Genomic DNA, 56,460 nt, shown 5'->3' with positions numbered 1-56,460 from the left:
GTTCGGGAAGCGCGCCAGGAAGCGCGAAATCGCGATCGCGCCTTCCAGCCGCGCCAGCGCCATGCCGGCACATTGATGCGCGCCGGTGGCAAAGGCGAGATGGCGATTTGGCGTGCGCGCGATGTCGAAGACTTCGGGATCGGAAAATTGCGCGGGATCGCGGTTCGCGGCGCCAATGCACAACGTGATCGACGTGCCGGCCTCGAGCATCACGCCGCCGAGCTCAACCGGCTCGGTGGTCATGCGGTTGCCGAGCTGGTTCGAGCTCTCATAGCGCAGCATCTCCTCGATCGCCGTCTTGATCAGGTCGGGGTTCTTGATCAGCCGCTGCTTCTGTTCCGGATTGTGGTCGAGTGCCACGAGGCCATTGCCGATCAGATTGGTCGTGGTCTCATGGCCGGCGTTGAGCAGGAAGATGCAATTGTGCAGCAGCTCCGTCTCGGTGAGACGTTCGCCATGGTCTTCGCCGCTACCTTCTCCCTGGATCAGGCGGGTCAGCACGTCGCGCTCGGGATTGCCGGGTTTTTGACGCCGGCGCGCGACCAGCGTCTCGAGATAGGCGAGGAAATCCTTCACCGCGGTGTTGCCGCGTGCAAATGCTTCCGGCGAGACCACCGGTTCGAGCGCACCCAAAATCGCCATCGACCAGCCGCGCAGCGGCTCGCGTTCGTCATGGGGGACGTCGAGCAGGTTGCCGATCACCTCGATGGGAATGGAGGCGGCGAAGTCGCCGATCAGCTCGCAGTCGCCCTTTTCGGCGATCGCATCGAGCAGCCGGTCAACCAGCGCGATGAGGTCGCCCTCCATGCTGGCGATCGCGCGCGGCGACAGCGCGCCCATGATCAGGCGTCGTACGCGGGTGTGCGCGGGCGGATCGTTGAACACGAGGCTCGTGGTGTGATGCTCGTAGAGCAGTGAGGCGCCGTATTTCGGCGCAAACTCCTTCTTCTTGTCCGAGCTGAACGATTTGGTGTTCTTGTAGGTCGTGACGAGATCGTCATAGCGCGTCAGGAACACCGTGCCGTTCGGCAGGCGCTTGACCGGCTCGTTCTCCCGCAGTGCACGATAGGTCGGGTAGGGGTTGTCGTAGAACTCGGGCGTCAGCCGCTCCAGGTCGAAGTTCGCCGCCAGCTCTCTCGCGTGTGCGCTCATCCCGCTATACTCACCGGTTAAAGCCGATATGCCGTTATTGTTCTTCGAACGACGCCTGCGTCCGTCTAAGCTTCTTCCGACTTGCTAGCCGACTGGACACAAAAATGCACGCGCGCACTGATGCTGATGCCCCGCCGTCATGGCCTGACGAGATCTTCGCGGCCCTGGAGCGCTTCGAGGTCCGGCAGGTGCCTTATGTGCCCGATGCCGGACACTCCCAACTCATCAGGCGCGTGCTCGCGTCCTCCGGCATGCGCGGCATTCCGCTGACCACCGAGGAGGAAGGCGTGGCGCTGCTCGCCGGCGCCTGGGCCGGCGGACAGCGCGGTGTGCTGCTGATGCAGTCGAGCGGGGTCGGCAACTGCATCAACATGCTGTCGCTGATCCCGATCCTGCGCTTTCCGTTCCTCACGCTGGTGACGATGCGCGGTGAATGGGGCGAGTTCAATCCCTGGCAGGTGCCGATGGGATCGACCACACAGGGCGTATTTGAACTCTCCGGCGTCCAGGTGCTGCGTGCATCACACGCCGCCGAAGTGCCGGCCGTGTTGGAGGCAGCCGCGGCGCAGGCCTACAACGCGTTGACGCCGACCGCCGTTCTCCTGTCGCAGCGTCTGATCGGCGCCAAGGTTTTCACCAAATGAGCAAGACCAATCTCCTCGATCGCCGTCAGGTCGTCGCCGCGCTGCTTGCGAACCGCAAGGATGTGGTCGCGATCGGTGGCTTGGGTGCCTCGACCAACGACATCACTGCCGCCGGCGACCACGCGCGCAACTTCTACCTCTGGGGCGGCATGGGCGGCGCCGCGATGATCGGCCTGGGGCTGGCGCTGGCACAGCCAAAGCTGCCGGTGCTTGTCATCACCGGCGACGGCGAGATGCTGATGGGGATGGGAAGCTTTGCCACCATCGGCCTGCAGAAGCCGGCCAACCTCTCGATCGTGGTGCTGGACAACGAGCGCTATGGCGAGACGGGCGGCCAGACCAGCCACACCTCCGCCGCCGCCGATCTCGTCGGTGTTGCCAAGGCCTGCGGTATCAAAGACAGCCGCGGGATCTCCACCATGGCGGAGGTCGAGGCCTTCGCCGCGTCCATTCATGACATCTCGGCCGGCCCCCGGTTTGCCAATGTGAAGATCGACAGCGCCGAGCTGGCCCGGATCCTGCCCACGCGCGACGGGACCTACATCGTCAACCGGCTGCGCGGCGACCTCGGGTTCCCGCCGATCTAGCTCGCGGCTCGACCGGTCATTTCGCGTCCAGCTTGCGGACGTGAGCGGCGACGATGAGCACACCCGACACGATCAGGACGCCACCGATCGACTGCGCCCATGTCATCCGCTCGTCGAGGCCGAGATAGCCTGAGACGACGGTTGCGGCCGGTCCAAGCGCGCTGATCATCGCGACGCGGCTTGCGCCGATCCGGCGCAGCGCCTCCGCCATCATGAACAGGGGCAGCACGGTCGAGAACACCGCCATGGCCAGCGCGAGCTCGTAGACGCGGATCGGCAGCACGAGCGCGCTCAGCGGCCGCAGCAGCAGGAACTGCACGATGCAATAGACGCTGGCTGCGGCGGTCGCATAGGCGGTGAAACGGATCGATCCGAGCCTGGCAACGACTTCGCCGCCGCCGACGAGATAGATCGAGAAGGTGACTGCGCTGAGCATCACCAGCAAAGCCCCCAGCCAGAAATTTGCGTTCGGCTTGTCGAACTGGCTGGAAAGCACCAGCGCAACGCCGGCATAAGTGATCAGCAGCGCCATGACTTCGCGCTGCGAGATCCGCTTGCCCAAAACCAGCGCTGAGATGATCACCACGATCGTGGGATACAGGAACAGCAGCAGGCGGCCGATTCCGGCGGCCACGAACTGCAGTCCGAACATGTCGAGAAAGCTCGACAGGTAGTAGCCGATGAAGCCCAGCGCCGCGAGGGCCAGCGCATCGCGTCTCGTGAGCGGGGCCGGGGCAGCCGAGGAGCGGCGATGAAGCGCCACCGCCGCTGCCAGGAATGGCAACGAAAAGATCATCCGCAGCGCCAGCAGCGTCACGGGATCGCTCATGTCCTCATAGGCAAGCTTGACGAAGATCGCGCGCAGCGAAAACGCGATCGCCGCGACGGCGGCGAGGCCAACACCAACGAGGTTGTGAGCAGCAGATACCGGGCGGGCGGTGCTTGCTGCACCCGGCATCTCTTCGTCGTCCATGGCCGTGGTCATTCCGTCTTGTCCCTTCTCGGTATCCCAAATTGGGATACCAAAAGTCGTTTGATTGGGATACCAAAAAAGGATACCGTTATTCACAATTGCGAGCGCTTAGCGCGCGGAAGGCTGGAGATTTCGGCGTGTCGCAGATGCTGCTGATCCACGATCAGCTCAGGGAAATGATCCTCTCGCTGGACCTCGGGCCCGGCGAGCGTCTGACGGAGCGCTGGCTGGAAGGTCGCTTTCAGAGCTCGCGCACGCCCATTCGCGCGGCGCTGGCGCGGTTGGAAGGCGAGGGCTTGGTGCAGCGGGAGGGGCGGAATTGGACCGTAGCCCCGATCGATCTCGGTGAGATCGAAGCCCTGGCAGAATTCCGCGAGTCCCTCGAGGTGACCGCGGTTCGGCTTGCCTGCGCGCGTGCGGCCCCTTCGGATCTCGATGGCATCGAAGAAATGCTCAATGCCTGCCGTTCCGAGGTGCCGCGGGAAGAGTGGCACAGGGTCGGTACCGACTTCCATGTCGAGATTGCCCGCCTCAGCGGCAACAAGTTTCTCGTCGCCGCAATCGAGGGCGTGATGACGAGACTCTCGCGGGCCCGTTGGCTCGAGGTCTGGACCGAGGCCTCCCGCGAGCAGGCCTGGAGCGAACATCGCCGAATTCTCGGCTTCATCCGCAATGGGCAATCGGACGAGGCCGCACGGGAGGCTTCTGCCCATGTGCGCGACACGCGGGATCGTCTGCTGCGTTCGCTGAACGCGGATCGGCGCGGTCTCCGAGCCCGCGGGTTTGCTATCGTCGGTGCGCGCTGAGCTTTTGTCACCTCACCCAGGTTGCATCGCACCATCCTGCTTGACTTTTGCGTGGGTGAGTGCTTACTCACTAACATGAGCTCATTGCGTATGACCAGCGACCTGAGGAGGCAACTCATCCTCGGTGCCGCAAAACGTTGCTTTGCCCGTCACGGGTATAACGGCACCACGACCAAGAGCGTGGCGGCCGCCGCTGCCATTTCCGAAGCGCTGCTGTTCAAGCATTTCCCGTCCAAGGCGGCGCTCTACGCCGAAATCCTCAGTGACGAGTGCGAGGCCGATCCTGCGCTGATGGAGCTTCTTGAGAGGGAGCCGTCGACGGCCACGCTGGTCGAGTTGATCCGCTGCATGGTCGAGCACTTCATGCAGATTGCCGACAGCCCGGATCAGGAAGAGGCGCAGCGCCTGCGGCTGATGGTCACTAGCCATCTTGATGATGGCGAATTCGCTCGTCTGCTGTATTCCAAGATCGAGCATCTGATCGGAGCCGTCTTCGTTGCCTCGCTGGAGCGTGCGGTGGCCGCTGGCGAGGCAAGGCCCTGTGCAACCGCGCCGCTCAACCTGTTCTGGTTCGCGCACCATTCGCTGATGACGGCTGCGCTGACCAGGCTGCCGGCCACGCCCTGCCTCGCTTACGGCAGGGCGGACGATCTGGAACGGCAGCTCTGTGAGTTTCTCCTGAGAGGTATCGGACTTAACGACGCCGCAATTGCTTCGCATCTGGGCCACGCTTCGGCGCCGGGTGCCAGCGAGACGGCGATTGCAGAAAGTGCATGACATGAACATCGTGGCTGAACACAAGATATCGGGCGAACCGATCGACAAGGCGCCAAAGCGCCCGGTCAAGCCGGTGCGCTGGTTCATCATTGTCGGTTTGCTGCTCGGCGCGCTCGTCGGCGGGCTGGTCTGGTTCAACTCTTTCCGTGGCCAGATGATCAAGCAGTTCTTCGCCAACAACAAGCCGCCGCCGGTGAGCGTCAGCGCGGCCGAGGCGAAGAGCGAAGTGGTGCCGAACCTGTTGACCGCGGTCGGCGAGCTCGCCGCCGTGCACCAGGTCAACGTCACCGCAGACGTCAATGGCCGTGTCACCGAGATCAAGTTCGAGCCGGGCGCGCATGTCGAAGAAGGCACGCCGCTGCTGCAACTGTTCGACGCGCCGGAGCAGGGTGACCTCGCCAACTTCAAGGCGCAGGCGACGGTCGCGCAGCTCTCGCTCGATCGCGCCAAGCAGCTCGCTGCACGCCAGTTCGGTCCGCAGGCGACCGTCGACCAGGCGCAGGCGACCTACGACCAGGCGCAGGCGGGTATCGCCAAGACCGAGGCGCTGATCTCGCAGAAGCTGGTGCGCGCGCCGTTCTCCGGCGATCTCGGCGTTCGCAAGGTCGAGGTCGGACAGTATCTCACCGCAGGCACGGCGATCGTCTCGCTGACCGACCTGTCGCAGCTCTGGGCCAACTTCACGGTAACGGAAAAGGATTCCGGCAACCTCAAGGTCGGCCAGGCCGTGCGGCTGAAGGTCGATGCCTATCCGGGCCGCGTCTTCGAGGGCAAGATCACCACCATCGAGCCGCAGATCGCGAGTGACACTCGCAACATCCGCGTGCAGGCCACTATCGCGAACCCGGACAAGATTCTCAAGCCAGGCATGTTCGTGACCACCACCGTAGTGCTGCCGGACAGGCCGCCGGTGATCACCGTTCCGGAGACATCGGTCGACTACACGCTCTATGGCGACTCCGTGTTCGTCATCACCGAGAAGAAAGAGGATGACGGCAAGACGAGCCTCTCCGCGGTGCGCACCTTCGTGCAGACCGGTAACCGTGTGGAAGGACGCGTCGAGATTCTCAAGGGTCTGAAGCCGGGCGACAAGGTCGTCGCCGTCGGCCAGCTCAAGCTGCAATCGGGTGCGGCCGTGGCGATTTCGTCCGATCCGGCGCCCGCCATTCCGGCCCAGCCGCCACGTTACTGATTGACGCGCTCGCGTGATCCGGCCTGACGCCGGATCACGCCACTCAAGCCAACGAATTCGAGATCGCCGCGATGGCCTTTACCGATATCTTCATCAAGCGACCGGTCCTGTCGGTCGTCGTCAGCCTGCTGATCCTGCTGATCGGCCTGCGCGCGGCGATGGTGCTGCCGATCCGGCAATATCCCAAACTGTCGAACACGGTCGTCAACGTCACGACGGTGTATCCCGGTGCGTCCGCGGACCTGATCCAGGGCTTCATCACGACGCCGATCGAGCAGGCGGTCGCCTCGGCCGAGGGTGTCGACTACATCACCTCGTCCTCGGTGCAGGGCACCTCAACGATCCAGATCTACATCAAGCTGAACTTCGATCCGAACCAGGCGCTCACCGAGGTGCTCGCCAAGGTGAACTCGGTCAAATACCTGATTCCAAAGGAGTCCAACGATCCGATCGTCACCAAGACGACGGGCCAGACCACGGCCGTGATGTATCTCGGCTTCTCCTCCGACGAACTCTCGGGCTCGGCGATCTCCGACTATCTGACGCGCGTGGTGCAGCCTGTCCTGTCGACCGTCGACGGTGTGGCATCGGCTGACATTCTGGGCGGCCAGACCTTTGCGATGCGGCTGTGGCTTGATCCGGTGAAGATGGCTGGTCGCAACGTGTCGCCCGCCGATGTCGCGGCCGCGATTACCGCCAACAACTTCCAGTCGGCGGCCGGCCAGACCAAGGGCTATCTGATCGTCTCGAACATCTCGACGAACACGGGCCTGACCGACGTCAACCAGTTCAGGAAGATGATCGTAAAGGCCAAGGACGGCGGTTTCGTCCGGATGGAGGACATCGCGACCGTCGAGCTTGCCGCGCAAAGCACCGATGCGAGCGTCGCCTTCAACGGCGAGCACGCGATCTTCATCGGCGTGCAGGCCACCCCGCAAGGCAACCCGCTGACGCTGGTGAAGGGCGTCCGCGCGCTGTTCCCCGAGCTCGAGCGCAATCTGCCGCCATCGATGAAGATGAAGGTCGCTTACGACTCGACCAAGTTCATCCAGTCCTCGATCGACGAGGTCGAGAAGACGCTGGGCGAAGCCGTGATCATCGTCATCGTGGTGATCTTCCTGTTCCTGGCCTCGTTCCGTTCGGTGATCATTCCGGTCGTCACCATCCCGCTGTCGATGATCGGCGTCTGCACGCTGATGCTCGCATTTGGGTTCAGCTTCAACCTGCTGACGCTGCTCGCCATGGTGCTCGCAATCGGTCTCGTGGTCGACGACGCCATCGTGGTGGTGGAGAACATCCACCGCCATCTGGAAGAGGGCAAGACACCGGTGCAGTCCGCGCTGCAAGGCGCGCGCGAGATCGTCGGTCCCGTCATCTCGATGACAATCACGCTCGCCGCCGTCTATGCGCCGATCGGCTTCCTCGGCGGCCTCACCGGCTCGCTGTTCCGCGAATTCGCCTTCACGCTCGCGGGCTCTGTGATCGTGTCGGGCGTGATCGCGCTGACGCTGTCGCCGATGATGTGCTCGGTGCTGCTCAAGAACACCGAAGAGGGCCGCTTTGCAAAGCTCGTGAACAGGGTGTTCGGCGCAGTGACGCGCTGGTACGGCCGCAGGCTCGATCGCTCGCTCGACTACAAGGCGGTGACCGGCTTGTTCGCGCTGACGATCCTGGGTCTTGTCGGTTTCCTCTATTTGCACACCTCGAAGGAGCTGGCTCCGGAAGAAGACCAGGGCATCGTGTTCGCGGTGACCAAGGCGCCGAAATACGCCAACATCGACTACCTCGATTTCTATGGCGAAAAGCTCGACAAGAAGTTTCAAAGCTTCCCCGAGACCGACCTGCGTTTCGTGCTCAACGGCATCAACGGCCCGCAGGGCGGCATCGCCGGCATGCTGCTGAAGCCCTGGGACGAGCGCAAGCGTTCGTCGATCAAGCTCAAGCCGCTGGTTCAGGCCGAGCTCTCCAAGATCGAGGGCGTGCAGGCGTTCGCATTCAACCTGCCGCCGCTGCCGGGTGGGCCGGGCGGCCTGCCGGTGCAGATGGTGATCAATTCGACCGCGGGCTTCCAGACCGTCTATGAGCAGATGGAGAAGCTGAAGGACGCCGCGCGCAAGAGCGGCATGTTCATCGTCTCCGACAGCGATCTCGCCTTCAACCAGCCGACGGTGAAGGTGAGGATCGACCGTACCAAGGCGCAGGACCTCGGCATCAACATGCAGAACGTCGGCAGCGCGCTGGCCGTGCTGCTCGGCGGCAACTACATCAACCGCTTCAACCTGGAGGGGCGCTCCTATCAGGTGATCCCGCAGGTGCCGCGGGAGAAGCGGCTCTCGCCGGAGGCGCTCGACGGTTACTACGTCACGACCAACACGGGCCAGCAGGTTCCGCTGTCCACCGTCCTGTCGCTCGAGACTTCGACCGAACCGAACTCGCTGACGCACTATAACCAGCTGAACTCGGCGACCTTCTCGGCCGTGCCGATGCCTGGCGTCACCGTCGGCGCGGCGGTCGACTTCCTCGAAGGCGAGGCCAAGAAGCTTCCGCAAGGGTTCAGCCACGACTATCTCGCCGACAGCAGGCAATACGTGCAGGAGGGCAATCAGCTCGCAATCACCTTCGCATTCGCGCTGATCATCATCTTCCTGGTGCTGGCGGCGCAGTTCGAGAGCCTGCGCGATCCGCTGGTCATCATGATCTCGGTGCCGATGGCGATCGTCGGTGCGCTGATTCCGCTGTTCTTTGGTGTGGCGACGATGAACATCTACACCCAGGTCGGCCTGCTGACGCTCGTCGGCCTGATCACCAAGCACGGCATCCTGATGGTGGAGTTCGCCAACGAGCTCCAGGTCAACGAGCGGCTCGACCGCCGCTCGGCGATCGAGATGTCGGCCCGTATTCGTCTGCGGCCGATTCTGATGACGACGGCTGCGATGGTCACCGGTTTGATCCCGCTCTTGACCGCGACCGGCGCCGGTGCGGCGAGCCGCTTCTCGATCGGCCTCGTGGTCGTGGCCGGCATGTCGATCGGCACGCTGTTCACGCTGTTCGTGCTGCCGGCGGTCTACGTTGTGCTCGCGACCGACCACCGCGCCAAGACCGAATCCGAGCGGAACAAGCAGATCGAGGCGCTGGACGTGGGCTCCAGCGCGCTGCGGCCGACCTGAGGCCGTTCAACCCAAGGTGAAGAGCGGCAATGGCCATCGCCATTGCCGCTTTTTTCTTGTCCCGTGCTAGACTTGTGCCGCGCGAAGATTGCACCAGGGCAGGGAAGGCATGATCAGGCGGCGCGAATTCCTGGGAGGGCTTGGCTGCGTTTCGCTGCTGTGTCCGGGCTCGGTCGCGGCACAGAGCGGCAAGACCTACCGTCTCGGCACGCTGACACCGATCGTGCCCATTACGGAGCGGAGTCCGGGCGGCAAGATCCTGATCAAGGTGCTCGGCGAGCGTGGCTTCAGCCTCGGCCAGAATCTCAGTCTCGAGCCTCGCGGCGCGGGAGGCGATGTCGCCAAGCTCCCCGCGCTGATCGCGGAGCTGAAATCCAGGAGCGTCGATGCCATCGTCATCATAGGGTACCCGACGGCGATGGCCGCCAAGGCGGCGGGCGTCCCCACTGTTGCGGCAAGCGGCATCGGCGATCCCGTCGAGACACGGCTCATCGAAAGCCTTGCCCATCCCGGCGGCAACATCACCGGCATTTCGGACGTCGCCGCGACGCTCAGTGCCAAGCGACTGGCGTTGCTGAAGGAGATGTCGCCGAAACTGACCAAGGTCGCCATGCTCTGGAACAAGGACGACCTCGGCATGACCACACGCTATCAGGCATCGGCGAAGGCCGCTCAGGCGCTTGGGCTGACCGTACAGGCACTCGGCGTCCGCGAGCCCGATGATTTCGACGAGGCCTTCTCGGTGATGTCAGGCGATTTGCCGGACGGCATCCTGATGGTGGCGGATGCGCTCACCATTCTCAACCGCAAGCGGGTGTTCGAGTTCGCAGCCGTTCGGAAGCTGCCAGCGATCTACGAGAATGATGATTTCGCCCGCGACGGCGGGCTGATGTCCTACGGACCGGATGTGTCGGAATGTTTCGAGCGGGCGGCAGCACTGGTCGCTCGCATATTCAGCGGGGCGAACCCCGGCGATCTGCCGTTCGAGCAGCCGACCCGCTATCCCCTGGCGCTCAACCTGAAGACGGCGAAGGCGACGGGACTCGAGATTCCACCAACCCTGCTGGCCCTCGCGGACGAAGTCATCGAGTAACCTTGTGCGCTGCGGCAAGAGACAAGCTCCGGCCTTCTTGCTAGGTTTAGCGGGATGAGCATTTCACTCCATCCCGACGCGCCGCAAGGCCGGTCGCTGCCTGCCAGCGCAGCGTCGCGCGAGACGGCTTCCGGGGATGGGCCGCGGCCCGGAATCCGGACCCGGCTGTTCACCAAATATGTCGGGCTGTTCGTTGCTGTGGTGGCCGTTGCGCTGCTCGCCAACGGGCTCTTCGAGGTGTTCTTCTATTATCGTGAGCACAAGGCCGCGCTGATCCGCGTTCAGCGCGAGCAGGCCGAGGCGGCGGCAGCCAAGATCAGCCAGTTCGTCAAGGAGATCGAGAGCCAGCTCGGCTGGACCACGCAATTGCCGTGGTCTGCCGGCTCGATCGAGCAGCGCCGCTTCGATGCGCTAAGGCTTCTGCGCCAGGTTCCGGCGATCACCGAGCTCGCCCAGGTGGACTCGACCGGCAAGGAGCGTCTGCGTGTCTCGCGGCTTGCCATGGACGCGATCGACAGCGGGATCGATCTCTCCAAGGATGCGAAATTCACCGAGGCCGTTGCCCACAAGGTCTACTACGGGCCGGTCTATTTTCGGAGGGAATCCGAGCCCTACATGACGTTGGCGCTGGCCGGCACGCGCAAGGACGCCGGCGTCAGCATCGCGGAAGTCAATCTCAAGCTGATCTGGGACGTTGTTTCGCAGATCAAGGTCGGCGAGCACGGGCACGCCTATGTGGTGGGCTCGGAGGGCCGCCTGATCGCGCATCCCGACATCAGCCTGGTGCTGCGCAACACCGACATGTCCAGGCTCGAGCAGGTGCGCGCGGTGCAAGCCGGCGGCGGCACCATGCCGGACACGCTACAAGAGGCGACCAACATCCAGGGCCAGAAGGTCCTGACGGCGTCCGCACCGATCGCGCCGCTCGGCTGGACCATGTTCGTGGAGCTGCCGGTCGAGGAAGCCTATGCCTCGCTCTACGCCTCGCTCCAGCGTCTGGCGATCGTGCTGCTCGCGGCCTCGATCTTCGCGGTGCTTGCGGGAATCTTTCTGGCGCGCCGCATGGTCGGCCCGATCCAGGCATTGCGCACGGGTGCCGAGCGGATCGGCGGCGGCGATTTCTCGCAGCGCATTTCGATCAGGACCGGTGATGAGCTCGAAGGGCTCGCCAACCAGTTCAACGACATGGGCGCGCGCTTGCAGGAATCCTATGCCGACCTGGAAAACAAGGTCGAGCAGCGCACTGCGGAACTGAGCGAATCATTGCAGCAGCAGACGGCAACCGCCGACGTGCTCAAGGTCATCAGCCGTTCCGCCTTCGACCTGAAATCCGTGCTGACCACGCTGACGGAATCGGCGCAGGCACTATGCGGTGCTTCGCTCGGCATCATCTGCCTCCGCGATGGTGACGTGATGCGGCTCAAGGCTCAGTCGGGCTGCACGCAAGCCTTCATCGACTTCATGGACGCCCATCCGATCCGGCCGGGTCGCGAGACCATTACCGGCCGGGTCTTCACGGACGGCAAGCCGGTTCATGTTCCCGATGTTCGCGAGGACGCCGAGTATAGCTTCGGCAATGCGCCGTCGATTGGCCTCTACCGCGCCGTGCTTGCCGTGCCGCTGATGCGCGACAAGGCGGTGGAAGGCGTGCTGCTGTTGGGACGGCCTGAGCCGGGCCCGTTCAGCCAGCGTCAGATGGATCTGGTGCAGACCTTCGCCGATCAGGCCGTGATCGCGATCGAGAACGTCCGTCTGTTCGAGCAGGTGCAGGAGCGCACCACGGAACTCTTGCAATCCCTCGACGAGCTGCGCACCGCGCAGGACCGGCTGGTCCAGACCGAGAAGCTGGCGTCCCTCGGCCAGCTGACTGCCGGCATCGCCCACGAGATCAAGAACCCGCTCAACTTCGTCAACAACTTCTCCTCGGTATCGACGGAGTTGATCGACGAGCTCAACGAGGTCCTGCAATCGGTAGGTCTCGACCACAAGGCCAAGGAGGAGGTCGCCGAACTTACCCACATGCTCAAGGGCAATCTCGAGAAGGTGGTCCAGCACGGCAAGCGCGCCGATTCCATCGTCAAGAACATGCTGCTGCATTCGCGCGAGGGCTCGGGCGAGCGGCGGCCGGCAGACATCAACGCGCTCGTCGAGGAGAGTCTCAACCTTGCCTATCACGGCGCGCGCGCCGAAAGGCCGGGCTTCAACATCACGCTCAAGCGCGACCTCGATCCGGCCGCCGGCATGCTCGACATCTATCCGCAGGAGATCACCCGCGTCTTCCTCAATCTGATCTCGAACGGCTTCTATGCCGCGACCAAACGGAAGGAGAGCGAGGGCGGCGCGTTTGAGCCGACGTTGAGCGCGTCAACAAAGAATCTCGGCAACAGGGTCGAAATCAGGATCCGCGACAATGGTACCGGCATTCCGCCGGAGGTGAAGGAGAAAATGTTCAACCCCTTCTTCACCACCAAGCCGGCCGGCGAAGGAACCGGGCTTGGCCTGTCGATGAGTCACGACATCGTGGTGAAACAGCATGGCGGCACGGTCGACGTAAATACTGAGCCGGGCGTTTTCACCGAATTCATCATTACGCTGCCGCGCGTGCTGGCAGAAGGCAATACCGGAGGCAGGAATTGAACGTCTACATCCTTGTCGTCGACGACGAGCCCGACGTTGAGGCGCTGTTTCGTCAGCATTTCCGTCGCGACCTGCGCGCGGGCCGTTTTCAGATGGAGTTTGCACCGTCCGCACCGGTGGCCATCGAGCGCGCCGTCGCGGTGCGCGAACCCTCGCTGATCCTGATTCTCTCCGACATCAATATGCCCGGCATGAGCGGGCTCGACATGTTGCCGAAGGTGCGCGCGGAGCGCCCGGATGTGCCCGTTATCATGATCACGGCCTACGGCGATGCGGAAACACGGCGGAAGGCGATCGAGCGCGGCGCGGTCGGGCTTCTGACCAAACCGATCGATTTTGCGCTGCTGCGGCAGGAGATCGACACCAGGCTCGAGCAAGCGGCATGACATCCACGATTCTCGTTGTCGATGATGAACCCGATCTGGAGGCGCTGGTCCTGCAGAAGTTTCGCAGGCAGATTCGCGAAGGGCTCGTCAGCTTCATGTTTGCCCATGATGGAGTCGAGGCGCTGCAATCGCTCGAGCTGCATCCGCATGTCGACCTCGTGGTATCAGACATCAACATGCCGCGGATGGACGGGCTGTCGCTGCTCCAGAAGCTGCAGGAGGCCGAGGACAAGAAGTCGACGATCATCGTTTCGGCCTATGGCGACATGAGCAACATCCGCACCGCGATGAATCGCGGCGCTTTCGACTTCCTGACCAAGCCGATCGATTTCGCGGATCTGGAGACCACGATCCAGAAGACCATCCGCCATGTCGAGACGCTGCGTGAGGCACGGCGCCGGCAGGCGGAGGCCGAGCGTGCGCATGCCTCGCTGTCGCGCTACTTCTCGCCCGAGATCGCCAAGCGTCTGGCCGCGGCGAGCGGCGAGAGCGACGGCATGGAGGTGCAGTGGCGCGATGTGGCGACTATTTTCACCGACATCACCGGTTTCACGACGCTGGTCGAGAGTGCCGCGCCGGAGACACTGGGTGGGCTCCTCAACGCTTATGTCGGCGGGATGACCGACATCGTCTTCCAGCACGAAGGCACCGTCGCAAAGATCATTGGCGATGCCATCCAGGTGCTGTTCAATGCTCCCGGCGATCAACCCGATTTTGCGACGCGCGCGGTCGCCTGCGCCCATGATCTCGATATATGGGCCGAAGACTTCCGCCTGCGCTGGAAGGACAAGGGCGTCAATTTCGGCACGACGCGCGTCGGCGTCCATGCCGGGCCTGCGCTGGTCGGCAATTTCGGCGGCAGCCGCTTTTTCGACTACACAGCCTATGGCGATACCATCAACACGGCGGCGCGGCTGGAAGCCGCCAACAAGCATCTTGGTACCCGCATCTGCGTCAGCGCCACCATCGCCAGGAGCGCTGCGAATTTCCAGGGACGGCCAGTCGGCGACCTCATGCTGCGTGGCCGCAGCGAGCCGCTGCGCGCTTTCGAGCCACTCCCGCCGGCAAGATTCGAAACACCTCTGACGGCGCAATACTCCGAAGCCTTCGCCAAGCTCGAAGCCGGTGACGTCGCGGCCATGCCGGCCTTCGCCGCGCTGGTCGGCATGCATGCCGATGATGCGCTGGCCGGCTTCCACCTCAAGCGCCTGCTCAACGGTGCCAAGGGCGTTCGCATGCAACTGGAATAGGGATTCGAAAATGACCCGCGAATTCGCCGCCGGCAATTATCGCTTCATTCCGTCCGTGTTCCAGTATTCGGCCGGCGCCGCCGCCGATCCCGGCTACGAGATCGAGCGGGTTCGCTTCGATCGTCTCGTGCCGCTCGCCGAAGGATTTGCGCTCGCCGCAAGATTCATCCAGGAGGCCGGGCGTCCGCTAACGGCGTTCTGCGCCTGCGAGTTGCGCTCGCCGGCCGCGTTCACGGAGGAAGGCTTCCGCAACTTCAATCTGCACTATGTCAAGACGCTGTCTGAATGGGGCATCTTCGACGGCACCACCAATCCGGTGGCACGCAGCAATGTCTGTCCCGAGATCGATCCACCGAGCGAACCTTCCTTCCATGCATTCTCCTTCACGCGGCCGACGCGATCGAGCACGCCGACCTTCGTGATCGCCGGCGGTGCCGAGGCGCGCGAGGGAACCGGCAGCTATGTCGAGCGCACCGTGCGCTACCGCGACCTCAGCCCGGAGGGCATCACTGAGAAGGTCCGCTTCACCACCGCGCAGATGGAAAGCCGCCTTGCGGCATTCGGTTTCGGCTGGAAGGAGACGACCGCCGCGCAGGCCTATTCGATCCGCGATTTTCATCATGCGCTGGCGGGCGAACTGGTGCGTCGCGGCGCTTTGCGCTCAGGCCTCACATGGCACTTCGCGCGGCCGCCAGTCGTCGATCTCGAATTCGAGATGGATTGCCGCCGCGTGGTGCGCGAGGTCGTGATTTAAAGCATGATGGGTTTTGGTTGAATCGATTGGGCCATGGGGTGCTCAACCTCTCCCGCTTGCGGGAGAGGTCGCGCCGAAGGCGCGGGTGAGGGCTTTCTCCTCTTGGGGATTCTCGATTGCGGAGACACCCTCTCCCCAGCCCTCCCCCGCAGGCGGGGGAGGGAGCGCACCTTCCTTGAGGCACCAATCAAGCCTGATCTCATCGCGCTTCAGCGCTGGCGCGGATCGAGTGCGTCGCGCAGGCCGTCGCCGAGCAGGTTCAGGGACAGCACCACCAGGAAGATCGCAAGGCCCGGCCAGATCGCCATCCACGGCGCCTGCGTCAGGAAGCGCTGGGCGGCGTTGAGCATGCTGCCCCAGGACGGCGCAGGCGGCTGCTGACCGAGGCCGAGAAACGACAATGCGGCTTCCGCGATGATGGCCGCGGCGATCGACAGCGTCGCCTGCACCAGCAGCGCCGGCAGGATGTTCGGGAGGATGTGAGCGAATGCGATCCGCCAGGACGGGTTGCCGAGCGCGCGCGCCGCCTCGACATAGTCTTCCGCCTTCACGCTCAGCACCTGCCCGCGGGTCAGGCGGATGAATACTGGAGTGGCCGAGATGCCGATCGCGATCATGGCGTTGCCGAGGCTCGGGCCCAGGAACGCCGCGAGCGCGATCGCCAGGATCAGGAACGGGCATGCGAGCATTGCATCGGTGATCCGGCTGATCAGCGCGTCGGTGAAGCCACCGCGGTAACCGGCGAGCAGGCCGAGCGGTACGCCGATGCCAAGCGCGATCGCGACCGAGATCGCGCCGGCGAGCAGCGAGGCGCGCGCGCCGTAGATGACGCGGCTCAATATGTCGCGGCCGAGCTCATCGGTGCCGAACCAGTGCAGTGCGGTGGGGGGCTTGCGCACCAGGCTCCAGCTCGTGGCGACGGGATCATAGGGAACGATCAGCGGCGCGAGCAGGGCCAGCAGGATGAACGCCGTCATCACGACGAGCCCCACTACCGCCGCCTTGCGCTTGAACAGGCGGCGCCGGGCGCGACGGGCGAGGCTGTCGAGCTCGCTCGTATCAGTGACGGGATTGGCCGAGAGTGCGGTATCGGTCACGGCCTAGCCCCTCAGCCGCGGATTGACGAGGATATAGGCGATGTCGGCGATCAGGTTGAGCGTAATGTAGATGGTCGCGGTGACCAGAACGACACCCTGGACGACCGCATAGTCGCGGTTGAACACCGCGTCGACGATCAGCTTGCCGAAGCCGGGAATGGAGAATATCTGCTCGGTCAACACGGCGCCCGACAACAGCGTGCCGAGTTCGAGCGCGCCGAGCGTGATCACCGGCGTCAGCGCATTGCGCATGGCGTGCTTGAGGATGACGGTCCGCTCCAAAAGGCCCTTGGCGCGCGCGGTGCGGACATAGTCGCTCTCCAGCACCTGGAGCATGGCGCTGCGCGTATGGCGCATCAGGATCGCGGCGATGGCGTTGCCGAGCACGAAGGCCGGCATGATCGTGGCGGCAAGGCTCGCGCGCCAGTTCTCCGTCAGCGGCACGTAGCCGGAAGCCGGCAGCCAGCCGAGCTCGATCGAGAACAGGAAGATCAGCATGATGCCGAGCCAGAAGTTCGGCGTCGAGATGCCCCACAGCGCAAACAAATTGGCACCGTAGTCCCAGGCCGTGCCCTTCTTGACCGCCGAGACGATGCCGGCGGGAATGCCGATCAGGAACGCGATCAGGATCGCCATTGACGCGAGTTGCAGCGTCACGGGAAGCTTCTGCGCGATCAGCGCGCGCACCGGCATCTTGTTGCGCAGGGATTCACCGAAGTCGCCGGTCAGAACCCCCTTCATCCAGTAGGCGTATTGGACCGGGATGGGTTGATCGAGCCGATATTGCCGGCGGATCTGCGCGATCACGGCTGGATCACGCTCTTCGCCCGCCATCACCAGCGCCGGGTCGCCCGGCAGGAGCTGCTGGAGCGAGAAGATCAGCACCGACACGAAGAACAGCGTCGGCACGATCTGCGCAAGACGGCGGGCGAGGAAGTTCAGCATCCGCTTGGCGTCACTTCAGCTTGAGGCCGACGACGCGCACGAGTCCATCAGGCATCTGCTTGTAGCCTTCAAGCTTGGTCGTGTGGGCGATGATGATCCGGCGGTGGTAGAGATAGAGGATCGGTTCCTCCTCCTGAACCAGCTTCGCCAGGGTCTCATAGATCGCCTTGCGCTTGTCCTGATCGGTGACCAGCCGGGCATCCTCGAGCGCCTTGTCGGCCTGTGGGTTGTTCCACGCGCTGTAATTCTGCGGAGCATCGCTGTGCAGGAAGATGTAGGAGTTGCCGTCGGGATCGATGCGGCCGCTCCACGCAAGCATGTAGGCCTGATAATCGCCGGTCTCGGCCTGCTTGAGGCCCGTTGCGAACTCAGTGACGCGGATCTTCATGTCGAAGCCGGCTTCCGCGGTCATCGACTGGATTACCTGCGCCGGCGTTTCGTTTTCCGGACCTTTCGGCACCAGAAAGTCGACGCTGACAGGCGGTGTCACGCCGGCTTCCTTCAACAGCGCCTTGGCCTTCTCAACGTTACGGGCGCGGACCGGAACGGCCCTCTGATAGTAGGGATGATCGGGATTGACCCATTGGTTGCCGACCCGAAACTCGCCGTTGAAGACGACCTGGTTGATCGCCTCGCGGTCGATGGCAAGATCGAGCGCCTGGCGAACCTTGGCGGACTGACTGAGCGGTCCTTTGGCCTTGTCCTTGCCGATGTTGAGCGTGACGCCCTGATAGCCGAGCTCGATGGCGGTCGCGACCTTCAGCCGCGAGTCGGCCCGAACGTCCTTCAGGTCGGTCGCGAGCACGCGCTCGATCAGGTCGAGCCCGCCGGATTTCAGATTGGCGAGCCGCACCGTGGGGTCGATGATCGGCTGGAACACGACGCGGTCGATGAAGACGTTGTCCTTGTTCCAGTAGTCGGCGAACTTCTCGAGCACGATGCGGTCCTGCTGCACGCGCTCGACGAACTTGTAAGGACCGGCACAGACTGGATGCAGGCCGAACTTGTCACCTTCGGCCTTCGCGGCCTTCGGCGAGACCATCATGCCGGCGCGGTCGGTGAGCTGAGCGAGCAGCGGCGAGAACGGTGCCTTGAGCGCCAGCCTGATGGTGAGGGGATCGACCACCTCGACGTGATCGACCGAGGCGAGCTCCGGCTTGCGGAACGAGCCGGGAAGGGTGAGGTGCCGCTCGAGCGAGAATTTCGCGGCTTCCGCGTCGAGCGGCTCGCCATCATGGAATTTCACGCCGGGCCGGAGCTTGATGACGAGCGCCTTGCCGTCGTCCGCGGTCTCGCTGGAGAGCGCAAGTTGCGGCACGATGTTCAGCTTCTCGTCGATGTCGAACAGCTTGTCGCAGAATGCGGCGAACACGATGCGGCCGACATAGGTGCGCGCCATGGTCGGATCGAGAATATCGGGGTCCTCGGCGAGCCCGATGCGCAGCGTGGTCTGGGCCTGCGCGGCGCCGAGTGATACCAGCAATGTGGCGGCCGTCGCCGCGAGACGGAATATCTTCATTGCATCATCCCCATCGCTGTCAGCTATCTCGGTGTTGCCGGTGCATCTTGTATATCAACCCCTGAGGGGCCAGCGCCTTCCGTCTTTCGGCTGAAGGCGGCAACCAATTTCGCAAGCGCCGGCGACAACGCGTGCGAGGTGGGCAATATGGCGTCAGCTGGAGGCAGCTCCGCGACGCGGTGACATGCCGTGGCATGGCCGCTGCTATCAGCCAAAAGTTGCGGTGCCTCGCTGCGGCAGCGGTCGACCACGAACGGGCAGCGGGTGTGAAAGCGGCAGCCTGTCGGCGGGTTGAGCGCACTCGGCATCTCGCCCTTGAGCAGGATAGTGCTTCGCCTTGCGTGCGGTTGCGGGAGCGGAATCGCGGACAGGAGTGCGCGGCTATAGGGATGACGCGGCCTGGCGAAGAGCGCATCGGCTTCAGCCGTCTCGACGATTTGGCCGAGATTCATGACGGCGACGCGGTCGGCGATATGCTTCACCACGGCAAGATCGTGCGAGACGAAGATGTAAGCGAGGTCGAGCCGGTCCTGCAATTCGCGCAGCAGATTCAGGATCTGCGAGCGGATCGACACATCGAGCGCCGAAACCGGCTCGTCGCAGATGATCAGCCTGGGCTCGACCGCGAGCGCACGCGCAATCGCGATGCGCTGGCGCTGGCCGCCGGAGAATTCATGCGGATAGCGGCGCGCCAGCCGCGGTTCCAGTCCGACGAGCTGCAAAAGTTCCGCAACGCGCTCGCGCCGGCGAGATGGCGGGACGAGATCATGCAGCGCCAGAGGCTCGGTCAGGATCTGGCCGACCGTCATGCGCGGGTTGAGCGAAGCGTAGGGATCCTGAAAGATGATCTGCGCCTTTCGGCGGAAGGCGCGGAGCGCATTGGCGTCGAGCGTGAGCAGGTCGCGATCCTCGAAACGAACGCTGCCCGCATCCGGCTCGATCAGCCGCAGCACCAGCCGGCTGACCGTCGATTTGCCGCAACCGGATTCGCCGACCAGCGCCAGCGTCTTTCCGGCTTCTAGCGTAAAGCTCACGCCGTCGACTGCCTTGACGAGGGCCTTGGGTCTGCCGAACAGTGAACGCTCGGCAACGAAGTGCTTGACCAGATTTTCGACCTCGAGCAGCGCCATCACGACACCAGTTGCTCGAGCGGCGCGCGGATGCAGCGCGAGAGGTGGCCGGTGCTCACTTCGGCAAGCGGCGGCGGCGCTTTCGTGCAGGCCTCCAGCACGAACGGGCACCTCGCCGCGAACCGGCAGCCGGCCGGCGGCTGCGCCATGTTCGGCACCATGCCCTCGATGGTCGCAAGCTGCTCGGCGCGGTGGTCGAGCCGTGGGATCGAGCCGAGCAGGCCGACGGTATAGGGATGTTGCGGCGAGGCGAACAATTCGTCCACAGGCGCGCGCTCGACGATCTCGCCGGCATACATCACGGCGACCTCGTCGCAGACTTCGGCGACGACGCCGAGATCATGAGTGATCAGGATGATGGCGGCGCCGCTCGCCGCCTTCAACTCGCGCATCAGCTCCAAAATCTGTGCCTGCAAGGTGACGTCGAGCGCCGTGGTCGGCTCGTCGGCGATCAAAAGGCGGGGGTCGCAGGCCAGCGCCATTGCGATCATCACGCGCTGGCGCATGCCGCCGGAGAGCTTGTGCGGATATTCGTCGATGCGTCGCTCGGGCGACGGGATATGGACGCGGCGGAGCAGCTCGATCGCCCGCTCGCGGGCGCTCTTCGTTGAGCCGCCGCGGTGGCGCAGGATCGTCTCGATGATCTGGTCGCCGATGGTGAAGCTCGGATTGAGCGAGGTCATCGGCTCCTGAAAGATCATCGCTAGCCGGTTGCCGCGCAGGTCGCGCAGGCTCTTGTCGGAGCTTCGCAGGAGATCAACGCCATCGAAGCGGATGTTGCCGGTGACCTCGCTGGTCTGCTTCGGCAACAGCCCCATGATCGCAAGCGAGGTCACGCTCTTGCCGCAGCCGGATTCGCCGACGAGCCCGAGCGTCGCGCCATTGGCGACGCTGAGATCGACGCTGTCCACCGCGTGGGTGATGCGACCATCGTCGCCGTGGAAGCGGACGCGCAGGCCCTCAATCTCGATGAGGGGTGCTGCGCTCATTGCTCTGTCGTGCGGGCCGCTGCGATGCGGGCATCGATCACGGCGCGGTCGGTAATCCCGGCGGGGTTCCGGCGCGTCGGCAGCGAGTGGCGGAAATGCACCCAGAGCTCGTTGCTGACCTGCTCGAGCCGTGCCAGCTCCGCAAGCGGATCGGGGTGATCGTCGACTCGCAGGTCGAGTGCGGACCATTCCTCCTCGCCATGAATGAGCAGTGCGGCGGACTGCTTGCCGCGCTTGTCGCCGCCGGCGGCCTCGCCGGCGCGCATCGCCGCGAGCAGGCGGCGTGGGAAGGGCAGGCTGTCATTGGCGATGTAGGTCTTTGCCGTCTCGCTGAGGACGTCGGGACCGGCAAGCATGTTGCCGGCAATGGAGAAGCCGCTTCCCGCCGTGTGTCCGCACCAGTCGACGCAGTCGCTTCCGGTGTGCGCCGCGACCTCTCCGCTGGCATCCATGATGTGGACCTGACGGCTTTCGCGGCCATCATCGGTCGCGAGCAGCGCCGCGAGCACGTCGTGTGCGTTGAGGCCTTCGCGCAGCAGCTTGACGCCGTCGATGCCATAATAGGGATTGACGAAAGCTTGTGTCGCGATGGCGCCAAGGCCGGCGGCGATGAAGGGGACGCGCGCGCCGACGGCGAAGAAGCGCGTCGCAACGGCTATGCCGAACTGGCCGGTGGCAGGATCTCGCGCGATGATCGACCAGGTCATGTCGTGCCCATAGTCCCTTAGCGTCCCGCCGCGTAACCCTGCATGCCCCGTGGATTGGCGGCGGCGCGACGGCGCACCCCGACGCGCGATGCGGCGGTGAGGCGGCCTTCGGACCAGTCGGGGCCGACCTCCACGATATGCCCGCGCTCGCGCAAAGTCTCGATCGTCGCCTTGGGCACGCGGTTCTCGACCACGAGCACGCCGGGACGCGCGGTGCGCGGCCAGAACGATATGGGGAAATGCTCCGAATGCCAGGCCGGCGCGTCGATCGCTTCCTGGAGATTGAGGTTGCAATGGACATGGCGCAGGAAGAACTGGGTGATCCACTGATCCTGCTGGTCGCCGCCCGGGGATCCCCAGGCCAGATACGGCTCGCCGTCCCGCAGCGCCATGGTCGGCGACAGCGTGGTGCGGGGACGCTTGCCCGGCGCGAGCGAGGCGGGGTGGTCTTCCTCCAGCCAGAACATCTGGGCGCGGCTGCCGAGGCAAAAGCCGAGCTCCGGAATGACCGGTGAGGATTGCAGCCAGCCGCCCGACGGCGTCGAGGACACCATGTTGCCGGCTTTGTCGATGATGTCGAAATGCACGGTGTCACCGCGCACCTCGCCGAAGCGGCCGACTGTCGGCTCGCCGGCGCCGAGCGCGCCGACCGCCTCGCGTTGGCCTTCGGCGCGGCGCAGCTTGACGACCCCGCCAAAACCTTCGACCGAGCCGGGCCGGAAGTCGAGCGAGGCCTTGTCGGTGACCAGCCTGCGGCGTTCGTCGTTATAGGCATCCGACAGGAGCGTCGTGATCGGGATCTCGTTGAACTTGGGATCGCCGTAGAATTTTTCGCGGTCCGCGAAAGCGAGCTTGGCGCATTCGATCTGGAGATGGATGAATTCCGCACCCGTCGGATCGAGGCCGTCGAGCGCAAAACCCTTGAGCAGAGCGAGCTGCTGCAGCGTTACCGGACCCTGGCTCCAGACGCCGGCCTTGCAGACGGTGTAGCGTCCGTAGTCATAGGTCAGCGGCGCCTCGATCGTCGGCTGCCAGCGCGCCATGTCGTCGGCCGAGAGCACGCCGCGATGCGGCGAGCCGCTGACGTCCATCACCTCCTGCGTCCGGCAGAACTTGTCGATGGCTTCGGCGACGAAGCCTTGCGACCAGGCTTTTCTCGCGCGCTCGATCTCGGCGTCGCGGCCACCGCTGCCGCTTTCGGCCTCGCTCAGGATGCGTGAATAGGTGGCGGCGAGCGTCTTGTTGGTGAAGAGCGTGCCGGGCTTTGGAACTTCGCCGTTCGGCAGGTAGACCGCCGCCGATGTCGGCCAATGCTTGCGGAACAGTTGCTCGACGGTCTTGATCGTGGCGCAGGCGCGCTCCACCAATGGATAGCCGTCGCGTGCGTAGGAGATCGCGGGTTCCAGCACGTCGCGCACACGCATCGTGCCGTAGTCGCGCAGCAGCATCATCCAGGATTCGAAGGTGCCGGGAACGCAGGCCGCGAGCAGGCCGGTGCCGGGCACCATGTCGAGTCCTTCGCTCTTGTAGTGGGCGATGGTAGCGCGCGCCGGCGCCGGGCCCTGGCCGCAGATCACCTCGGTGCGGCCGCGCTTGACGTCATGCACGATGATGGGCACATCGCCGCCGGGGCCGTTGAGATGCGGCTCGACGACCTGAAGCGTGAATGCGGTCGCGACGCCGGCGTCAAACGCGTTGCCACCTTTTTCGAGGATGGCCATGCCGACGGCGGTCGCGATCCAGTGGGTGGTGGCGACGACCCCGAACGTGCCTTCGATCTCGGGCCTCGTCGTGAAGGGATCCGGATTGATGTTGCTGGCCATGGGACATCACTTTTCTTGTTTGCGGCGGGCGCAATTGATCACAGGCAAGACCCGCTGCCAATTGCGCGGGCGGCATGGCACGCGCGCGTCACGCCGGTACCGGTGCGGTGTTGACGGCGTGGCAGGCGACGCCGTCAATCAGTTGCGGCGTCTCCTTTCGACAGAGATCGAAGGCGAGGGGGCAGCGCGGATTGAAGGCGCAGCCCGGCGGCGGATTGATCGGGTTCGGAATCTCGCCCTTGACCGGAATACGCTGGCGGCCGGACATCGCCAGATCCGGCACCGCGCCGAGCAGCATCTTGGTATAGGGCATGCGCGGGCGCGCGAACAGCTCACGGCCTTCGGCGATTTCGACGATGCGGCCGAGATACATCACGCCGACGCGGCTCGCCATGTGGCGGACCACCGCAAGGTTGTGGCTGATGAACATGTAGGTGAGACCGAACTTGTCCTGGAGGTCGCGCATCAGGTTGAGGATCTGCGCCTGCACGGACACGTCGAGCGCCGAGGTCGGCTCGTCGCAGACGATGAACTCGGCGTCGGACGCCAGCGCCCGCGCGATCGCGATGCGCTGGCGCTGGCCCCCGGAGAATTCATGCGGATATTTCAGCCGGTCGTCGGGATGCAGTCCCACCAGGCTCAACAATTCGCCGACGCGGGCCTGGATGTCGCGCTCGCCCTGGATCAGATCGAAGGCGCGGATCGGCTCGGCGATGATGGCGTCGACCCGGAAGCGCGGATTGAGACTCGCATAGGGATCCTGGAAGATCATCTGGATGCGGCGGCGCAGGCGGCGGCGTGCCGGCCCCTGCTTCGGATCCGTCATCGAGACGCCGTCGATCAGCACCTGGCCCGAGCTCGGCGGCAGCAACCCGACGATCATCCGTGCGACCGTCGTCTTGCCCGAGCCCGATTCTCCGACCAGCGCAAACGTCTCGCCCTTGTTGATGTCGAAGGTGACGCCATCGACGGCCTTGAGATATTCGAGCTGGCCGCCTTCGAGCACCCGGTTCAGCCATGGTTTCGAAACGTCGAAGACGCGGCGCAGATTCCTGGCCTGGACGAAGGGCGCGCTCATGCTGCGCTCTCCGCGGGGGCGTTGTCATAGAGATGACAGGCGACCGATTGCGCGCCTTGGGCGAGCGGCTCGGGCCGCTCGACCCGGCAGCGGTCGAACGCAAAGGCACAGCGCGGATTGAACGAGCAGCCCCGCGGGATCGCCGACAGGCGCGGCATAGAGCCCGGGATCTGTACCAGTCGTTTGTCATCACCGGCGAGCGTTGGAATCGCGCCCATCAGGCCCTTGGCATAGGGGTGCAGCGGATTCTTCACGACGTCCTGCACCGGGCCGATCTCGGCGACGCGGCCGGCATACATCACCGCGACGCGGTCCGAGGTCTCCGCGATCACGCCCATGTCGTGGGTCACCAGCATCACGGCGGTGCCGTGGTCGCGTCCGAGCCGCTTGATCAGCGAGATGATCTGCGCCTGCACGGAGACGTCGAGCGCGGTGGTCGGCTCGTCCGCAATGATCAGCTCGGGTTCGGCGCAGATCGCCAGCGCAATCACCACGCGCTGCCGCATGCCGCCGGAGAATTCATGCGGATAGCCGTCGATGCGTTTTTCCGGCGCGGGGATGCCGACCTCGGCGAGGAGATCGATGGCGCGGCGGCGCGCGGCCTGTTCGGACAGGTTGAGGTGCGTGCGGATCGTTTCCACGATCTGGTCACCGACTTTGTAGAGCGGGTTCAGCGAGGTCAGCGGATCCTGGAAGATCATGCCGATCCGCTTGCCCCTGACGCGGCGCATCTCCTCCGGCGGCAGATTGTCGATCCGCGAGCCGGCGAGATGGATCTCGCCGCCGGCGATGCGGCCCGGCGGATCGATCAGGCCGATCACCGCGAGCCCGGTGACCGACTTGCCGGCGCCGGATTCGCCGACCACGCCCAGCACCTCGCCCTTGGCAATGTCGAACGAGACGCCGTCGATCGCGCGCAGCGTGCCGCGGCGGGAGGCGAACTCCACCTGAAGGTTACGCACGGAGAGAACTGTATCGGTCATGAACGAGGTGGACTCACCTGAGCTTGGGATTGAGCGCGTCGCGCAGCCAGTCGCCGAGCAGGTTGATCGACAGGATCAGCGCGGCGAGTGCGAGCCCGGGGAAGGCGACGATCCACCATTCACCCGCGAACAGATAATTGTTGCCGATGCGGATCAGCGTGCCGAGCGACGGCGTGGTGTCCGGCAGGCCGACGCCGAGGAACGACAGGGTCGCCTCGGTGATGATGGCAAGTGCGAGGTTGATCGTGGCGATGACCAGGATCGGCCCCATCGTGTTCGGCAGCACGTGCCGCAGCATGATCTTTGGTGCGGGCAGGCCGATCAGCTGCGCGGCGGCGACATAGTCCTTGTTCTTCTCGACCATCACGGAACCGCGCACCGTCCGGGCGTACCCCACCCAGAAACTGAGGCCGATCGAGATCACCAGCACCACCAGCATTCCGGTGGCATCCAGCCTGTTGCCGAGCACCGATTTCGCCACGCCGTTGACCAGCAGCGCGATCAGGATGGCGGGGAACGTGAGTTGGACATCCGCGATCCGCATGATCACGCCATCGACCGCGCCCCCGAAATAGCCGGCGATCAGCCCGAGCGCGATGCCGAGCGCGCCGGCAAAGATCACGCCGGCCACGCCGACGGCGAGCGAGATGCGCAAGCCATAAAGGATGGCGGAGAACACGTCGCGGCCCTGCTCGTCGGTGCCGAGCAAGAACGGGCTCTGGCCGTCGGCGGTCCAGAGCGGCGAGATCCGCGAGTTCATCAATTGGAGCTGCGCCGGATCGAAGGGGTTCTGCACCGCCAGCCAGGAGGCGAAAATCGCGAGCAGGAAAAACAGCAGGGCGATCGCGGCCGCGACCATGGTGAGACGCGAGCGGCGGAACGAATAGAAAATGTCGCTATCAAGCGCTCGGCTGAGCCGGCTGCGGGCGGCATGCGTCGGCGGCGCGGTCTGCTTGTCGGAATTGGAGGCGACTGCGTCGGACATGCAGGGCTGCCTTATGTCGCGCGGCTGACGGTTGAGCGCAGGCGCGGATCGACCACGGTGTAGAGGATGTCGACCACCAGATTGATGGTGACGAAGATCAGCGAGACCATCAGCAGGTAGGCGGCCATGATCGGGATATCGACGTTTTGCACGGCCTGCACGAACAGAAGTCCCATGCCCGGCCACTGGAACACGGTTTCGGTAATAATCGAAAATGCAATAACCGAGCCAAACTGCAGCCCGGCAACGGTGATCACGGGAATCAGCGTGTTCTTCAGCGCGTGGCCGAAATGAATGGCACGGGTAGTCAGCCCCCGAGCACGCGCGAAGCGGATGTAATCGGTACGCATCACTTCCAGCATCTCCGCGCGCACCAGCCGCATGATCAGAGTCATCTGGAACAGGCCGAGCGTGATCGACGGCATGATCAGCGCCTTGAGGCCCGACAGCGTCAGCAGGCCCGTGGTCCACCAGCCGAGCTTGACCACCTCGCCGCGGCCAAACGAGGGCAGCCAGCCCAATGTCACCGCGAACAGATAGATCAGGAGGATGCCGATCAGGAAGGTCGGCAGCGAGATGCCGATCAGGGACACCGCCTGGAATAGCTTGGCGAGCAGGGTGTCGCGCTTCAGTGCGGAATAGACGCCCATCAGGATGCCGAATACCATCGCGAACAGCGTGGCGCAGATCGCAAGCTCCAGCGTCGCCGGCATGCGCTCCATCAATAGCGCGGAAACCGGCTGGCGGAACTGGTAGGAGACGCCGAACTTGAATTGCGCGGCGTCGCCGAAATAGCGGATGAACTGCACCGGCACGGGATCGTCGAGGCCGAGCGATTTTCGCACGGCTTCGCGCTCGGCTGCGGGCGTGTCGAGAGAGACGATCTGGTTGACGGGGTCGCCGGCGAAACGGAACATCGAGAACGCGATGATGCCGACGGCGAACATGACGCCGATGGCCTGGACGGCGCGGCGAAGTGTGAAAGCGAGCATTCCTTCCACTTCCTTGAGTGACGCCCGGCCGACGTCGCTGTCGGCCGGAAAAGGAAAGGTCCCGGAAGCCTGATGCCGCCGGGACCATGTGTTCAGACGAGGCTAGTCCTGCTTGGAGGCCCAGTGGAACATGACGAGGTTGTCGGCGCGCTGCGGCAGCTTCACTTTCTTCGACACGCCCCAGGCCAGCGCCTGCTGGTGCAGCGGGATGTAGGCCCAGTCCTTGATGCTGATCTCATAAGCCTGCTTGATCAGCTGATTGCGCTTGTCGGTGTCGGTCTCGACCAGCACCTTGTCGGTGATGGCGTCGAATTCCTTGTTGCAGTAGCCGCCGAGATTGGCCTCGCCGCGGGATGATTTCGGATCGTTGCGGCAGCCCATGATGTCGTAGAGCACGTTGTGGGAATCCATCGTGCTCGGCGTCCAGCCCAGCATGTAGAACGAGGTCTGGTAGCCGCCTTGCTTCAGAACCTTGGCGAAGTATTGCGCCTTGGGCTGCGCCAGCAGGTTGATCTTGACGCCGACGCGGGCGAGCATGCCGACGACGGCCTGGCAGATCGCGGCGTCATTGACGTAGCGATCGTTCGGACAATCCATGGTGACCTCGAAGCCGTCGGGATAGCCGGCCTCGGTCAAGAGCTTCTTGGCGCCGTCGGGATCGAATTTCGGCCGCGTGAAGTCCTTGGACAGCGCGAACAATTCCGGAGCGATCATCAGCGCCGACGGCGTCGACAAGCCGCGCATCACGCGCGTCTTGATCAGCTCGATGTCGATCGCCTTGTAGAAGGCCTCGCGGACGCGGACGTCCTTGAACGGGTTCTTGCCCTTGACGTTGGAGTAGAGCAACTCGTCACGGGTCTGATCGAAGCCGATGAAGATGGTACGCAGCTCCGGTCCTTTCAGCACCTGGGCGTTAGGGCTCGCATCGACGCGAGCAATGTCCTGGATCGGCACCGGCTCGATCACGTCCACTTCACCCGAGAGCAGCGCAGCGACGCGGGTGGCGTCGGAGGCGATCGGGGTAAAGATGATCTCCTTCAGGTTACCTTCCATCTTGCCCCAGTAGTTGGGATTGGCCTTGAACACGGTCTTCACGCCGGGCTGATGGCTCTCGATGGTGAAGGGGCCGGTGCCGTTCTCATGCAGCGAAGCATAGCCCGGCGAGGTCGCGGACACCGGCGTCGGTTCAACGGCGTTGTTCGCCTCGGCCCACTTCTTGTCCATGATGTACCAGACGTCCCAGGCCGAATTCAGGATGGGATTGGGCGAGGGCAACACGAAATCGACCGTGTAGTCGTCGACCTTCACGACCTTGACGTCCGCCGCCAGGCGCGTCTGCATATTGGAGTTCTTGTTGCGGACACGGTCGGCGGAGAACACCACGTCGTCGGCGGTGAAGGGGTCGCCGTTGTGGAATTTCACGCCCTTGCGCAAATGGAAGCGCCAGCGGGTCGGCTCCGGCGTCTCCCAGCTTTCCGCCAGAGCCGGGATGATCTTCAGATCCTTGTCGCGTGCGGTCAGGCCTTGATAGACATGGCCGAGATGCGCGTGGGTGGTCGACTCGTTCAGCGAGTAGGGATCGAGCGACTTCAGGTCGCCCTGGTTGGCGTAGCGGAGGGTCTGGCCGGATACCGGCGAGAGCGTCAACGCAAGCATACCGGCGAGCGTCGCCGCAAACAGACTTCGACCAACCGACATTCTTGACCCTCTCCACTCTCCCGCGCCGCGATTTTTGATCGTTCGGCCGGCTGATGAAACCATGTTGCCCAGAGTTTTTGCACCGTGCAAGCGCCATTCTAGCAAGGAACGCGCCAACTTGCGCCGCTGTGCAGCAATGCTGACGGATAGTCCGACAGATCGTCCGCCGGCGACATTCGACTTTTGATTGACCATATTGACCGAATGCGGGAGGGGTCATATGGCCCCCGCATCAGGTCGCTTGCGTCGCACCACAACTCGCGGTGATACTGCGGCGAGGCCGCCCGAATCCAATCAGGAGGGGACATGAAGGTTAACATCGAAATCGACTGCACACCCCTCGAGGCCCGCCAGTTCTTCGGGTTGCCCGACGTCGGGCCGATGCAGATGGCGGTCATGGACAAGTTGCAGCAGCAGGTGCTGAGCAACATCGAAAAGGTCTCGCCGGAATCGCTGATCCAGAGCTGGTTCTCGTTCGATCCGAAGCTCGCCGAACAGTTTCAGAACATGTTCGTGACGATGGCCGGGCTCGGCGCGCCGCGCAGCGGCGACAAAAAGAAGTAATGCCGTTCGAGCCGGACGGAGCAGAGACGTCGCCCCGGCTCCGTCCGCCGAGTCTCGGACTCCTGCTCGCGGAAGCGCGCGGCCTGATCGAATTCAACGCCAGCGTGTTCCTGTCGCCGCTGCTGATGCGAGCGCCCAGGGGCGATGGTCATCCGGTGCTGGCGCTGCCGGGCTTTCTCGCCAGCGATCTGTCGATGGCGCCGATGCGCCGCTATCTGCACGAGCTCGGCTATGACGCCCAGGCCTGGCGCATGGGCCGCAATCTCGGCGGGCTGGCGCGCGTTCGGGACGCGCTGCGTGTCCGTCTGGCGGAAATTCATGCAGCGACCGGGCGAAAGGTGAGCCTCGTCGGATGGAGTCTCGGCGGCGTCTATGCCCGCGACCTCGCGCTCCAGGCACCCGACATGGTCCGCTATGTCGTCACGCTCGGCAGCCCCTTCACCGATGACGTGCGGGCGACCAATGCGACGCGGCTCTATGAGGCGCTGTCGGGCGAGCGGGTCGAGGACCTTTCAGAGCTGCGCGAGGCCATCGCCGGCGACCTGCCGGTGCCCTGCAGCTCGATCTTTTCGCGCAGCGACGGCATCGTGCATTGGCGGACCTGTCAGTGCCGGCCTTGCGAGCGAGCCGAGAACATCGAGGTCTATTTCGCGAGCCATATCGGGCTCGGGGTCAACCCCGCAGCGCTATGGGCCGTGGCTGATCGGCTGGCTCAACCGGAAGGGGAGTTCTGGCCATTCGACCGGGCGGGCCCGTTTGCCATTGCATATGCCCCGCCGGCCCCTACAGTGTCGGCCTGACAAGAAGAGCCGGTAAGGCACCAGTCCAGAATTTGCGGAGGGAACTATGGGTGACGGTAAGAAGCTGTCGTCGCTGGATGCGTCGTTTCTCTATCTCGAAACGCCGGAGATGCCGATGCATGTCGGCAGCATGGCGATCTTTCGCCTGCCTGACGACTACAAGGGCGACTTCTTCGAAGACTTCAAGGCGATGATCGCCTCGCGGTTGCACATCGCGCCGATCCTGAAAGCACGCCTCGAAAAGGCGCCGCTCGACATCGACCATCCCTCCTGGGTCGAGGACGACCAGTTCGACATCGACCGTCACATCTTCCGCGCCAGCCTGCCGGCGCCGCGCGACCGCGCCACCCTCGAGCGCATCGTCGGCTGGATGCATGCCAAGCTCTTGAACCGCGCCCGGCCGCTCTGGGAGTTCTACGTCTTCGAGGGCATGAAGGACAACGAGGTCGGTCTCTATTCCAAGATGCACCACGCCGCCATCGACGGCGGCGCCGGCGCGGCCTTGACCAACATGATCTACGACATCTCGCCGATCCCGCGACAGGTCGATCCGCCGACGGGTGGCGCGAAACCCGGCCAGGAGCCGCGCGACATCGCCGCGAATCTGCTCGATTCCTATCAGCAGCTCTTCACCCAGCCGCTCGAGGCCTCGCAAGCCGCCAAGAACCTGCAGCTGCCGCGCACGGGCAAGAGCGATATCGGCTCGATCCTGTTCGACAATGCGATGTACCAGATCGAAAGCGCGGTGCGCTTTGCCGGCAACATCCCGACCGTGCTCAGAAGCGTCTCCGACGTGCTCGGCAAGATCTCCGATCCGAACTCGCGCGAGAGCCTTGCCAGCATGGTCTCGCCGCCGACCATGCTGAACAAGTCGATCTCCTCCGAGCGCAGCTTTGCCGGCGTCTCGATTCCGCTGTCGCGCGCCAAAGCGCTCGCCAAGCAGGCCGGCGGCAAGCTCAATGACGTGGTGCTCGCGCTCGCCTCCGGCGTAGTGCGCCGCTATCTCCAGCAATATGGCACGCTGCCCGCGAAATCGCTCACCGCGGCGGTGCCGATCTCGCTCCGCGAGGAGGGCAATACCGAGGCCAACAACCAGGTGTTCGGCATGATCTGCTCGATCGCCACCAATGTCGAGGATCCGAAGGGACGTCTGGAGGCGATCATCGCGCAGTCGACCAAGGCAAAGGAGATGTCGCATCCGTTGCGCGCGCTGATGCCGCAGGTTTCCAACATCTCGATGCTGGGTGCGCCGATGATGGTGCAGATCCTGGCGCTGCTCTACAGCCGCTCGAACCTGTCGGACGTGCTGCCGCCGGCAGCCAACATCACCGTCTCGAACGTGCCGGGGCCGCGGCAGACGCTCTATGCCGCGGGCGCCGAGCTGCTCCACATCTATCCGGTGTCGATCTCGACCCACGGGCAAGCGCTCAACATCACCGTGCAAAGCTATCGCGACCAGCTCGATTTCGGCTTCATCGTCGGCGCCAACATCATCCCGCACGTGCAGGTGATGTGCGACATGCTGCCGGAGGAGTTCGCCGCGCTGGAGGCGGCCTACGCACCGCCCGCGGCTGACGTCAAGGGCGCCGCCGAGTAGGGAAGTTTGCCAGGAATCCCATGATGATTGAAATGCCGCCGCTCAAGTTCGTGCAGACGAACGGAATCCGCATGGGCTACTACGAGGCGGGCCCGAAGAGCGACAAGCCGCCGATGGTGCTGTGCCATGGCTGGCCGGAGCTCGCCTTCTCCTGGCGTCACCAGATCAAGGCGCTGAGCGAGGCCGGCATCCGCGTGATCGCGCCGGACCAGCGCGGCTATGGCGCGACCGATCGGCCCGAACCGGTCGAGCATTACGACATGGAACATCTGACCGGCGATCTCGTCGGCCTGCTCGACCACCTCGAGATCGACAAGGCGATCTTCGTTGGTCACGACTGGGGCGGCTTCATCGTCTGGCAGATGCCGCTGCGGCACCCCTCGCGCGTCGCCGGCGTCGTCGGCGTGAATACGCCGCATTGGGACCGGGCGCCGGCCGATCCGATCGAGCTATTCCGCAAGCGGTTCGGCGATCAGATGTACATCGTGCAGTTCCAGGACCCGGCGCGCGAGCCAGACAGGATTTTTGGCAGTCGTGTCGAGCAGACCTTCGATGCCTTCATGCGCAAGCCGTTGCCGCGGCCAGACGCGAAGCCGGCCGAGCCGCCGGTTGCCGGCGTTGGGGCGTCGTCGAAAACCAACCTGGCGTTTCCGCAGATGATCGCGGCCTATGACGCAAAATTCGATCCGCGCACGCCGATCCTGTCGGCGGAGGAGAAGAAGGTGTTCGTCGACACCTTCACGAAAACCGGCTTCACCGGCGGCATCAACTGGTACCGCAACTTCACCCGCAACTGGCAGAACTCCAAAGGGCTGGACCATCACGTGCGCGTGCCATCACTGATGATCATGGCCGAGAATGATGCGGTGCTGCCGCCCTCGGCCGCGGACGGGATGGAGAAGCTGGTGCCGGATCTCGAAAAATATCTGGTCAGGGATAGCGGCCATTGGACGCAGCAGGAAAAGCCGGAAGAGGTCAGCGCCAAGCTGATCGAATGGCATAGAAGGCGGTTCGGCTAAGCCGTCTTTGCAGGTCCGTCATTGCGAGGAGCGAAGCGACGAAGCAATCCAGATCTATCGCCGTGGATGCATTTCTGGATTGCTTCGCTTCGCTCGCAATGACGATGTTGAATACCGAGGCAGGGGGATAAGAACGTCAATGTCATCCAAGAACCGTCTGGACCCGATCCCGCGTCCGCCGACCAAGCCCGTGGTCGGCAACATGCTGTCGCTGGATTCGGCTGCGCCCGTGCAGCATCTGACGCGTCTTGCCAAGGAGCTCGGCCCGATTTTCTGGCTGGACATGATGGGATCGCCGATCGTCATCGTCTCCGGCCATGATCTCGTCGACGAGCTCTCCGACGAGAAGCGCTTCGACAAGGTGGTGCGCGGCGCGCTGCGGCGGGTGCGGGCCGTCGGTGGCGATGGCCTCTTCACGGCCGATACCAACGAACCGAACTGGAGCAAGGCCCACAACATCCTGCTCCAGCCCTTCGGCAACCGCGCCATGCAATCCTATCACCCGAGCATGGTCGATATCGCCGAGCAGCTCGTCAAGAAATGGGAGCGGCTCAACGCCGACGACGAGATCGACGTCGTTCACGACATGACCGCGCTGACGCTGGATACGATCGGCCTGTGCGGCTTCGACTACCGCTTCAATTCCTTCTACCGGCGCGACTACCATCCCTTCGTCGAGTCGCTGGTGCGCTCGCTCGAAACCATCATGATGACCCGCGGCCTGCCGTTCGAGCAGCTCTGGATGCAGAAGCGGCGGAAGACGCTTGCCGAGGACGTCGCCTTCATGAACAGGATGGTCGACGAGATCATCGCAGAGCGGCGCAAAAGCGCGGAAGGCTCGGACGACAAGAAGGACATGCTCGCCGCCATGATGACCGGCGTCGACCGCTCGACCGGCGAGCAGCTCGACGACGTCAACATCCGCTACCAGATCAACACGTTCCTGATCGCGGGACACGAGACCACCAGTGGCCTGTTGTCCTACACCATCTACGCGCTGCTCAAGCACCCGGACATTCTCAAGAAGGCCTATGACGAGGTCGATCGCGTCTTCGGTCCTGACGTCAACGCCAGGCCGACCTATCAGCAGGTAACGCAGCTCACCTACATCACGCAGGTTTTGAAAGAGGCGCTGCGGCTGTGGCCGCCGGCGCCGGCCTACGGTATCTCGCCGCTGAAGGACGAGACCATCGGTGGCGGCAAGTACAAGCTGAAGAAGGGCACCTTCACGACGATCCTGGTGACGGCGCTGCATCGCGATCCCAGCATCTGGGGACCTAATCCCGATGCCTTCGATCCCGAGAACTTCAGCCGCGAGGCGGAGGCGAAGCGCCCCGTGAATGCCTGGAAGCCGTTCGGCAATGGCCAGCGCGCCTGCATCGGCCGCGGCTTTGCCATGCACGAGGCCGCGCTTGCGCTCGGCATGATCCTGCAGCGCTTCAGACTGATCGACCACCAGCGCTACCAGATGCACCTGAAGGAGACGCTGACGATCAAGCCGGAAGGATTCAAGATCAAGGTCCGTCCGCGCGCCGATCGCGAACGGGGCGCCTATTCCGGCCCTGCGACGGCGACCACGAGTGCGGCTGCACCGCGCGCCACCACACGTCCCGGGCACAACACGCCGCTGCTGGTGCTCTATGGCTCCAATCTCGGCACGGCTGAGGAGCTTGCGACGCGTGTTGCCGATCTTGCCGAGGTCAACGGCTTTGCCAGCAAGCTCGCACCGCTGGACGACTATGCCGGCAAGCTGCCGGCGGAGGGCGGCGTGCTGATCTTCTGCGCCTCCTACAACGGCGCGCCGCCGGACAATGCCACGCAGTTCGTCAAATGGCTCCATGGCGACATGCCGAAGGATGCGCTCGCAAAAGTGCGCTATGCCGTATTCGGCTGCGGCAACAGCGACTGGGCCGCCACCTATCAATCCGTGCCGCGCTTCATCGACGAGCAACTGGCCGCCCACGGCGCGCGCAGCCTCTATGCGCGCGGCGAGGGTGACGCGCGGAGCGATCTCGACGGCCAGTTCGAGACGTGGTTCGCCGCTGCCGCACCCGCGGCCGTGAAGGAGTGGGGGCTGACGGCGGATTTCAGCCGCAACGCCGACGACGCGCCGCTCTACAAGGTCGAGCCGGTCGCACCAGGCGCCGTCAACGCGATCGCTGCGCTCGGCGGCACGGCCGCGATGAAGATCCTGGTCAACGAAGAGCTTCAGAACAAGAGCGGTCCCAACCCGTCCGAGCGCTCGACCCGCCATATCGAGGTGCAGTTGCCGCAGGGCGTGAGTTATCGCGTCGGCGATCATCTCAGTGTGGTGCCGCGAAACGATCCCGCGCTGGTCGATGCGGTTGCGCGCCGCTTCGGCTTTCTTCCAGCCGACCAGATCAAGCTTGCGGTAGCCGAAGGCCGCCGTGCGCAATTGCCGGTCGGCGAGAGCGTGTCGGTCGGTCAGCTCCTCACCGATTTCGTGGAGCTCCAGCAGGTCGCGACGCGCAAGCAGATCCAGATCATGTCGGAACACACGCGCTGCCCGGTGACCAAGCCGAAGCTGCTCGCCTTCGTCGGCGACGATGCAGAGGCTGGCGAGCGCTACCGCGCCGACATATTGGCCAAGCGCAAGTCGGTATTCGATCTCTTGATCGAATACCCGGCCTGCGAGCTGCCGTTCCATGCCTACCTCGAAATGCTCTCGCTGCTGGCGCCGCGCTATTATTCGATCTCGTCCTCGCCGTCGGTCGATCCCGCACGATGCAGCGTCACCGTCGGTGTGGTCGGTGGGCCGGCCGTATCGGGCCGCGGCATCTACAAGGGGATCTGCTCGAACTATCTCAGCGATCGCCGTGCCAGCGACACGATCTACGCGACGGTGCGTGAGACAAAGGCCGGCTTCTGCTTGCCTGATGATTCCTCGGTGCCGATCATCATGATCGGGCCGGGCACGGGGCTCGCGCCGTTCCGCGGCTTCCTCCAGGAGCGCGCCGCGCGGAAGGCCAAGGGTGCGACGCTGGGACCTGCAATGCTGTTCTTCGGCTGCCGCCACCCCGACCAGGATTTTCTTTACGCTGACGAATTGAAGGCATTGGCCGCGAGCGGCATCGCCGAGCTGTTCACGGCATTCTCGCGTGCCGAGGGACCGAAGACCTATGTTCAGCACGTACTCGCCGCGCAGAAGGACAGGGTGTGGAGTCTGATCGAGCAGGGCGCGATCATCTATGTCTGCGGCGATGGCAGCAAGATGGAGCCCGATGTGAAGGCAGCGCTCGTCGCCATCTATCGCGAGAAGAGCGGCAGCGATGCTGGCGCCGGCGCGCGCTGGGTTGAGGAACTCGGCGCGAGGAACCGTTACGTACTCGACGTCTGGGCGGGCGGCTAATCCGAGCCGTGCCGTCATAGCCCGGATTGCGCTTCGCTCCATCCGGGCTACGAAGCAAATCGTGCTAAAGCTCTCGAATGATTCCCTGGGAAAAAATCGATACCGCACGGATACCCGGCTCCGATGGCGAGCTTCGCCTGATGCGCCGTGGCAAGGAGTTCTCCATCATGCTCGGCACCAACGAGCTGATGAACAGCCGCCTGTCGGGCTCCGAGGCCGCACTCGCGACGCTCGCGGCGAAACAGATCGAGAAGGTCGCCAAACCCGTTGTCCTCATCGGCGGATTGGGCATGGGCTTTACGCTACGCGCGGCGCTCGCCGTGCTCGGAAGCAAGGCGCAGATCGTGGTGGCCGAACTGGTCCCTTCCGTGGTGGCATGGGCGCGAGGTCCGATGGCCGAGATTTTCGGCGACAGTCTCGAAGATTCTCGCGTTGATATACGGGAAGCAGATGTTGGGCAGTTGATCGAAAGGCATCCGCACGGGTTCGATGCGATCCTGCTCGACGTCGACAATGGCCCGGAAGGTCTCACCCGCAAGGCCAATGACGCCTTGTACGATGTCGCCGGGTTGAAAATTGCCCACGCCGCGCTGCGGCGGGGCGGCGTGCTCGCGGTCTGGTCCTCCGGCCCGCATGCGAAATTTTCACGCCATCTTCGTGATGCGGGCTTCGAAGTCAACGAAGTCAACGTCCGCGCGACCGGAAAGGGCGGTGGCGCGCGCCACGTGATCTGGATCGCGAGGAAGGGTTAGGCCGCCTTCGCCGCCGCGCCATGCGCGTGTTTGTCGATGGCGTCGATGATTTGCGGCCAGAAGCGCATCGGTAGTGCGTGGCCCATGCCGTCGATCATCAGCAGCGTTGCGTTGGGGATCGATGCTGCGGTGTCCTTGCCGCCTTCGGGGTGCACCAGGGGATCCACGGTACCGTGGATGACGAGCGTCGGCGTCTTCACGCTTTGCAGGCGCTCCTTGCGGCTCCCGGAGGCCAGCACGGCGCGCAACTGCCGCCCGACGCCGGCCGGATTCAACCCGCGTGCGAATACGCGTTCGGCGCGGCTGGGATCGAGCGCCTCTTCCTCCGGAAAATGACCGGCGCGCAGCACTTTCCAGGTCTGGCCGTAGCGGACGATGAATTCTTCCTTGTTGCGCGGAGGCGGCGCCATCAGCATGGCGGCGGCCTCGCGGGTCGGCGGCGGCACGCGCGGATTTCCGGTCGTCGACATGATCGAGGTGAGCGAACGCACACGCTGCGGAAATGACAGCGTGACTTCTTGCGCGATCATGCCGCCCATCGAGGCGCCGACGAGATGCGCCGACTTGATCCCGAGCGCGTCCATCAGGCCGATAGTGTCCCTGGCCATGTCGATCAGCCTGTAGGTTGCGGCCACCGGAATTTTCAGGAAGCGCAGCTTCAACAACTCGAACGGCGTCAGCCGCTTGCCGCCGGTCAGATGGCTGGACTTGCCGATGTCGCGATTGTCGAAGCGGATCACGCGAAAGCCGCGCGCGGCAAGCTGTTCGCAGAACGCGTCATCCCAGTGAATCATCTGGGCGCCGAGCCCCATGATCAGCAATAGAGGCTCGGCATTGTCGTTGCCGAAAATCTCGTAGCAGATGTCGATGCCGTTGGCGCGGACGGTCTGCGGCGGCTGATGAGCGGAAGCATTCACGGGCATGTTCCCCTTGCTGGCATCAACGTTGTATCGCACGGTTTGCCGCCGCAAAGAAGCCGCCAGCGCGATACCGGGCCCTCGCTCGCGGGTTGACCCGACCGTCACAACGGTGTGGTATGGCGGGAAAAGAAGGGCAACACAGCCCTCGACCTGGAGGACACCGATGACCGACAAGATCAATGATCCGGTCGCCTTGTGGCAAAAGATGATTGGCGAGATGGAGAAAGGCTTCAACTCGTTCGCCACCAAAGCGATGGAGACGCCCGAATTTTCGCAGGCCATGAACCGGGCCGGCGGCGTTGCTGCGGGTGCTCAGAAGCAGTTCGGCGATGTCATGGAGAAATACCTCCTGTCGATGAATCTGCCGAGCCGCGAGCAGATGACCGGCATTGCCGAACGGCTGCAATCCATCGAAGGCCAGCTCGCCGAGATCAGGTCGATGCTGAGCCAGATGTCGGCCTCGTCAGGCGTATCGGCGACAGGCGCGGCACCACGGCCGCCGCGCACCAAACGCCCGCCGCCCGAGAGCGGAGAGCAGAAATGAACGCGCCGACGGGACTTGATTTCGCAGAGATCCCGGAGCGCATCCAGTCCGAGGTGCAGCGCGCCATCATGCGCAGCATCAAGGGCGTCGAATATTTCTCCACCTCAGCTCCCACCCTCGGCTCGACGCCGAAGGATGTGCTGCATTCACGCGGCACCATGAGCCTCTATCACTACCGCCCGATGTCGGACGAGATCTACCGCGTGCCGGTGCTGATCGTGATGGCGACCACCAACCGCGGCTACATCCTCGATCTCGTGCCGGGCCAGAGCTTCATCGAGTTCCTGCTCAAACGCGGCTACGACGTCTATATGCTCGACTGGACCGCGCCGCGGCCGGAAGAGAAAGGCCTGGCGATGGAGGACTACGTCCTCGACTTCATCCCGGATTGCGTCCGCCGCGTGCAGGAGGATTCCGGCGAGCAGGACGTCTCCATCATCGGCTATTGCTTCGGCGGCGTGTTGTCGCTGCTCTACGGCTCGATCGTCAACGACGGGCCGATGAAGAATCTGATCTGCTTCACCACGCCGATCGACTTCCGCGAGATGAAGCTGTTCTCGAATTTCTCCGACCGCCGCTATTTCGACGTCGATCGTCTCGTCGACAGCGTCGGCAACGTGCCGCCGGAGATGATCCTGTCCTCCTTCGAGATGCTGCGCCCGGCCTCGCGCGCCGTGAGCCAGATCCAGCTCTGGGAGAACATCTGGAACGACGAGTTCGTCAAATCCTACCGGATGTTCGACCGCTGGGCGACCGATACGCTGCCGCTCGCCGGCGAATATTTTCGCGCCATCACCAAGGACCTGATGTGGGACAACAAGCTCTTCAACGACACCATGTCGGTGGGGGGACGTGCGGCAAAGCTCGAGAACATCAAGGTGCCGATTCTGCATGCGGTCGCCGAGCACGATCACATCGTGCCGTATGACGCCGCAAAGCATCTGATCACGAAGATCGGGTCGCAGGACAAGGAAGAGGTGATGCTGAAGGGCGGCCACGTCTCTCTCGTCGCCGGCGCCAACGCCATCAAGCGGCTGTGGCCGAAACTGGATACCTGGCTGGGGAAGAGGTCGACATGAGTGAAGCGCGTTCCTATCCGCGTCACGTCAAGACGGAGGCTGGAGACGTCGAGATCCGCCTGATGTCTCCGGCAGATGAATCTGCCGTGCTCGCCTTCGGCAAGGCGCTGCCGACGCATGATCTGCTGTTCCTGCCGCGCAACATCAGCGAGCCGAAAGTGCTGTCGGCCTGGGTCAAGGAGATCGAGTGCGGCGCGATTCAGAGTCTGCTGGCGGTCAGGGGTGGCACGGTCGTCGGCTGCGGCACGCTGGTACGTGATCCCCATTCCTGGTCGCCTCATGTGGGCGAGCTCCGGATGGTGGTGTCGCAGGATGTTCGCGGGAAGGGGGTGGGGCGGGCGTTGTCGCAGGAGACCTTTGCGCTCGCGCTCGGTGCCGGCCTCGAGAAGCTCTCAGTCCAGATGACGGTCGACCAGCAGGCAGCGATCGCCCTGTTCGAGAGCCTCGGCTTCAAAGCCGAAGCGCTGTTGCGCGACCATGTCCGGGATATCGACGGCAAGACCCACGACATCGTCGTGCTCGGGCACAACATCGCGCAGGTCCAGGCCCAGATGGAGGCCTACGGGCTGCCGGGCGCCGTCCAGCATTAAAAGGGTTCGGTCCGCCCAGGCATCGAGGGTGGCTAGGGAGGCATCATAATGCCTCTCGTTTAAGCTGTTCACGATTTCGTGATATCGCAGTGCAATATGAATATTGCGCCGCACAATTAACCGTGCCATATAAGTCGTGCCCCGGGCCAATCCGGACGGGGTGAGCCCATAGCTCAGACAATTGAGGATGGAGAGACCCTATGACGACCGAAACCAATACCGCTTTCGAGGGCTTCAAGGACGCGTTCAAGAACATCCAGAACCTGGAAGTTCCCGAGTCCGCCCGCGAATTCGTGAAGAAGACTGCCAACACCGCCAAGGACCGTGCTGCCGAGGTTTTCGCTGGCTCCGAGCGGGTGACCGCCGCCATTGAGAACGCGGTGACCGAATCCGTTTCCGAGGCCGGCAAGATCAGCCGCAACATCCAGCAGGCGATCTACGAGGACGCCGAGGCGTTCTTCTCCGGCATCGACAAGCTCGCTTCGGCCAAGTCGATCAGCGAAGCCGTCGAGATCCAGTCCGGCCTGCTCCGTGCCCGCGGCGAAGTGTTCGTCTCGCGCGCCAAGGCGACCACCGACTATCTCGGCAAGCTCGCCGCCAATGGCGCGAAGTCCGCTCAGGACAATTTCGCGAAGGTCTACAACAAGACCGCCTGATCTGGCGTTCTGAGTGAAAACTGAAATTTAAGGCCCGCTTCGGCGGGCCTTGTTTTTTTGACTACCGTCATTGCGAGGAGTCAACGGGTCCGGCCTTCGGCCGGCCCGATGACAGGCTCCGCGACGAAGCAATCCAGAGTCTTTCTGCGGCAAGATTCCTGGATTGCTTCGCTTCGCTCGCAATGACGGGTACTGTGACCATTCATGACCACATCCGGCACCTTCTCCTTCGATGTCCCCGGTGATGCCGAGCGCGCGGTCGAACTGCGCCGCGTGAAAGCGCTGGCGACGTTCGTGTTGGCCTCGACGCTGGCGCTGTTCGTGGTCGCGAAATGGCTGCTCAACGTGCACCCCGTATTCGGCTTCATCGCGGCGTTCGCGGAAGCCGCGACCATCGGCGGGCTCGCCGACTGGTACGCGGTGGTCGCGCTGTTCAAGCGGCCGTTGGGCCTGCCGATCCCGCACACCGCGATCATCCAGAGCAACCAGGCCCGCATCGCCGACAAGCTCGGCGAATTCATCCAGGTGCACTTCCTCGAAGCGGGGCCGGTCGAGGCCAAGTTGAAGGAAATCGACTTCGGCTCGTTCGTTGCCGACTGGCTGCGCGAGCGCAAGCGCAGCGATGATCTCGCGCGCTTTGCGCTGCGGCTGTTGCCGGAGGCTTTCTCAGCTACGGAAAGCTCGGGCCTGATGACCTTCATCATCCGCCGCATGTCCTCGCAACTGCAGGCCATCGATCTCGCGCCGCTCGCTGCCGGCACGCTGCGCGGCTTCGTGGCGGAGGGGCGGCACCAGGTCCTGTTCGACGATCTCCTGCGGGTCATGCACGACACGCTGACGGGCAAGGAGACCATGGCGATGATCCGCGAGAAGGTGCGCGCGGAGTTGCCGACCCTGCTCACGCTCTATCGTGCCGACAAGTTTCTGGTGAACAAGATCGTGGCCTCCGCGAGTGCCTTTTTCGAGGAGGTTCGCGGTGATCCCAAGCATCCGTTCCGCGGCGAATTCGATCGCATGGTGCTGACCTTCGTCGACCGGCTTGGCACCGACCGGACCTATATCGACCGCATCGACGGTCTGAAGCGGGATCTCTTGGCGCGGCCCGAGCTTGCGGATCTTGCGCGCACGGTGTGGGCCAACACGCGCGCCTTCATCGAACGCAGTGCCTCCGGGGAGACGCAAGTGCTCCAGCATCATCTCGCCGGCATGTTCGTCGCCGCCGGCGAGGCGCTCGCGGGCGATGCGGAGCTGCGCGGCGAGATCAACAAAGGCCTGGTCACGGTGCTGCGCAGCTTCATCGCCGACCAGAAGAGCGGCGTCTCGACCTTCATCTCCGACCAGGTCAAGTCGTGGAACATGACGCAGTTGATTTCGCTGATCGAAATCAACATCGGTCGCGATCTGCAATACATCCGCTTCAACGGCTCGCTGATCGGCGGCCTGGCGGGCCTCGTGCTCTACTCCGTAGAATTCCTGCTTCGCTTGCTGTGACTTTTGCGTCACGGCCGTTAGCATTAACGCGCGGGCCTATTGTCGCCCCCGTTCTCACCGGCTTGAATGTCGGGAACCGGCCGCCTAGCTGATTCATGTTGCGCTGCGGAACGATCAAGAAGCCGGCGTCTTACAATTCACGCCCATTGACCGGCACCGCGGCCGGTGCCTTCAGAGGAAATACCGATGACCGCTACTGCCCAGACGCTGCGTCCGCCGTCCCGCACTCTGATGTTGCTGGAGGGGCGGGCAATCCACGAACTTGGCGCCTTCCTCGGCGCGCTGCCGATGCTCAGTCTCGCGGCGCGAGGCGACGGCCATCCAGTGCTGGTGCTGCCCGGCCTCGTCGCATCCGACGCTTCCACGCGGCCGCTGCGCTCGTTCCTGAGGGGCAAGGGATATGCCGTCAGCGGCTGGCGTCAGGGCCGCAACTATGGCCTGCGCGAAGGCGTGCAGCATGCGATGGTCGATCTCGTCCGGGAGCTCAGCGACACCCATGGCCGCAAGATCAGCCTGGTCGGCTGGAGTCTTGGCGGCCTCTATGCGCGGCAGCTCGCCAAGATGATGCCGGATCGCGTGCGTCAGGTCATCACGCTCGGCAGCCCGTTCGCCGGCGATCCCCGTTCGACCAACGCCTGGCGCGTCTATGAATGGGTGAGCGGCCGCAAATCCGACGAGGAGGATCCGCGCTTCGGTGGTGCGCTCGCAGAGCCGCCGCCGGTGCCAACCACTGCGATCTTCAGCCGTACCGACGGCGTCTGCGCCTGGCAGGGCTGCATGGAGAAGACGGGCGCGCAGACCGAGAGCATCGAGGTCGAGAGCAGCCACTGCGGCATGGGACACCATCCCGCCGTGGTCTATGCGGTGGCCGATCGTCTGGCGCAGAAGGAGGGCCAGTGGCAGCCCTTCGACCGCGGTGGCTGGCGGAGCTTGGTCTATCCCGATCCGCATCGCTAGTTCTTAGCCTCTCCCCGCCTGCGGGGAGAGGCCGACACGCGAAGCGTGGCGGGCGAGGGTGGCTCTCCGCGAGTCCGTCTGTCACCGTCTTTGCTGAAGCAGCCCGCCACCCCAACCCTCTCGGCGCGAGCGAGGCTCGTCGCTGCCCCGTAAGAACGGGGAGAGGAGACCAGATAGCGCGCGGCGTTGTCCCTTCGGCGCAAATCGCGCTATGCCATGACACATGGCGCATCCGCTTTCCCGCATCATCGATCAGCTCAAGCGCGAGCCGTCGCGTACCGGCTCCATCGTCATCACCGTGTTCGGCGATGCCATCGTGCCGCGCGGCGGCTCGGTTTGGCTTGGCACGTTGCTCGAATTTTTTGAAGGTCTCGACATCGACAGCGGCGTCGTTCGCACTGCGATGTCGCGGCTTGCTGCCGACGGCTGGCTCACGCGCGAAAAGGTCGGCCGCAACAGCTTCTATCGCCTTGCCGAAAAGGGCCGTCAGACCTTCGAGGCCGCGACGCGCCACATCTACGATCCGCCGCCGTCCGACTGGACCGGCCGCTTCGAGCTTCTGCTGATCGGCAACGGTGAGGACCGCGACGCCTCGCGAGAGGCGCTGCGCAATGCCGGCTTCGGCAGTCCGCTGCCGGGTGTGTGGGTTGCGCCATCGGGCGTGCCGGTGCCTGACGAGGCTGCCGGCGCGATCCGCCTGGAGGTCTCGGCCGAGGATGACAGCGGCCGCCGTTTGCTCAGCGCGAGCTGGCCGCTCGATCGTATAGCCGACGCCTATCTCAAATTCATGAAGATGTTCGAGCCGCTGCGTGCCGCGCTCGCGCGCGGCACCAGCCTCTCCGACGCCGAAGCTTTCACCGCACGCATCCTCTTGATCCACTACTATCGCCGCGTGGTGCTGCGCGATCCACTGCTGCCGGGCGAATTACTGCCGGCGGACTGGCCGGGCAGGGCGGCTCGCGAGCTCTGCAGCGAGATCTATCGCGCATTCCTGGTCCCGTCGGAACAATGGCTTGACGGCCACGCAACCAACGAAAAGGGGCCATTGCCGCCGGCGCGGAAGCTCCTGGAACGGAGGTTCGGCGCATAGATTTTATGTTACAGAAATATCTTGCATGATGTGAATTTTGTTATATATTGCCTCCCAATAAATCGGGAGGATGCGCATGTACACCCAGGCGCTGAATACGGCCGAGGCCGACGATCGCGGCATCGAGGATGCCGCCAGGGCCACGCAATTTCAGGCGCGCATCGATGCCGAGGAGCGCATCGAACCGAACGACTGGATGCCTGCGGCCTACCGCAAGACGCTCACCCGCCAGATCTCCCAGCACGCTCATTCCGAAATCGTCGGCATGCTGCCCGAGGGCAACTGGATCACCCGCGCGCCGACGCTGCGCCGGAAAGCCGCGCTGCTCGCCAAGGTGCAGGATGAATGCGGCCACGGGCTTTATCTCTACGCCGCCGCCGAGACGCTTGGTTCCTCACGCGAGGAGCTGGTCGATGCGATGCTCGTCGGCAAGGCCAAATATTCCTCGATCTTCAACTATCCGACGCTGACCTGGGCCGACATCGGTACCATCGGCTGGCTGGTCGACGGCGCTGCGATCATGAACCAGATCCCGCTGTGCCGCTGCTCCTACGGTCCCTATGCCCGCGCAATGATCCGCGTGTGCAAGGAAGAGTCCTTCCACCAGCGCCAGGGCTACGAGATCATGCTGACGCTGTGCCGCGGCTCGGACGAGCAAAAGGCGATGGCGCAGGATGCGCTGAATCGCTGGTGGTGGCCGGTGCTGATGATGTTCGGCCCGCCCGATGCCGCGAGCCAGCACAGCGACACTTCGACGAAGTGGAAGATCAAGCGCTTCTCCAATGACGAGCTGCGGCAGAAGTTCGTCGATGCCACGGTGCCGCAGGCGCAATATCTCGGCCTGACCATTCCCGATCCCGGCATGACGCAGGATGCCGACGGACACTGGCGCTACAGCGAGATCGACTGGACCGAATTCAAGCAAGTGCTCGCCGGCAACGGCCCCTGCAACCGCGACCGCATCGCCGCGCGCCGCAAGGCGCATGACGAAGGCGCCTGGGTGCGCGAGGCGGCAGCCAGCTATGCGGCGAAACGCCAGCAGCGCCAGACCGCGCAAGCTGCCGAGTAGGGAGATCACGATGACGACGCCGAACACGCCGCTGTGGGAAGTCTTCATTCGCAGCCGCAACGGGCTTGCGCACAAGCATGTCGGCTCGCTGCATGCGAGCGACGCCACCATGGCCTTGCAAGCCGCGCGCGACATCTATACCCGTCGCGGCGAAGGTTTGTCGATCTGGGTCGTGCCGTCCACTGCCATTACGGCGAGTGATCCCGCCGAGAAGGGCATGATGTTCGAGCCGTCGGAATCCAAGATCTACCGGCATCCAACGTTTTATGAGGTGCCGGAAGAAGTGGGGCACATGTGATGCCCGTCGCCAACATTCAGGTCTCCGAAACGCCACTGGTGCTCTACACCCTGCGCCGCGCCGATGATGCGCTGATCCTCGGGCATCGGCTGTCCGAATGGTGCGGCCACGCGCCGATGCTGGAAGAGGACATGGCGCTCTCCAACATCGCGCTCGACCTCATCGGCCAGGCTCGCGAACTCTACACCTACGCGGCCGAGGTTGAAGGCAAGGGCAACGACGGGGACAAGTTCGCTTATCTGCGCGACGTGCGCCAGTACCGCAACTTGCTGCTCGTCGAGCAGCCGAACGGCGATTTCGCCCAGACCCTGGTGCGGCAGTTCTTCTATTCCGCCTTCGCCGATCTCTACTGGCGGGCGATGATGACCTCGCGCGACGCGACGCTCGCCGCCATTGCCGCAAAGTCAGAAAAAGAGAGTGCCTATCATCTGCGCCATGCCTCGGAGTGGCTCATCCGCCTCGGCGACGGCACCGAGGAGAGCCACGCGCGCGCGCAAGGAGCGATCGATCATCTCTGGACCTTCACCGGCGAGATGTTTGCCGTCGATGACGGCGAGCGCGCTCTGATCGATGCAGGCATCGCAATCGACCCAGCGACGTTGCGCGATCGCTGGCTGACCACGCTCTCCAATGTCGCCGGCGAGGCGACGCTCACGCTGTCGCAAAACAGCTGGATGCAGCAGGGCGGTCGCATCGGCCGACACAGCGAGCATCTCGGTCATCTCCTCAGCGAGCTGCAATCGATGCAGCGCACTTTCCCGGGGTTGATATGGTGACGGTCCTCGACAGCGATGCCGAGCTCCGCCAGCGCGCCTGGGAGGCGGCGGCGAGCGTGGTCGATCCGGAGATCCCGGTGCTGACCATTGCCGATCTCGGCGTGCTGCGGGATGTTGCCGTTGACGGTGATCGTGTCGAGGTCGCGATTACCCCGACCTATTCCGGCTGCCCGGCGATGAACATGATCGCGCTCGAAATCGAGCTGGCGCTGGAGCGCGCTGGTTTCGTGCGGCCAAAGATACGCACGGTCTTGTCGCCGGCCTGGACCACCGACTGGATGAGCGAGGAGGGCCGCCGGAAGCTGCGTGCCTATGGCATCGCGCCTCCGCAAGCGTCAAGCTCGCGCCGCGCGCTGTTCGGCGAGCAGGCCGTTGCATGCCCGCAATGCGGCTCCGAGAAGACCGAGCTGTTGTCCGAATTCGGCTCGACCTCCTGCAAGGCGCTCTGGCGCTGCAAGTCCTGCCGCGAACCGTTCGACTACTTCAAGTGTCATTGAGAAACGCACAATGCCAACCCCACCGTCATTGCGAGCGTAGCGAAGCAAGCCAGATTGTCTCCTCGGAGGGATATTTTGGATTGCGACAATGTTTCGTTCCTCGCAACGACGGCGGTGTGCCAAATCTAGGGTATTCCGGATGTCCGCAGCCGCTCCGCGTTTCCATCGCCTCGCCGTCAATGACCTCCGCCGTGAGGCCTCCGACGCCGTGTCGATGACCTTCGTCATTCCGTGCGAGCTTGCCAGCGACTATGCTTTCACGCCCGGCCAGTATCTGACGCTCCGCACCACGCTCGACGGCGAGGAGGTGCGCCGCTCCTATTCGATCTGCTCGGGGCCTGACGACGGCGAGATCCGCATCGCCGTGAAGAAGGTCGACGGCGGCGCGTTTTCGAGCTGGGCCGCGGACGAATTGAAGTGCGGCGACAAGCTCGACGTCATGACGCCGACCGGGCGCTTCGGCGCGATCCCGCAAGGCGACACCGCGCGCGTCCATGTCGGCTTTGCCGCCGGTTCGGGCATCACGCCGATCCTGTCGATCGCCAAGGGCGTGCTGGCGCGCGAACCCAAGAGCCGCTTCTTCCTGTTCTACGGTAACCGCGCGACCGACAACATCATGTTCCTGGAGGCGCTCGAGGAGCTCAAGGACCGGTTCATTGATCGCCTCTCGATCTTCCACGTCATCTCCGGCGAGGAGCAGGATATCCCGATCCTGCATGGTCGGCTCGACGGTGAGAAGGTGAGAGTGCTGCTGCGCTCGCTGGTGTCGGCCGCAAGCGTCGATCACGTCTTCGTCTGCGGCCCCCTTGGCATGAGCGAGGAGATCGAGGCGACCTGCCGCGATCTCGGCATTGCGGACGATCGCATCCACGTCGAGCGTTTCGTGTCCGAGTTCGGCGGCAAGCCGCGTCCGAAGAAGGCGGTCGCAGCCGATGCGCCGCCCAAGGCCATCGCGTCGCTGATCATCGACGGCAAGCGTCGTGACGTTCCCGTCGCCGAGGACGAAGCCATCCTCGATGCCGCGCTGCGCGCCGGGGTCGATCTGCCCTTCGCGTGCAAGGGCGGAATGTGCTCGACCTGCCGCGCCAAGCTGGTCGAAGGCGAGGCGCCGATGGACATCAACTATTCGCTGGAGCCGTGGGAACTGAAGGCCGGCTTCGTCCTGACCTGCCAGGCCAAGCCGTCGTCGGAGCGGGTTGTGGTCGACTACGATCACGTCTGATCAGGCGCATTAGAACCCGATGATGCAAATGCATCGCATGATTTGACAGCATTGAGCGATCGGCAGAACATCGCGCGCAAAAGAACACGTGGGAGACGCGAGTGGACGTCAAAACAGCCCTGTCACCGGAAGATGTCGCCCGCGCCTGCGCCGATGCGATGTGGGCGGAGGACGACGCCTCGAAAGGTCTCGGCATGGAGATCGTCGAGATCGGCCCGGGCTTTGCGACGTTGGCGATGACGGTGCGGCCGGACATGGTCAACGGACAGCGCATTGCACATGGCGGCTTCATCTTCACGTTGGCCGATTCCGCATTTGCGTTCGCCTGCAACTCGCACAATGAACGCGTGGTCGCGGCGCAAGGTCAGATCACATTCATCCGGCCGGGCAAGCTCGGTGATCGCCTCATTGCAAAGGCGCGGGAGACCACCCGCAGCGGCTGCTCCGGGATCTATGACGTGCGCGTCACTGCCGGCGATACCGTCATCGCGGAGTTTCGTGGGCATTCGCGTGTCATTCCCGGCACGTGGCTGCCGACGCAAGATCAGTAAATACAAGAACAAACAAATGATGTGGGGAAACGAGGATGGCTCTGAGCAGGCTGAAGGCAGGTGGCAACGCCTATAGTGCCGAGATGGACGCGCATGAGCGCGCCTCGCGCGACGAGATCATGGCGTTGCAGACGCAGCGCCTGGGCTGGTCGCTGAAGCATGCCTACGACAACGTCGCGCATTATCGCAAGGCCTTCGACAAGGCCGGCGTGCATCCGTCCGATTTCAAAGAGCTGTCTGATCTTGCAAAGTTTCCGTTCACGGTGAAGACGGATCTGCGCGACAATTATCCCTTCAACATGTTCGCGGTGCCCCGCGAAAAGCTGGTGCGCGTGCATGCCTCCTCCGGCACGACAGGCAAGCCGATCGTCGTCGGCTATACGCAACGCGACATCGACACCTGGTCGGAGGTGATGGCGCGCTCGATCCGCGCTGCCGGTGGCCGTACCGGCATGATCATCCACAACGCCTATGGCTATGGCCTCTTCACCGGCGGCCTCGGCGTGCACTACGGCGCCGAAAAGCTCGGCTGCACGGTGGTGCCGATCTCGGGAGGCATGACCGAGCGGCAGGTGCAGCTCATCAACGATTTCCGGCCTGACATCATCACGGTGACGCCGAGCTACATCCTGGCAATCCTCGACGAGTTCAAGCGCCAGAAGCTCGATCCGCGCCAATGCTCGCTCAAGGTCGGCATTTTTGGCGCCGAGCCCTGGACCAATGCGATGCGCGGCGAGATCGAGGAGGCTTTCGATATGGATGCGACCGACATCTATGGCCTGTCCGAAGTGATCGGCCCGGGTGTCGCGCAGGAATGCATCGAGACCAAGGACGGCCTGCACATCTGGGAGGATCACTTCTACCCGGAAGTGATCGATCCCGAGACTGGCGCGGTGCTGCCGGACGGCGAGAAGGGCGAGTTGGTCTTCACCTCGCTCACCAAGGAGGCCTTCCCCGTAATCCGCTATCGCACCCGCGATCTCACGCGCCTCCTGCCCGGTACCGCGCGGCCGGGGATGCGGCGGATGGAGAAGGTGACGGGACGGTCCGACGACATGATCATCCTGCGCGGCGTCAACCTGTTCCCGACCCAGATCGAGGAGGTGCTGCTCGCGACCGAGTGGTGCGGCGGCCACTTCATTCTGGAACTGACCCGTGAGGGGCGACTGGATGAACTGACCATCATCGCCGAGGCACGCCCCGAAAGCTGGGACGGTCGCGGGCTCGTCGACCATGCCGAGCGGATATCGACCCACATCAAGAACACCATCGGCATCACCGCCAAGGTGAGGGCGGTCGCGCCGGCCACGCTGGAGCGATCGCTGGGCAAGGCGAAGCGGCTGTATGACAAGCGGCCGAAGGATTGACTTGACCGGTCTCAAAGGCGACAAGGCCCGCGAGAAATCGTGGGTCTTTCGATGTCAGCAGCCGATAGCAAAACCGTCGAAGCGCGCTGCGTGCGCCTCAACGCCAAGGCCGAGAACGCGGCGGCGCTTGCGCCTCGCGTCGAGCATCACGCGCTCGCCCGTGGCGCCAACGACGTCCTGATCGAAGTGAAGGCTGCCGCCGTCAATCCGTCCGACGTGAAGGCGGCGACCGGCTTGATGCCCTATGCCGTGTTCCCGCGCACCCCCGGCCGCGACTATGCCGGCGTGGTGATCGATGGTCCGGCCGGCACGATCGGCCGCGAGGTGTTCGGCTCTTCCGGCGATCTCGGCATTCGCCGCGACGGCAGCCACGCTACCCATCTCGTCGTTGAGCTTGAAGCGGTGGTCGAGAAGCCCAAGACGTTGTCCTGGGAGGAGGCCGCCGGTATCGGCGTGCCCTTCGTCACTGCGATGGAAGGTTTTCGCCGCGCGGGTGTGCCGAAGAGCGGCGAAACCGTGCTGGTGTTCGGCGTCAACGGCAAGGTCGGCCAATCCGCAGTGCAGATCGCGACCTGGCGGGGCGCGCGCGTGATCGGCGTGGTGCGCAAGGCGGAAGCCTATGAAGGACATGCCAATGCGCCCGTCGAGGTGATCGACGCCTCCGCCATCGATGTCGCTGCCCGCGTGCGCGAGGTCACCGGTGGCAAGGGCGCCGATATCGTCTTCAACACGGTCGGCGATCCCTATTTCGAGGCTGCGCATAAGTCGCTTGCCCTGCGCGGCCGGCAGATCCTCATTGCGGCGATCGATCGTATCGTGCAGTTCAATATCCTCGAATTCTATCGCGGCCAGCATACCTATGTCGGCATCGACACGCTCGGCCTGTCGTCGATGGCGACGGGAGCCGTGCTGCGCGATCTCGGTCCCGGTTTTGCCAGCGGGCACCTGAAGCCGTTCCCGATCAAGGAAACCGCAATCTATTCGTTCGAGCAGGCCAAGGAGGCATATGTCGCCGTAGCCGGCTCCTCGCGCGATCGCGTGATCCTGAAGCCGTAGTGCTCGTCATCGCGAGCGCAGCGAAGCAATCCAGAAATGCATCCGCGGAGACCGACTGGATTGCTTCGCTGCACTCGCAATGACGGAATTCATTGAAGCAACCACCCATAATTTGAACATGGAATCTACTGCTCAATTCGTCATCCTCGCCGGCCTCGCCATCGGGCTGATCTACGGTGCCGTCGGCCTGCTCAGCGGCTTCTGCCTGATGAGCAGCATGCGCGGCTGGCTGGCGGAGGGGGATGGGCGACTGGTCCGCACCTACGCTCTGGCGATCGCGGTCGCGATTGCCGCGAGCCAGTTCCTCGCCGGAAGCGGCATGGTTGATCTTGGCAAGTCGATCTATCTGCAACAGACCTTCTCGGCGCCGGTGCTGTTTCTCGGCGGTCTTTTGTTCGGCTATGGCATGGTGCTGTCGAACGGCTGCGGCTCGCGTGCGCTGGTGCTGCTCGGCCGCGGCAATCTTCGCTCCTTCGTCGTCGTGATCGTCCTTGCGATCGCAGCACAGATGACGTTGAAAGGTCTGATTGCGCCGGCGCGCATCGCGCTGGTGCAGGCCTCGCAGGCCACCGTGAGCGCGAATTCGCTGCCGGCGCTGTTGTCTGCTTTCGGGCTTGGCGATGCCTCGCGTACGCTCGGTGCTGGCGCGATCGCGGCTGCGCTGGTGCTGTTCGCCTTTTCCCACGCGGCGTTCCGCCGCTCGCCGGGCCAGATCGCGGCAGGTGCTATCGTCGGTCTCCTGATCGCCGGCGGCTGGTATGTCACGGGCTTCCTCGGCGCTGACGATTTCAATCCGGTGCCGGTCACTTCGCTGACCTTCATCGCGCCGATCGCGGACGCGCTGCAATACGCCATGCTCTCGACCGGCCTGACGCTCAATTTCGGCATTGCGACGGTCGCCGGCGTGTTCGGCGGCGGCCTCGTCACGGCGCTCGCGACCGGGCGCTTTCAGCTCGAAGGCTATTCGTCGCCCCGCCACATGCTGCGCTCGGCAAGTGGCGCGGCGCTGATGGGTATCGGCGGCGTGATGGCCTTCGGCTGCTCGATCGGGCAGGGGCTCACCGGCCTGTCGACCCTCGCGCTGGCCTCGTTCGTTGCCGTTGCGGGCATTCTGCTCGGCACGGCCGCGGGTCTGCGCGGCGCCTTGCGTGTGCGGCCGCTGAAGACGGCGGAGGCTGCATCGAGCCAAGCCTGACGCTGCATCCTCTCCCCTTGCCGGAGAGGGTCCGCTCGCGAAGCGAGCGGGGGTGAGGGGCTCTCCGCGCGCCACTCTGCTTATTGCGTTCGTGGATGCACCCCTCATCCGGCGCTTCGCGCCACCTTCTCCCGCAAGGGAGAAGGGACAACAGCGTCTACTCCGCGGCCTTCGTCACGATCCGGATCTCCGACGTCAGCGTCCTGTGCACCGGGCACTTGTCGGCGATCTCCATCAGCCTCTTGCGCTGCGTGGCGTCGAGCGCACCATCCATCGCGATCACGCGGTCGATCTGGTCGAGCAGGCCGTCGCGCGTCTCGCATTCCTCGCAGTCCTTTGCGTGGATCTTGGAATGCTTCAGCGTCACGGTGACGCGATCGAGCGGCAGCGATTTGCGGTCGGCATAAAGCCGCATGGTCATGGACGTGCAGGCGCCAAGGCCTGCGAGCAGGAAATCATAGGGGCCGGGGCCGGCGTCCTCGCCGCCGGCTGCGACCGGCTCGTCGGCCACCAGCCGGTGCGGCCCGACGGAGATAATCTGGTTGAACTTGCTCTTGCGGGTCTCCTGCACGACGACCTGGCGCGGCGCTTCGGGTAGATCGGCCACTTTCGCAAGTCCTGCCGGTTCGACATAGCGGCTCGCCCAGGCTGCGATCACGTCGGCAGCGTAAACGGCGTCGCTCGCCTTGCTGAGCAGATGATCGGCGTGATCGAGCGAGACGAAGCTCTTCGGATGTTTCGCCGAGACGAAGATCCTGGTCGCATTGTCGATGCCGACGGTGTCGTCGACCGGCGAATGCATCACCAGCAGCGCCTTGTGCAGAGTGGTGATGTCCTTCATCAGCTGGTGCTCGACGATGTCGTTGAGGAATTCGCGCTTGATGCGGAAGGGGCGGCCCGCCAGCGACACCTCCACCTCGCCCTGCGTGCGGATGTCGTCCAGGTGCTGGCCGAACAGCCCGGTGACGTGCGCGGGGTCCGATGGCGCCGCAATCGTCACCACCGCTTTGGCCTCCGAAATCTTTTCGGCTGCTGCCAGGATCGCAGCGCCACCCAGGCTGTGGCCGATCAGGATCGCCGGCGCCTTGCGCGTTGCGCGCAGATGATCGGCAGCGTGGACGAGATCGGCGACGTTGGAGGAGAAGGTCGAATTGGCGAAGTCGCCTTCGCTGGAGCCGAGCCCCGTGAAATCGAAGCGCAGCACGGCGATGCCTTTGGCGGCGAGCGCGACCGCGATGCGGCGCGCGGCCAAGACGTCCTTGCCGCAGGTGAAGCAGTGCGCAAACAGCGCGTAGGCGGCGGGCTCGCCCTCCGGCAGTTCCAGCGCGGCCGCCAGCAGATGGCCGCCTTCGCCCGTGAATTGAAAGCGTTCCATCGGCATGGGCTTTTCCCCGTTAGGTGTGAGCGTCAATCCCCGGAGTAGCGCTCTTCAGTCCAGGGATCACCGCGGTTATGATAGCCGCGGACCTCCCAATAGCCGGGCGCATCCTCGGTCAGAAATTCGATCGCCTGGAGCCATTTGGCGCTCTTCCAGAAATAGAGATGCGGCACGACGAGCCGCACCGGACCGCCGTGCTCCTTGGACAGCGGCTGGCCCGACCAGCTATGGGCGAGCAGGGCGTCCTCAGCGGCGAAATCCTCAAGCGCGAGATTGGTGGTGTAGCCGTCATAGGAATGCAGCACCACGAAGCGCGCATCATCGCGCGGCTGGCAGGCCGCCAGCAGCTCGCGTGTCGCAAGCCCTTCCCACTGGTTGTTGTAGCGCGACCAGGTCGTCACGCAATGGATGTCGGAGGTGAACTGCGCCTGCTTCTGCGCGGTGAATTCCGCAAACGTCCAGAACACCGGGTCTTCGACCGCACCATAGACGTCGAGCCGCCAGCGTTCCCGCGAAATCTCCGGCGTGAGGCCCAGATCGAGCACGGGCCAATCGTTTGTGAGATGCTGCCCGGGCGGCAGGCGCTGGTCTTCCGGGCGCGTGATCCTGCCGGTGAGGAAGCGGCCCTCGCGCGCCCATTTCTCCTTGGTCCGCGTCAGCTTGCTTTCGGGCGGCGGCTCGTTCTCGTCAGCCATGATCTACTCGTGACGATGTCCACTCGTGGCGTTTACTCGTGACGATGCATCGCGGAGGCATGCTTGGTGTCGCGCATCGTAGCATAGATGATCAGCGAGAGGCAGATGATGCCGCTGAGATAGTAATAGAACCAGTCCTCGTGCCCGATACTCTTAAAATAGAGCGCGATCGCGGGCGCCGTGCCGCCGAACAGGGAGACCGTGATCGCATAGGGCAGTCCCACACCGAGCGCGCGAACGTTGGTGGGAAACAGCTCAGCCTTCACCACCGCATTGATCGAGGTGTAGCCGGCGACGAACAGCCACGCGCAGCAGATCAGCACGAACGCCATGAAGGGCGATTTCGTCTCCTTCAGCGTCATCAGCAGCGGAACGGTTGCAAGCGTGCCGGCGATCCCGAAGAAGATCAGCAGTGGCTTGCGCCCGATCTTGTCGGAGATCGCGCCATAGATCGGTTGCAGGATGGTCGCGAAGATGAGCGTGCCGAAGATCACGAAGGTGGTCTGGTCCTCGGTCAGCCCGACCGAGAGTTTGACGAAGGTCTGCATGTAGGTGGTGAAGGTGTAGAATGCCGCGGTACCGCCGGCCGTGAGGCCCACCACCAGCAACAGCTCACGCGGATATTTCAACAGGTTCGCGATCGAGCCGGTCGGCTTCACCACCTTCTTGGCTTCCTCGAACGCCTCGGTCTCGTGCAGCCCGCGCCGCATCACCGCGGCGAAGATCGCGAGCCCCGCACCGATCGCAAACGGAATGCGCCAGCCCCAGGCCTTCAGCTCATCGGGCGTGAGGAACACCTTTTGCAAGAGCAGTAGCACGATGATCGCGGTCAACTGTCCGCCGATCAGGGTGACGTACTGAAAGCTCGAATAGAAGCCGCGATGCCTGGGATCGGCGACCTCGCTCAAGTAAGTGGCGCTGGCGCCATATTCGCCGCCGAGACTCAAGCCCTCGATCACGCGCGCGACGGCGAGGATGGCCGGGGCGGCAAGACCGATCGAGGCATAGGTCGGCGTCACCGCGATGATCAGCGAGCCGAAGCACATGAAGATAACGGAGAGCGTCAGCGAGATCCGGCGCCCGAAATGATCGGCGAGATAGCCGAAGAACCAGCCGCCCAGGGGGCGCATCAGGAAGGTCGCCGCGAACACGACGGCGACGTTCAATTGCTGGACGACAGGATCGTTGCCGGGGAAGAAGGCGGGGGCGAAATACAGCGCGAACGCCGTATAGGCATAGAAATCATACCATTCGACGAGATTGCCGATCGAGCCGATGAAGATCGCCTTGATGCGGCGTTGCGCGTCGGCAATGTCGAAGTGCTCGGAGGCCGGCTTGATCGCTTGGTCTGTCATCACCGGCCTCCCGTAACGTTTTCTGCCTGGAGGCTACATGGCCTTTCCAAGCAGAAATGGCAACTGGCGGGGGCCGCGCACGGTCCCCTGCGACCAGGTCACGGTGCCCGCCGGGTCGAGCCGGAAGTCGGGGATTCGCTTCAACCATTCCTCAATTGCGACCTGCATTTCCATCCGCGCCAGGTTGGAACCGACGCAGCGGTGGATG

52 protein-coding genes (2 of these 52 running past the window's edge) are annotated in these 56,460 nt (G+C 64.0%); 33 read left to right on the top strand and 19 right to left on the bottom strand.

Annotated elements, in window-relative coordinates; all coding sequences use genetic code 11:
* On the bottom strand, nt 1–1,152 hold the 5' portion of the coding sequence (locus ACV1FX_RS25175; protein WP_473120266.1) for a cytochrome P450. The gene continues 81 nt to the left of window position 1, outside the view; the window shows 1,152 of its 1,233 coding nt (coding positions 1–1,152); it begins with the start codon at nt 1,150–1,152; its stop codon lies beyond the left edge, outside the window.
* 104 nt (nt 1,153–1,256) lie between these two features.
* On the opposite strand from ACV1FX_RS25175, the gene ACV1FX_RS25170 reads away from it, so the two are divergent.
* Both ACV1FX_RS25170 and ACV1FX_RS25165 read left to right on the top strand, forming a co-directional pair.
* Nucleotides 1,257–1,796, top strand: coding sequence for a phosphonopyruvate decarboxylase (locus tag ACV1FX_RS25170; RefSeq protein WP_473120265.1), 540 nt, complete (start codon nt 1,257–1,259; stop codon nt 1,794–1,796).
* On the top strand, nt 1,793–2,383 hold the full coding sequence (locus ACV1FX_RS25165) for a thiamine pyrophosphate-dependent enzyme (protein ID WP_473120264.1): 591 nt from the start codon (nt 1,793–1,795) through the stop codon (nt 2,381–2,383). The genes ACV1FX_RS25170 and ACV1FX_RS25165 overlap by 4 nt, the downstream gene beginning before the upstream one ends.
* Nucleotides 2,384–2,399: 16 nt before the next feature.
* Here the strand turns inward: ACV1FX_RS25165 and ACV1FX_RS25160 are convergent, their stop codons facing one another.
* On the bottom strand, nt 2,400–3,368 hold the full coding sequence (locus ACV1FX_RS25160; protein WP_473120263.1) for a DMT family transporter: 969 nt from the start codon (nt 3,366–3,368) through the stop codon (nt 2,400–2,402).
* A 125-nt stretch (nt 3,369–3,493) separates the two neighbouring features.
* On the opposite strand from ACV1FX_RS25160, the gene ACV1FX_RS25155 reads away from it, so the two are divergent.
* The 9 genes from ACV1FX_RS25155 to cnbZ all read left to right on the top strand — a co-directional run bounded on the left by ACV1FX_RS25155 (nt 3,494) and on the right by cnbZ (nt 15,418).
* Nucleotides 3,494–4,162 (top strand): GntR family transcriptional regulator, encoded by a 669-nt coding sequence (locus tag ACV1FX_RS25155; RefSeq protein WP_473120262.1) that lies wholly within the window; start codon nt 3,494–3,496, stop codon nt 4,160–4,162.
* A gap of 75 nt (nt 4,163–4,237) precedes the next feature.
* Nucleotides 4,238–4,939 carry a TetR/AcrR family transcriptional regulator gene (locus tag ACV1FX_RS25150; protein ID WP_473120293.1) on the top strand — a complete coding sequence of 234 codons (702 nt, stop codon included), beginning with the start codon at nt 4,238–4,240 and terminating at the stop codon, nt 4,937–4,939.
* Nucleotide 4,940: 1 nt separating this feature from the next.
* Nucleotides 4,941–6,131, top strand: a complete 1,191-nt coding sequence (locus ACV1FX_RS25145; RefSeq protein WP_473120292.1) for an efflux RND transporter periplasmic adaptor subunit — start codon at nt 4,941–4,943, stop codon at nt 6,129–6,131.
* 71 nt (nt 6,132–6,202) lie between these two features.
* Nucleotides 6,203–9,298 (top strand): MexW/MexI family multidrug efflux RND transporter permease subunit, encoded by a 3,096-nt coding sequence (locus ACV1FX_RS25140; protein WP_473120261.1) that lies wholly within the window; start codon nt 6,203–6,205, stop codon nt 9,296–9,298.
* Nucleotides 9,299–9,407: 109 nt separating this feature from the next.
* On the top strand, nt 9,408–10,391 hold the full coding sequence (locus tag ACV1FX_RS25135) for an ABC transporter substrate-binding protein (RefSeq protein ID WP_473120260.1): 984 nt from the start codon (nt 9,408–9,410) through the stop codon (nt 10,389–10,391).
* Between the two features lie 54 nt (nt 10,392–10,445).
* On the top strand, nt 10,446–13,028 hold the full coding sequence (locus ACV1FX_RS25130; protein ID WP_473120259.1) for an ATP-binding protein: 2,583 nt from the start codon (nt 10,446–10,448) through the stop codon (nt 13,026–13,028).
* Nucleotides 13,025–13,414, top strand: a complete 390-nt coding sequence (locus ACV1FX_RS25125) for a response regulator (protein ID WP_473120258.1) — start codon at nt 13,025–13,027, stop codon at nt 13,412–13,414. Before ACV1FX_RS25130 ends, ACV1FX_RS25125 begins: the two co-directional genes overlap by 4 nt.
* Nucleotides 13,411–14,664: an adenylate/guanylate cyclase domain-containing protein gene (locus ACV1FX_RS25120; RefSeq protein ID WP_473120257.1), complete on the top strand. Its 1,254-nt coding sequence runs from the start codon at nt 13,411–13,413 to the stop codon at nt 14,662–14,664. Before ACV1FX_RS25125 ends, ACV1FX_RS25120 begins: the two co-directional genes overlap by 4 nt.
* Nucleotides 14,665–14,674: 10 nt before the next feature.
* Nucleotides 14,675–15,418 (top strand): 2-amino-5-chloromuconate deaminase CnbZ, encoded by a 744-nt coding sequence (gene cnbZ / locus ACV1FX_RS25115; protein ID WP_473120256.1) that lies wholly within the window; start codon nt 14,675–14,677, stop codon nt 15,416–15,418.
* A 209-nt stretch (nt 15,419–15,627) separates the two neighbouring features.
* Here the strand turns inward: cnbZ and ACV1FX_RS25110 are convergent, their stop codons facing one another.
* From ACV1FX_RS25110 to ACV1FX_RS25055, 12 genes are all read right to left on the bottom strand, one after another.
* Complete coding sequence (locus ACV1FX_RS25110) at nt 15,628–16,515, bottom strand: ABC transporter permease (RefSeq protein WP_473120255.1); 888 nt, start codon at nt 16,513–16,515, stop codon at nt 15,628–15,630.
* Between the two features lie 3 nt (nt 16,516–16,518).
* Entirely contained in the window at nt 16,519–17,460 is a 942-nt protein-coding gene (locus ACV1FX_RS25105) for an ABC transporter permease (RefSeq protein WP_473120254.1), read from the bottom strand.
* Nucleotides 17,461–17,470: 10 nt separating this feature from the next.
* Nucleotides 17,471–18,979: an ABC transporter substrate-binding protein gene (locus tag ACV1FX_RS25100; RefSeq protein WP_473120253.1), complete on the bottom strand. Its 1,509-nt coding sequence runs from the start codon at nt 18,977–18,979 to the stop codon at nt 17,471–17,473.
* Nucleotides 18,980–19,002: 23 nt separating this feature from the next.
* Complete coding sequence (locus ACV1FX_RS25095; protein WP_473120252.1) at nt 19,003–20,109, bottom strand: ABC transporter ATP-binding protein; 1,107 nt, start codon at nt 20,107–20,109, stop codon at nt 19,003–19,005.
* On the bottom strand, nt 20,109–21,098 hold the full coding sequence (locus ACV1FX_RS25090) for an ABC transporter ATP-binding protein (RefSeq protein WP_473120251.1): 990 nt from the start codon (nt 21,096–21,098) through the stop codon (nt 20,109–20,111). The genes ACV1FX_RS25095 and ACV1FX_RS25090 overlap by 1 nt, the downstream gene beginning before the upstream one ends.
* Nucleotides 21,095–21,805, bottom strand: a complete 711-nt coding sequence (locus ACV1FX_RS25085) for a DUF1028 domain-containing protein (protein WP_473120250.1) — start codon at nt 21,803–21,805, stop codon at nt 21,095–21,097. The genes ACV1FX_RS25090 and ACV1FX_RS25085 overlap by 4 nt, the downstream gene beginning before the upstream one ends.
* 17 nt (nt 21,806–21,822) lie before the next feature.
* Nucleotides 21,823–23,628, bottom strand: coding sequence for a gamma-glutamyltransferase family protein (locus ACV1FX_RS25080; RefSeq protein ID WP_473120249.1), 1,806 nt, complete (start codon nt 23,626–23,628; stop codon nt 21,823–21,825).
* Nucleotides 23,629–23,716: 88 nt separating this feature from the next.
* Entirely contained in the window at nt 23,717–24,706 is a 990-nt protein-coding gene (locus ACV1FX_RS25075; protein ID WP_473120248.1) for an ABC transporter ATP-binding protein, read from the bottom strand.
* Entirely contained in the window at nt 24,703–25,689 is a 987-nt protein-coding gene (locus ACV1FX_RS25070) for an ABC transporter ATP-binding protein (protein ID WP_473120247.1), read from the bottom strand. Before ACV1FX_RS25070 ends, ACV1FX_RS25075 begins: the two co-directional genes overlap by 4 nt.
* A gap of 13 nt (nt 25,690–25,702) precedes the next feature.
* On the bottom strand, nt 25,703–26,674 hold the full coding sequence (locus ACV1FX_RS25065) for an ABC transporter permease (RefSeq protein WP_473120246.1): 972 nt from the start codon (nt 26,672–26,674) through the stop codon (nt 25,703–25,705).
* Nucleotides 26,675–26,685: 11 nt separating this feature from the next.
* Nucleotides 26,686–27,666 carry an ABC transporter permease gene (locus tag ACV1FX_RS25060; RefSeq protein WP_473120245.1) on the bottom strand — a complete coding sequence of 327 codons (981 nt, stop codon included), beginning with the start codon at nt 27,664–27,666 and terminating at the stop codon, nt 26,686–26,688.
* A 102-nt stretch (nt 27,667–27,768) separates the two neighbouring features.
* Nucleotides 27,769–29,364: an ABC transporter substrate-binding protein gene (locus ACV1FX_RS25055; protein ID WP_473120244.1), complete on the bottom strand. Its 1,596-nt coding sequence runs from the start codon at nt 29,362–29,364 to the stop codon at nt 27,769–27,771.
* 306 nt (nt 29,365–29,670) lie between these two features.
* Here ACV1FX_RS25055 and ACV1FX_RS25050 point away from each other — a divergent pair, with 306 nt between their 5' ends.
* From ACV1FX_RS25050 to ACV1FX_RS25025, 6 genes are all read left to right on the top strand, one after another.
* Entirely contained in the window at nt 29,671–29,928 is a 258-nt protein-coding gene (locus ACV1FX_RS25050) for a DUF6489 family protein (RefSeq protein WP_473120243.1), read from the top strand.
* Nucleotides 29,928–30,728, top strand: coding sequence for an esterase/lipase family protein (locus tag ACV1FX_RS25045; protein ID WP_473120242.1), 801 nt, complete (start codon nt 29,928–29,930; stop codon nt 30,726–30,728). Before ACV1FX_RS25050 ends, ACV1FX_RS25045 begins: the two co-directional genes overlap by 1 nt.
* A 46-nt stretch (nt 30,729–30,774) precedes the next feature.
* Nucleotides 30,775–32,325, top strand: a complete 1,551-nt coding sequence (locus tag ACV1FX_RS25040) for a WS/DGAT/MGAT family O-acyltransferase (RefSeq protein WP_473120241.1) — start codon at nt 30,775–30,777, stop codon at nt 32,323–32,325.
* A 23-nt stretch (nt 32,326–32,348) separates the two neighbouring features.
* Nucleotides 32,349–33,344, top strand: coding sequence for an alpha/beta fold hydrolase (locus ACV1FX_RS25035; protein WP_473120240.1), 996 nt, complete (start codon nt 32,349–32,351; stop codon nt 33,342–33,344).
* Nucleotides 33,345–33,483: 139 nt separating this feature from the next.
* On the top strand, nt 33,484–36,714 hold the full coding sequence (locus tag ACV1FX_RS25030) for a bifunctional cytochrome P450/NADPH--P450 reductase (RefSeq protein WP_473120239.1): 3,231 nt from the start codon (nt 33,484–33,486) through the stop codon (nt 36,712–36,714).
* 77 nt (nt 36,715–36,791) lie between these two features.
* Nucleotides 36,792–37,466 (top strand): spermidine synthase, encoded by a 675-nt coding sequence (locus ACV1FX_RS25025; protein ID WP_473120238.1) that lies wholly within the window; start codon nt 36,792–36,794, stop codon nt 37,464–37,466.
* Here ACV1FX_RS25025 and ACV1FX_RS25020 read toward each other — a convergent pair.
* Nucleotides 37,463–38,389, bottom strand: coding sequence for an alpha/beta fold hydrolase (locus tag ACV1FX_RS25020; RefSeq protein ID WP_473120237.1), 927 nt, complete (start codon nt 38,387–38,389; stop codon nt 37,463–37,465). The two genes, ACV1FX_RS25025 and ACV1FX_RS25020, sit on opposite strands and share 4 nt — an antisense overlap.
* Before the next feature lie 160 nt (nt 38,390–38,549).
* Between ACV1FX_RS25020 and ACV1FX_RS25015 the strand changes: the two genes are divergently transcribed.
* The 16 genes from ACV1FX_RS25015 to ACV1FX_RS24940 all read left to right on the top strand — a co-directional run bounded on the left by ACV1FX_RS25015 (nt 38,550) and on the right by ACV1FX_RS24940 (nt 52,824).
* Nucleotides 38,550–38,930, top strand: coding sequence for a hypothetical protein (locus ACV1FX_RS25015; protein ID WP_473120236.1), 381 nt, complete (start codon nt 38,550–38,552; stop codon nt 38,928–38,930).
* Nucleotides 38,927–40,009 carry an alpha/beta fold hydrolase gene (locus ACV1FX_RS25010; protein WP_473120235.1) on the top strand — a complete coding sequence of 361 codons (1,083 nt, stop codon included), beginning with the start codon at nt 38,927–38,929 and terminating at the stop codon, nt 40,007–40,009. Before ACV1FX_RS25015 ends, ACV1FX_RS25010 begins: the two co-directional genes overlap by 4 nt.
* Nucleotides 40,006–40,599, top strand: a complete 594-nt coding sequence (locus ACV1FX_RS25005; RefSeq protein ID WP_473120234.1) for a GNAT family N-acetyltransferase — start codon at nt 40,006–40,008, stop codon at nt 40,597–40,599. The genes ACV1FX_RS25010 and ACV1FX_RS25005 overlap by 4 nt, the downstream gene beginning before the upstream one ends.
* A gap of 200 nt (nt 40,600–40,799) precedes the next feature.
* Nucleotides 40,800–41,255 (top strand): phasin, encoded by a 456-nt coding sequence (locus ACV1FX_RS25000; RefSeq protein WP_473120233.1) that lies wholly within the window; start codon nt 40,800–40,802, stop codon nt 41,253–41,255.
* Between the two features lie 204 nt (nt 41,256–41,459).
* Entirely contained in the window at nt 41,460–42,746 is a 1,287-nt protein-coding gene (locus ACV1FX_RS24995) for a DUF445 domain-containing protein (RefSeq protein WP_473120232.1), read from the top strand.
* A gap of 186 nt (nt 42,747–42,932) precedes the next feature.
* Nucleotides 42,933–43,703: an esterase/lipase family protein gene (locus ACV1FX_RS24990; RefSeq protein ID WP_473120231.1), complete on the top strand. Its 771-nt coding sequence runs from the start codon at nt 42,933–42,935 to the stop codon at nt 43,701–43,703.
* 223 nt (nt 43,704–43,926) lie between these two features.
* Nucleotides 43,927–44,793, top strand: a complete 867-nt coding sequence (gene paaX / locus ACV1FX_RS24985; protein ID WP_473120230.1) for a phenylacetic acid degradation operon negative regulatory protein PaaX — start codon at nt 43,927–43,929, stop codon at nt 44,791–44,793.
* Nucleotides 44,794–44,869: 76 nt separating this feature from the next.
* The gene (gene paaA, locus ACV1FX_RS24980; RefSeq protein WP_473120229.1) at nt 44,870–45,862 is read left to right on the top strand and encodes a 1,2-phenylacetyl-CoA epoxidase subunit PaaA; all 993 of its coding nucleotides are present in this window, start codon (nt 44,870–44,872) and stop codon (nt 45,860–45,862) included.
* A 10-nt stretch (nt 45,863–45,872) separates the two neighbouring features.
* Nucleotides 45,873–46,160: a 1,2-phenylacetyl-CoA epoxidase subunit PaaB gene (paaB, locus tag ACV1FX_RS24975; RefSeq protein WP_473120228.1), complete on the top strand. Its 288-nt coding sequence runs from the start codon at nt 45,873–45,875 to the stop codon at nt 46,158–46,160.
* Entirely contained in the window at nt 46,160–46,936 is a 777-nt protein-coding gene (paaC, locus tag ACV1FX_RS24970; protein ID WP_473120227.1) for a 1,2-phenylacetyl-CoA epoxidase subunit PaaC, read from the top strand. Before paaB ends, paaC begins: the two co-directional genes overlap by 1 nt.
* A complete protein-coding gene (paaD, locus tag ACV1FX_RS24965; RefSeq protein ID WP_473120226.1) occupies nt 46,930–47,433 on the top strand; it encodes a 1,2-phenylacetyl-CoA epoxidase subunit PaaD in 504 nt (167 codons plus the stop codon). The genes paaC and paaD overlap by 7 nt, the downstream gene beginning before the upstream one ends.
* A gap of 139 nt (nt 47,434–47,572) precedes the next feature.
* Complete coding sequence (gene paaE / locus ACV1FX_RS24960) at nt 47,573–48,655, top strand: 1,2-phenylacetyl-CoA epoxidase subunit PaaE (RefSeq protein WP_473120225.1); 1,083 nt, start codon at nt 47,573–47,575, stop codon at nt 48,653–48,655.
* Between the two features lie 101 nt (nt 48,656–48,756).
* Nucleotides 48,757–49,206, top strand: a complete 450-nt coding sequence (gene paaI, locus ACV1FX_RS24955; protein WP_473120224.1) for a hydroxyphenylacetyl-CoA thioesterase PaaI — start codon at nt 48,757–48,759, stop codon at nt 49,204–49,206.
* A gap of 35 nt (nt 49,207–49,241) precedes the next feature.
* The gene (gene paaK, locus ACV1FX_RS24950) at nt 49,242–50,573 is read left to right on the top strand and encodes a phenylacetate--CoA ligase PaaK (protein ID WP_473120223.1); all 1,332 of its coding nucleotides are present in this window, start codon (nt 49,242–49,244) and stop codon (nt 50,571–50,573) included.
* Nucleotides 50,574–50,624: 51 nt separating this feature from the next.
* Nucleotides 50,625–51,629 carry a quinone oxidoreductase family protein gene (locus tag ACV1FX_RS24945; RefSeq protein WP_473120222.1) on the top strand — a complete coding sequence of 335 codons (1,005 nt, stop codon included), beginning with the start codon at nt 50,625–50,627 and terminating at the stop codon, nt 51,627–51,629.
* Between the two features lie 118 nt (nt 51,630–51,747).
* Nucleotides 51,748–52,824: a YeeE/YedE family protein gene (locus ACV1FX_RS24940; RefSeq protein ID WP_473120221.1), complete on the top strand. Its 1,077-nt coding sequence runs from the start codon at nt 51,748–51,750 to the stop codon at nt 52,822–52,824.
* A gap of 157 nt (nt 52,825–52,981) precedes the next feature.
* Here the strand turns inward: ACV1FX_RS24940 and ACV1FX_RS24935 are convergent, their stop codons facing one another.
* The 4 genes in view from ACV1FX_RS24935 to ACV1FX_RS24920 are tightly spaced (at most 33 nt apart) and all read right to left on the bottom strand, a layout consistent with a single transcriptional unit that may run on beyond the window.
* Nucleotides 52,982–54,205, bottom strand: a complete 1,224-nt coding sequence (locus ACV1FX_RS24935; protein ID WP_473120220.1) for a bifunctional alpha/beta hydrolase/OsmC family protein — start codon at nt 54,203–54,205, stop codon at nt 52,982–52,984.
* Nucleotides 54,206–54,231: 26 nt separating this feature from the next.
* Nucleotides 54,232–54,897 (bottom strand): sulfite oxidase-like oxidoreductase, encoded by a 666-nt coding sequence (locus ACV1FX_RS24930; protein WP_473120219.1) that lies wholly within the window; start codon nt 54,895–54,897, stop codon nt 54,232–54,234.
* Between the two features lie 32 nt (nt 54,898–54,929).
* Nucleotides 54,930–56,252: an MFS transporter gene (locus tag ACV1FX_RS24925; protein ID WP_473120218.1), complete on the bottom strand. Its 1,323-nt coding sequence runs from the start codon at nt 56,250–56,252 to the stop codon at nt 54,930–54,932.
* Between the two features lie 33 nt (nt 56,253–56,285).
* Nucleotides 56,286–56,460: the final stretch of a cytochrome P450 gene (locus ACV1FX_RS24920; protein ID WP_473120217.1), read on the bottom strand. It continues 1,046 nt past the right edge of the window; 175 of the gene's 1,221 nt are visible here — the last part of the coding sequence; its start codon lies off the right edge, out of view; it ends in the stop codon at nt 56,286–56,288.

The sequence above is a fragment of the Bradyrhizobium ingae genome, assembly GCF_055791185.1.
This window is presented reverse-complemented; position numbering and strand designations above follow the sequence as displayed.

What these genes read in the sequence shown, in the direction of transcription:
- ACV1FX_RS25015 (WP_473120236.1), top strand. Translation starts at nt 38,550, where the DNA reads ATGACCGACAAGATCAATGATCCGGTCGCCTTGTGGCAAAAGATGATT.
- cnbZ (WP_473120256.1), top strand. Translation starts at nt 14,675, where the DNA reads ATGACCCGCGAATTCGCCGCCGGCAATTATCGCTTCATTCCGTCCGTG.
- ACV1FX_RS25150 (WP_473120293.1), top strand. Translation starts at nt 4,238, where the DNA reads ATGAGCTCATTGCGTATGACCAGCGACCTGAGGAGGCAACTCATCCTC.
- ACV1FX_RS25090 (WP_473120251.1), bottom strand. Translation starts at nt 21,098, where the DNA reads ATGAGCGCAGCACCCCTCATCGAGATTGAGGGCCTGCGCGTCCGCTTC.
- ACV1FX_RS25075 (WP_473120248.1), bottom strand. Translation starts at nt 24,706, where the DNA reads ATGAGCGCGCCCTTCGTCCAGGCCAGGAATCTGCGCCGCGTCTTCGAC.
- ACV1FX_RS25025 (WP_473120238.1), top strand. Translation starts at nt 36,792, where the DNA reads ATGATTCCCTGGGAAAAAATCGATACCGCACGGATACCCGGCTCCGAT.
- ACV1FX_RS25085 (WP_473120250.1), bottom strand. Translation starts at nt 21,805, where the DNA reads ATGACCTGGTCGATCATCGCGCGAGATCCTGCCACCGGCCAGTTCGGC.
- ACV1FX_RS25160 (WP_473120263.1), bottom strand. Translation starts at nt 3,368, where the DNA reads ATGACCACGGCCATGGACGACGAAGAGATGCCGGGTGCAGCAAGCACC.
- ACV1FX_RS25070 (WP_473120247.1), bottom strand. Translation starts at nt 25,689, where the DNA reads ATGACCGATACAGTTCTCTCCGTGCGTAACCTTCAGGTGGAGTTCGCC.
- ACV1FX_RS25055 (WP_473120244.1), bottom strand. Translation starts at nt 29,364, where the DNA reads ATGTCGGTTGGTCGAAGTCTGTTTGCGGCGACGCTCGCCGGTATGCTT.
- ACV1FX_RS25065 (WP_473120246.1), bottom strand. Translation starts at nt 26,674, where the DNA reads ATGTCCGACGCAGTCGCCTCCAATTCCGACAAGCAGACCGCGCCGCCG.
- paaX (WP_473120230.1), top strand. Translation starts at nt 43,927, where the DNA reads ATGGCGCATCCGCTTTCCCGCATCATCGATCAGCTCAAGCGCGAGCCG.
- ACV1FX_RS24935 (WP_473120220.1), bottom strand. Translation starts at nt 54,205, where the DNA reads ATGCCGATGGAACGCTTTCAATTCACGGGCGAAGGCGGCCATCTGCTG.
- ACV1FX_RS25165 (WP_473120264.1), top strand. Translation starts at nt 1,793, where the DNA reads ATGAGCAAGACCAATCTCCTCGATCGCCGTCAGGTCGTCGCCGCGCTG.
- paaD (WP_473120226.1), top strand. Translation starts at nt 46,930, where the DNA reads ATGGTGACGGTCCTCGACAGCGATGCCGAGCTCCGCCAGCGCGCCTGG.
- ACV1FX_RS24925 (WP_473120218.1), bottom strand. Translation starts at nt 56,252, where the DNA reads ATGACAGACCAAGCGATCAAGCCGGCCTCCGAGCACTTCGACATTGCC.
- ACV1FX_RS25100 (WP_473120253.1), bottom strand. Translation starts at nt 18,979, where the DNA reads ATGAAGATATTCCGTCTCGCGGCGACGGCCGCCACATTGCTGGTATCA.
- ACV1FX_RS25145 (WP_473120292.1), top strand. Translation starts at nt 4,941, where the DNA reads ATGAACATCGTGGCTGAACACAAGATATCGGGCGAACCGATCGACAAG.
- ACV1FX_RS25080 (WP_473120249.1), bottom strand. Translation starts at nt 23,628, where the DNA reads ATGGCCAGCAACATCAATCCGGATCCCTTCACGACGAGGCCCGAGATC.
- ACV1FX_RS24990 (WP_473120231.1), top strand. Translation starts at nt 42,933, where the DNA reads ATGACCGCTACTGCCCAGACGCTGCGTCCGCCGTCCCGCACTCTGATG.
- paaE (WP_473120225.1), top strand. Translation starts at nt 47,573, where the DNA reads ATGTCCGCAGCCGCTCCGCGTTTCCATCGCCTCGCCGTCAATGACCTC.
- paaK (WP_473120223.1), top strand. Translation starts at nt 49,242, where the DNA reads ATGGCTCTGAGCAGGCTGAAGGCAGGTGGCAACGCCTATAGTGCCGAG.
- ACV1FX_RS25005 (WP_473120234.1), top strand. Translation starts at nt 40,006, where the DNA reads ATGAGTGAAGCGCGTTCCTATCCGCGTCACGTCAAGACGGAGGCTGGA.
- ACV1FX_RS25050 (WP_473120243.1), top strand. Translation starts at nt 29,671, where the DNA reads ATGAAGGTTAACATCGAAATCGACTGCACACCCCTCGAGGCCCGCCAG.
- paaB (WP_473120228.1), top strand. Translation starts at nt 45,873, where the DNA reads ATGACGACGCCGAACACGCCGCTGTGGGAAGTCTTCATTCGCAGCCGC.
- ACV1FX_RS24930 (WP_473120219.1), bottom strand. Translation starts at nt 54,897, where the DNA reads ATGGCTGACGAGAACGAGCCGCCGCCCGAAAGCAAGCTGACGCGGACC.
- ACV1FX_RS25045 (WP_473120242.1), top strand. Translation starts at nt 29,928, where the DNA reads ATGCCGTTCGAGCCGGACGGAGCAGAGACGTCGCCCCGGCTCCGTCCG.
- ACV1FX_RS25010 (WP_473120235.1), top strand. Translation starts at nt 38,927, where the DNA reads ATGAACGCGCCGACGGGACTTGATTTCGCAGAGATCCCGGAGCGCATC.
- ACV1FX_RS25030 (WP_473120239.1), top strand. Translation starts at nt 33,484, where the DNA reads ATGTCATCCAAGAACCGTCTGGACCCGATCCCGCGTCCGCCGACCAAG.
- ACV1FX_RS25020 (WP_473120237.1), bottom strand. Translation starts at nt 38,389, where the DNA reads ATGCCCGTGAATGCTTCCGCTCATCAGCCGCCGCAGACCGTCCGCGCC.
- ACV1FX_RS25035 (WP_473120240.1), top strand. Translation starts at nt 32,349, where the DNA reads ATGATTGAAATGCCGCCGCTCAAGTTCGTGCAGACGAACGGAATCCGC.
- ACV1FX_RS25095 (WP_473120252.1), bottom strand. Translation starts at nt 20,109, where the DNA reads ATGGCGCTGCTCGAGGTCGAAAATCTGGTCAAGCACTTCGTTGCCGAG.
- ACV1FX_RS25170 (WP_473120265.1), top strand. Translation starts at nt 1,257, where the DNA reads ATGCACGCGCGCACTGATGCTGATGCCCCGCCGTCATGGCCTGACGAG.
- ACV1FX_RS25120 (WP_473120257.1), top strand. Translation starts at nt 13,411, where the DNA reads ATGACATCCACGATTCTCGTTGTCGATGATGAACCCGATCTGGAGGCG.
- ACV1FX_RS25135 (WP_473120260.1), top strand. Translation starts at nt 9,408, where the DNA reads ATGATCAGGCGGCGCGAATTCCTGGGAGGGCTTGGCTGCGTTTCGCTG.
- ACV1FX_RS24940 (WP_473120221.1), top strand. Translation starts at nt 51,748, where the DNA reads ATGGAATCTACTGCTCAATTCGTCATCCTCGCCGGCCTCGCCATCGGG.
- ACV1FX_RS24945 (WP_473120222.1), top strand. Translation starts at nt 50,625, where the DNA reads ATGTCAGCAGCCGATAGCAAAACCGTCGAAGCGCGCTGCGTGCGCCTC.
- paaA (WP_473120229.1), top strand. Translation starts at nt 44,870, where the DNA reads ATGTACACCCAGGCGCTGAATACGGCCGAGGCCGACGATCGCGGCATC.
- ACV1FX_RS25105 (WP_473120254.1), bottom strand. Translation starts at nt 17,460, where the DNA reads ATGCTGAACTTCCTCGCCCGCCGTCTTGCGCAGATCGTGCCGACGCTG.
- ACV1FX_RS25000 (WP_473120233.1), top strand. Translation starts at nt 40,800, where the DNA reads ATGACGACCGAAACCAATACCGCTTTCGAGGGCTTCAAGGACGCGTTC.
- ACV1FX_RS25140 (WP_473120261.1), top strand. Translation starts at nt 6,203, where the DNA reads ATGGCCTTTACCGATATCTTCATCAAGCGACCGGTCCTGTCGGTCGTC.
- ACV1FX_RS25040 (WP_473120241.1), top strand. Translation starts at nt 30,775, where the DNA reads ATGGGTGACGGTAAGAAGCTGTCGTCGCTGGATGCGTCGTTTCTCTAT.
- ACV1FX_RS25130 (WP_473120259.1), top strand. Translation starts at nt 10,446, where the DNA reads ATGAGCATTTCACTCCATCCCGACGCGCCGCAAGGCCGGTCGCTGCCT.
- paaC (WP_473120227.1), top strand. Translation starts at nt 46,160, where the DNA reads ATGCCCGTCGCCAACATTCAGGTCTCCGAAACGCCACTGGTGCTCTAC.
- ACV1FX_RS24995 (WP_473120232.1), top strand. Translation starts at nt 41,460, where the DNA reads ATGACCACATCCGGCACCTTCTCCTTCGATGTCCCCGGTGATGCCGAG.
- ACV1FX_RS25060 (WP_473120245.1), bottom strand. Translation starts at nt 27,666, where the DNA reads ATGCTCGCTTTCACACTTCGCCGCGCCGTCCAGGCCATCGGCGTCATG.